General features: G+C 66.2%; 47 protein-coding genes (2 of these 47 only partly in view). 23 read left to right on the top strand and 24 right to left on the bottom strand.

Going from position 1 to position 57671, the window contains the following annotated elements:
- The 11 genes from API01S_RS03190 to API01S_RS03140 form a co-directional block, all read right to left on the bottom strand.
- A protein-coding gene (locus API01S_RS03190) for a TRAP transporter large permease (protein ID WP_050730192.1) crosses the window boundary here: on the bottom strand, positions 1 to 966 show its 5' portion. It extends 696 nt beyond the left edge of the window; only the first 966 of its 1662 coding nucleotides appear in the window; it begins with the start codon at positions 964 to 966; its stop codon lies beyond the left edge, outside the window.
- Between the two features lie 2 nt (positions 967 to 968).
- The gene (locus API01S_RS03185; RefSeq protein WP_061303062.1) at positions 969 to 1631 is read right to left on the bottom strand and encodes a TRAP transporter small permease subunit; all 663 of its coding nucleotides are present in this window, start codon (positions 1629 to 1631) and stop codon (positions 969 to 971) included.
- 120 nt (positions 1632 to 1751) lie between these two features.
- A complete protein-coding gene (locus tag API01S_RS03180) occupies positions 1752 to 2846 on the bottom strand; it encodes a TRAP transporter substrate-binding protein (RefSeq protein WP_061303061.1) in 1095 nt (364 codons plus the stop codon).
- 320 nt (positions 2847 to 3166) lie between these two features.
- Entirely contained in the window at positions 3167 to 3757 is a 591-nt protein-coding gene (locus API01S_RS03175) for a lipocalin family protein (RefSeq protein ID WP_061303059.1), read from the bottom strand.
- A gap of 13 nt (positions 3758 to 3770) precedes the next feature.
- Positions 3771 to 4856, bottom strand: a complete 1086-nt coding sequence (locus tag API01S_RS03170) for an SAM-dependent methyltransferase (RefSeq protein WP_061303057.1) — start codon at positions 4854 to 4856, stop codon at positions 3771 to 3773.
- Entirely contained in the window at positions 4853 to 5671 is an 819-nt protein-coding gene (locus API01S_RS03165) for a DUF1295 domain-containing protein (RefSeq protein ID WP_217481359.1), read from the bottom strand. Before API01S_RS03165 ends, API01S_RS03170 begins: the two co-directional genes overlap by 4 nt.
- Positions 5668 to 6975 (bottom strand): SAM-dependent methyltransferase, encoded by a 1308-nt coding sequence (locus API01S_RS03160; protein ID WP_084802344.1) that lies wholly within the window; start codon positions 6973 to 6975, stop codon positions 5668 to 5670. Before API01S_RS03160 ends, API01S_RS03165 begins: the two co-directional genes overlap by 4 nt.
- 156 nt (positions 6976 to 7131) lie before the next feature.
- A complete protein-coding gene (locus API01S_RS03155) occupies positions 7132 to 8025 on the bottom strand; it encodes an alpha/beta hydrolase (protein WP_050730188.1) in 894 nt (297 codons plus the stop codon).
- Between the two features lie 125 nt (positions 8026 to 8150).
- Positions 8151 to 8708 carry a DUF1415 domain-containing protein gene (locus API01S_RS03150; RefSeq protein WP_006220041.1) on the bottom strand — a complete coding sequence of 186 codons (558 nt, stop codon included), beginning with the start codon at positions 8706 to 8708 and terminating at the stop codon, positions 8151 to 8153.
- Positions 8705 to 10174, bottom strand: coding sequence for a M20 family metallopeptidase (locus tag API01S_RS03145; protein WP_006220042.1), 1470 nt, complete (start codon positions 10172 to 10174; stop codon positions 8705 to 8707). The genes API01S_RS03150 and API01S_RS03145 overlap by 4 nt, the downstream gene beginning before the upstream one ends.
- Before the next feature lie 122 nt (positions 10175 to 10296).
- A complete protein-coding gene (locus tag API01S_RS03140; RefSeq protein ID WP_061303055.1) occupies positions 10297 to 11214 on the bottom strand; it encodes a LysR family transcriptional regulator in 918 nt (305 codons plus the stop codon).
- Positions 11215 to 11368: 154 nt separating this feature from the next.
- Here API01S_RS03140 and API01S_RS03135 point away from each other — a divergent pair, with 154 nt between their 5' ends.
- The gene (locus API01S_RS03135; protein ID WP_050730186.1) at positions 11369 to 12322 is read left to right on the top strand and encodes an alpha/beta fold hydrolase; all 954 of its coding nucleotides are present in this window, start codon (positions 11369 to 11371) and stop codon (positions 12320 to 12322) included.
- Between the two features lie 18 nt (positions 12323 to 12340).
- Complete coding sequence (locus API01S_RS03130) at positions 12341 to 13327, top strand: Bug family tripartite tricarboxylate transporter substrate binding protein (protein ID WP_006220046.1); 987 nt, start codon at positions 12341 to 12343, stop codon at positions 13325 to 13327.
- 83 nt (positions 13328 to 13410) lie between these two features.
- Here the strand turns inward: API01S_RS03130 and API01S_RS03125 are convergent, their stop codons facing one another.
- Positions 13411 to 15039 (bottom strand): methyl-accepting chemotaxis protein, encoded by a 1629-nt coding sequence (locus API01S_RS03125; protein ID WP_061303053.1) that lies wholly within the window; start codon positions 15037 to 15039, stop codon positions 13411 to 13413.
- A 284-nt stretch (positions 15040 to 15323) separates the two neighbouring features.
- On the opposite strand from API01S_RS03125, the gene API01S_RS03120 reads away from it, so the two are divergent.
- Positions 15324 to 16241 carry a LysR substrate-binding domain-containing protein gene (locus API01S_RS03120; RefSeq protein ID WP_061303051.1) on the top strand — a complete coding sequence of 306 codons (918 nt, stop codon included), beginning with the start codon at positions 15324 to 15326 and terminating at the stop codon, positions 16239 to 16241.
- Between the two features lie 165 nt (positions 16242 to 16406).
- On the opposite strand, the gene API01S_RS03115 is transcribed toward API01S_RS03120, so the two are convergent.
- The gene (locus tag API01S_RS03115; RefSeq protein WP_061303049.1) at positions 16407 to 16856 is read right to left on the bottom strand and encodes a hypothetical protein; all 450 of its coding nucleotides are present in this window, start codon (positions 16854 to 16856) and stop codon (positions 16407 to 16409) included.
- 156 nt (positions 16857 to 17012) lie between these two features.
- On the bottom strand, positions 17013 to 21062 hold the full coding sequence (purL, locus tag API01S_RS03110) for a phosphoribosylformylglycinamidine synthase (protein WP_061303046.1): 4050 nt from the start codon (positions 21060 to 21062) through the stop codon (positions 17013 to 17015).
- Between the two features lie 352 nt (positions 21063 to 21414).
- Between purL and API01S_RS03105 the strand changes: the two genes are divergently transcribed.
- The 3 genes from API01S_RS03105 to API01S_RS03095 all read left to right on the top strand — a co-directional run bounded on the left by API01S_RS03105 (position 21415) and on the right by API01S_RS03095 (position 24333).
- Complete coding sequence (locus tag API01S_RS03105; protein WP_061303045.1) at positions 21415 to 21948, top strand: TRAP transporter small permease; 534 nt, start codon at positions 21415 to 21417, stop codon at positions 21946 to 21948.
- Entirely contained in the window at positions 21945 to 23243 is a 1299-nt protein-coding gene (locus API01S_RS03100) for a TRAP transporter large permease (RefSeq protein WP_006220052.1), read from the top strand. Before API01S_RS03105 ends, API01S_RS03100 begins: the two co-directional genes overlap by 4 nt.
- A 61-nt stretch (positions 23244 to 23304) precedes the next feature.
- The gene (locus API01S_RS03095; RefSeq protein WP_050730179.1) at positions 23305 to 24333 is read left to right on the top strand and encodes a DctP family TRAP transporter solute-binding subunit; all 1029 of its coding nucleotides are present in this window, start codon (positions 23305 to 23307) and stop codon (positions 24331 to 24333) included.
- A 159-nt stretch (positions 24334 to 24492) separates the two neighbouring features.
- On the opposite strand, the gene greB is transcribed toward API01S_RS03095, so the two are convergent.
- The 3 genes from greB to API01S_RS03080 all read right to left on the bottom strand — a co-directional run bounded on the left by greB (position 24493) and on the right by API01S_RS03080 (position 26965).
- Positions 24493 to 25044: a transcription elongation factor GreB gene (gene greB / locus API01S_RS03090; RefSeq protein WP_006220054.1), complete on the bottom strand. Its 552-nt coding sequence runs from the start codon at positions 25042 to 25044 to the stop codon at positions 24493 to 24495.
- A gap of 70 nt (positions 25045 to 25114) precedes the next feature.
- The gene (locus tag API01S_RS03085; RefSeq protein WP_039883309.1) at positions 25115 to 25960 is read right to left on the bottom strand and encodes a 3',5'-nucleoside bisphosphate phosphatase; all 846 of its coding nucleotides are present in this window, start codon (positions 25958 to 25960) and stop codon (positions 25115 to 25117) included.
- 69 nt (positions 25961 to 26029) lie between these two features.
- Entirely contained in the window at positions 26030 to 26965 is a 936-nt protein-coding gene (locus API01S_RS03080) for an alpha/beta fold hydrolase (RefSeq protein WP_039883310.1), read from the bottom strand.
- A 320-nt stretch (positions 26966 to 27285) separates the two neighbouring features.
- On the opposite strand from API01S_RS03080, the gene cfa reads away from it, so the two are divergent.
- Positions 27286 to 28488 (top strand): cyclopropane fatty acyl phospholipid synthase, encoded by a 1203-nt coding sequence (gene cfa, locus API01S_RS03075; RefSeq protein ID WP_156487049.1) that lies wholly within the window; start codon positions 27286 to 27288, stop codon positions 28486 to 28488.
- A gap of 29 nt (positions 28489 to 28517) precedes the next feature.
- Here the strand turns inward: cfa and API01S_RS03070 are convergent, their stop codons facing one another.
- The gene (locus API01S_RS03070; protein ID WP_061303043.1) at positions 28518 to 30140 is read right to left on the bottom strand and encodes a GMC family oxidoreductase; all 1623 of its coding nucleotides are present in this window, start codon (positions 30138 to 30140) and stop codon (positions 28518 to 28520) included.
- A 187-nt stretch (positions 30141 to 30327) separates the two neighbouring features.
- Between API01S_RS03070 and API01S_RS03065 the strand changes: the two genes are divergently transcribed.
- Positions 30328 to 31215 (top strand): LysR family transcriptional regulator, encoded by an 888-nt coding sequence (locus API01S_RS03065; protein WP_061303041.1) that lies wholly within the window; start codon positions 30328 to 30330, stop codon positions 31213 to 31215.
- Positions 31216 to 31242: 27 nt separating this feature from the next.
- Here the strand turns inward: API01S_RS03065 and API01S_RS03060 are convergent, their stop codons facing one another.
- Both API01S_RS03060 and API01S_RS03055 read right to left on the bottom strand, forming a co-directional pair.
- Positions 31243 to 32223 (bottom strand): Bug family tripartite tricarboxylate transporter substrate binding protein, encoded by a 981-nt coding sequence (locus tag API01S_RS03060; RefSeq protein ID WP_156487048.1) that lies wholly within the window; start codon positions 32221 to 32223, stop codon positions 31243 to 31245.
- Between the two features lie 72 nt (positions 32224 to 32295).
- Positions 32296 to 33468, bottom strand: coding sequence for an NAD(P)/FAD-dependent oxidoreductase (locus API01S_RS03055; protein WP_061303039.1), 1173 nt, complete (start codon positions 33466 to 33468; stop codon positions 32296 to 32298).
- 120 nt (positions 33469 to 33588) lie between these two features.
- On the opposite strand from API01S_RS03055, the gene API01S_RS03050 reads away from it, so the two are divergent.
- From API01S_RS03050 to API01S_RS03010, 9 genes are all read left to right on the top strand, one after another.
- On the top strand, positions 33589 to 34203 hold the full coding sequence (locus tag API01S_RS03050; RefSeq protein WP_006220063.1) for a helix-turn-helix domain-containing protein: 615 nt from the start codon (positions 33589 to 33591) through the stop codon (positions 34201 to 34203).
- Positions 34204 to 34255: 52 nt separating this feature from the next.
- Positions 34256 to 35341, top strand: a complete 1086-nt coding sequence (locus tag API01S_RS03045) for a flavodoxin family protein (protein WP_061303037.1) — start codon at positions 34256 to 34258, stop codon at positions 35339 to 35341.
- Positions 35342 to 35395: 54 nt separating this feature from the next.
- Positions 35396 to 36082: a low affinity iron permease family protein gene (locus tag API01S_RS28680; protein WP_084802375.1), complete on the top strand. Its 687-nt coding sequence runs from the start codon at positions 35396 to 35398 to the stop codon at positions 36080 to 36082.
- A gap of 367 nt (positions 36083 to 36449) precedes the next feature.
- Complete coding sequence (gene nirB / locus API01S_RS03035) at positions 36450 to 39011, top strand: nitrite reductase large subunit NirB (RefSeq protein ID WP_006220066.1); 2562 nt, start codon at positions 36450 to 36452, stop codon at positions 39009 to 39011.
- Positions 39011 to 39361, top strand: coding sequence for a nitrite reductase small subunit NirD (gene nirD / locus API01S_RS03030; protein ID WP_006220067.1), 351 nt, complete (start codon positions 39011 to 39013; stop codon positions 39359 to 39361). The genes nirB and nirD overlap by 1 nt, the downstream gene beginning before the upstream one ends.
- Positions 39362 to 39398: 37 nt before the next feature.
- Positions 39399 to 40211 carry a formate/nitrite transporter family protein gene (locus API01S_RS03025; RefSeq protein WP_006220069.1) on the top strand — a complete coding sequence of 271 codons (813 nt, stop codon included), beginning with the start codon at positions 39399 to 39401 and terminating at the stop codon, positions 40209 to 40211.
- A 22-nt stretch (positions 40212 to 40233) separates the two neighbouring features.
- Positions 40234 to 41991, top strand: coding sequence for a bifunctional protein-serine/threonine kinase/phosphatase (locus tag API01S_RS03020; RefSeq protein ID WP_061303035.1), 1758 nt, complete (start codon positions 40234 to 40236; stop codon positions 41989 to 41991).
- 16 nt (positions 41992 to 42007) lie between these two features.
- Complete coding sequence (cobA, locus tag API01S_RS03015) at positions 42008 to 42787, top strand: uroporphyrinogen-III C-methyltransferase (RefSeq protein WP_061303033.1); 780 nt, start codon at positions 42008 to 42010, stop codon at positions 42785 to 42787.
- 20 nt (positions 42788 to 42807) lie between these two features.
- Positions 42808 to 44082, top strand: a complete 1275-nt coding sequence (locus tag API01S_RS03010; RefSeq protein ID WP_061303030.1) for a nitrate- and nitrite sensing domain-containing protein — start codon at positions 42808 to 42810, stop codon at positions 44080 to 44082.
- A gap of 8 nt (positions 44083 to 44090) precedes the next feature.
- On the opposite strand, the gene API01S_RS03005 is transcribed toward API01S_RS03010, so the two are convergent.
- The 3 genes from API01S_RS03005 to API01S_RS02995 form a co-directional block, all read right to left on the bottom strand.
- Positions 44091 to 45635 (bottom strand): MFS transporter, encoded by a 1545-nt coding sequence (locus API01S_RS03005; protein WP_061303028.1) that lies wholly within the window; start codon positions 45633 to 45635, stop codon positions 44091 to 44093.
- Positions 45636 to 45717: 82 nt separating this feature from the next.
- Positions 45718 to 46179, bottom strand: coding sequence for a MarR family winged helix-turn-helix transcriptional regulator (locus API01S_RS03000; protein WP_006220074.1), 462 nt, complete (start codon positions 46177 to 46179; stop codon positions 45718 to 45720).
- A gap of 144 nt (positions 46180 to 46323) precedes the next feature.
- Positions 46324 to 47382, bottom strand: coding sequence for a LacI family DNA-binding transcriptional regulator (locus API01S_RS02995; protein WP_050730163.1), 1059 nt, complete (start codon positions 47380 to 47382; stop codon positions 46324 to 46326).
- 112 nt (positions 47383 to 47494) lie between these two features.
- Between API01S_RS02995 and API01S_RS02990 the strand changes: the two genes are divergently transcribed.
- The 5 genes from API01S_RS02990 to API01S_RS02970 all read left to right on the top strand — a co-directional run bounded on the left by API01S_RS02990 (position 47495) and on the right by API01S_RS02970 (position 54027).
- Positions 47495 to 48514: a TRAP transporter substrate-binding protein gene (locus API01S_RS02990; RefSeq protein WP_050730162.1), complete on the top strand. Its 1020-nt coding sequence runs from the start codon at positions 47495 to 47497 to the stop codon at positions 48512 to 48514.
- A gap of 9 nt (positions 48515 to 48523) precedes the next feature.
- On the top strand, positions 48524 to 50404 hold the full coding sequence (locus tag API01S_RS02985; protein WP_006220078.1) for a TRAP transporter large permease: 1881 nt from the start codon (positions 48524 to 48526) through the stop codon (positions 50402 to 50404).
- Between the two features lie 78 nt (positions 50405 to 50482).
- Positions 50483 to 51022, top strand: a complete 540-nt coding sequence (locus API01S_RS02980) for a VOC family protein (protein ID WP_050730161.1) — start codon at positions 50483 to 50485, stop codon at positions 51020 to 51022.
- A gap of 105 nt (positions 51023 to 51127) precedes the next feature.
- Positions 51128 to 52405: a ribulose-bisphosphate carboxylase large subunit family protein gene (locus API01S_RS02975; protein WP_061303026.1), complete on the top strand. Its 1278-nt coding sequence runs from the start codon at positions 51128 to 51130 to the stop codon at positions 52403 to 52405.
- Positions 52402 to 54027, top strand: a complete 1626-nt coding sequence (locus API01S_RS02970) for a four-carbon acid sugar kinase family protein (RefSeq protein WP_061303024.1) — start codon at positions 52402 to 52404, stop codon at positions 54025 to 54027. The genes API01S_RS02975 and API01S_RS02970 overlap by 4 nt, the downstream gene beginning before the upstream one ends.
- A gap of 293 nt (positions 54028 to 54320) precedes the next feature.
- Here the strand turns inward: API01S_RS02970 and API01S_RS02965 are convergent, their stop codons facing one another.
- Entirely contained in the window at positions 54321 to 56744 is a 2424-nt protein-coding gene (locus API01S_RS02965) for a DNA internalization-related competence protein ComEC/Rec2 (protein ID WP_061303021.1), read from the bottom strand.
- 265 nt (positions 56745 to 57009) lie between these two features.
- Here API01S_RS02965 and API01S_RS02960 point away from each other — a divergent pair, with 265 nt between their 5' ends.
- A protein-coding gene (locus tag API01S_RS02960) for a TonB-dependent siderophore receptor (protein ID WP_061303019.1) crosses the window boundary here: on the top strand, positions 57010 to 57671 show its 5' portion. It continues 1429 nt past the right edge of the window; 662 of the gene's 2091 nt are visible here — the first part of the coding sequence; it begins with the start codon at positions 57010 to 57012; its stop codon lies off the right edge, out of view.

Below are 57671 nucleotides of genomic sequence, written 5' to 3'. Positions count from 1 at the left end.
GGTCGGCGTGGCCACACCGATGAAGATGGTGCCCAGCACCAGGAAGATCAGGAACAGCGGCGGGATCATCACGAAGGTGACGCGTTCGGCCAGGGCCGACAGCAAGCCGAGCTTGAAGACCTTGTTGACGCCGGCAATGATGAAGGCGGTAAGGCCCCAGATCAGCAGCGACAGCACGATCTGCTCGTCCACCGGCGCCGTGTCGGCTTCGATGTACTGGCCGACGAAGTACGCGGACAACGCCGAGATCACCATCAGCACCAGCAGCGAACGTCCGCCGCGCGTGCCGTTGTCTTCGCGGAACGAACGCGCCTCTTCGGGCAGCGCGGGCGCCGAATCGGGCTTCAGGTACGACTTGATGATGACGAACACCACGTAGGTGCCCGCCAGCAGGAAGCCGGGCACGATGGCGCCACGGTACATGTCGCCAATCGAACGGCCCAGCTGGTCGGCCAGGATGATCAGCACCAGCGAGGGCGGGATGATCTGCGACAGCGTGCCGGAAGCGGCGATGATGCCGCTGGCCAGCCTGCGGTCGTAGCCGTAGCGCAGCATGATGGGCAGCGAGATCAGGCCCATCGAGATCACCGAGGCCGACACCACGCCAGTCGTTGCCGCCAGCATCGCACCCACGAACACCACCGCAATCGCCAGGCCGCCGCGCACGGTGCCGAACAATTGGCCGATGGTCTCAAGCAGGTCTTCCGCCATGCCTGATCGTTCAAGCACCAGCCCCATGAGCGTGAAGAATGGCACCGCCAGCAAGGTGTCGTTGGAGATGATGCCGAAGATGCGTTGCGGCAGCGCCTGGAACAGCGCCGCGTTGAGCAGGCCCAGTTCGATGCCGATCAACGCAAAGAGGATGCCGTTGGCCGCCAGCGCGAAGGCCACGGGAAAGCCCATCAGCAGGAACACCACCAAGGTGGCGAACATGATGGGGGCCATGTTTGCAGTCAAGAATTCCATGGTCAGCGTCCGTCCTGTCCGTTCTGGTCGCGGGCGCCGCCTGGCGCCTGCCCACCCTGCGCCGCCAGCGCGCGTTCTTCACGCACGCGCGCCTCTTCGGCGATTTCCAGCGCCAGGGCTTCCTCGGCGGAAATGTCGGTGGCGCGCGCGCCGGGGTCCGGGCACTTGCCCATCAGGAAACCCACGCACTTGATCAAGTGCGACAGGCCCGCCAGCACCAGCAAGGCGAAGCCGACCGGTATCAGCAGCTTCACCGGCCAGCGCACCAGGCCGCCGGTGTTGGACGACTGCTCGTTGCTCAGGTAAGAATCCATGAACACCGGCCAGGACAGATAGGTGATCAGCAGGCAGGCGGGCATCAGGAAGAAGATGACGCCAAAGATGTCGATGTAGATCTGCTTGCGGCGCGGCAGGCGGGAGGACAGCACGTCCACGCGCACGTGTTCGTTGCGCAGCAGCGTGTAGCCGGCGGCCAGAAGAAAAATGGCGCCGAACAGGTACCACTGCATTTCCAGCCAGGCGTTGGAGCTGATCTGGAAGACCTTGCGCACGATGGCGTTGCCGGCGCTGACCAGGACGACGACCAGCGTCAACCACGTCACGCACCGGCCGACCACCGTGTTGATCGCATCGATCAAACGGGATAGGGCTAATAGGGCATTCATGTTGGATATCCGGACCGGCGCGGGGCGAGGCGCGGTCAATGTGCAACCCGAGTGAGGAGAAAACCAGCAAGCGCGTGGGGATGCGGCACATCCCCACGCGCTGGCGCGATCGGCCGCTGCTTACTTGCCGCGGTTGATCGTGCCCATGTAGCTGTCATAGCTGCCTTCGGCGACACGGAACCAGGGCAGTTCGTTGTCGCGGAAGTTCTTCATGCTTTCGTAGACCTTCTTGAATACCGGATTCTTGGCGCTCATTTCGTCGTACAGCTTGACCGATTCCGCGAAGCACGCGTCCATGACCGGCTTGGGGAACGATTGCAGCTTGGCGCCCTGGGCGATCAGGCGGCGCAGCGCGGCGGGGTTCTCGGCGTCGTACTTGGCGATCATGTCGTTGGTCGCGGCAGCCGACGCTTGCGCCAGGATGGCCTGGTAATGCTTGGGCAGCTTGTTGTAGGCGTCCTGGTTGACGTAGAGCGACACTTGCAGCGTGCCTTCCCACCAGCCCGGGTAGTAGTAGTGCGGGGCCACTTTGTTGAAGCCCAGCTTTTCATCGTCGTAGGGGCCGATCCATTCGGCCGCATCGATGGTGCCCTTTTCCAGCGCCGGGTAGATGTCACCGCCGGCGATCTGCTGCGGCACCACGCCCAGGCGCGACAGGACCGCGCCCGCGAAGGCGCTGACGCGGAACTTCAGGCCTTTCAGGTCGTCGACCGTCTTGATTTCCTTGCGGAACCAGCCGCCCATCTGCGTGCCGGTGTAGCCGCAGGGGAAGTTGACGATGTTGTAGGTCTTGAAGACGTCGCGCAGCAGCGCGAGGCCGTCGCCGTGGCGCATCCACGAATTCATCTGGCGCGTGTTCAGGCCGAACGGCACGGCGGCGTCAAAGCTCAGGACCGGGTCCTTGCCGTAGTAGTAGTACGAGGCGCTGTGGCCGCATTCGATCGTGCCGTTTTGCACGCCGTCCAGCACTTGCAGCGCGGGGACGATTTCGCCAGCGGGGAACACGCGGATCGAAAACTTGCCGCCCGTGGCTTCCGAGACGTATTTGGCGACGCTTTCACCGCCAGAGAAAATGGCGTCGGCGCTGCGCGGAAAACTGGACGCCAGGCGCCAGTTCAATGTGGGGGCTTCCTGAGCGATGGCGGGCGCCGCCAGGGTGGCGCCGCCTGCTGCGGCCCCCAAGGTGGCTTTCTTCAAAAAGGAACGGCGTTGCATGCAAGTCTCCCAACTTGGATAAAGTTTTTCCTGGTGCCGGGGCGAATTGGTGGAGCCCCTGCGCGCGATCCCATGGGTAACAAATGGTCGCGCTTTTTGATTTTGGGAGCGATGCTATCGGCAAAATAATCGCGGGACGTAGCGGGAAAACCCTTGCCGTAAGTTTCGTGAAATTTTTCTCCATCGCGCGGCTGGTATGACCAGCCAGGCAATGCTGCCGCCCTGCCCGCCTTCTGCACGGGTACAGGTAGCGGATCAGATGCCGCGCGACAGTCTTGCGCCGGAAAATAAAAAAGCCGGTCTATATAACCAGAAAATATTTAGCGCGCGGGTCGGTCGGGATCGATGCCGGCCTGCGGATAGGTCCGCGGCTCGGGGCCCTGCTCGGGCCATTGCTGCGGTACGCGGCGCAACAGCGCGGGGTCGTAACCCAGCTCGCGCACCTTGTCGACAAGGCGCGCGTAATCGGCGTCGGGCAAGGTCGGCGTGCGCGCCATGATCCAGACATAGTCGCGCTTGCTGCGCCCGATGATCGTCTGCTGGTAGTTCTCGTCCACATACGCGATGACGTACTCCGCCTGGATCGGCCAGATGAATTGCATGCCCCAGATGGCGTTGCCGGTATTCGGTTCGACCGTGCCTTCGGGCCGCATCGTCTTGACCTTGGCGTCAAAGCCGCCGTGGCGATACCGGAACGTGGTCTGGATGCGGCCGTCGGGCAGCAAAGCGTAGCTTTCCACCGCGTTGAACGACGCGCGTTCGGGCCACGTGGGGATGCCCGCGATCACGTACCAATCACCCATGAAGCGCGGCAGGTTGACCTGCGCCACGGGCGGCATCGGCGTGGGGCTGCCGCAACCGGTCAGCGCGGCGATCATTGCCGCTGCCGCGACGCTTAGGGTCTTGCGCATGGCTTGCCTCCTTTCAGTCCGGCCGCGTGAAGCGGTAATGCGCCACCATCCATGCCTGCCCGTTCTGATAGCCGAACAATTCGGCGCAGGCCATCCAGAACATGCGCCAGCGGTTGAACCACAGGTTGGCCAGGGACGCGCCGTAAGCCTGTTCCAACACCGTCATCACGGCGGCGCGGTTGGCGTCCTGATTCGCCAGCCAGTGGTTCGCGGTGCGTTGGTAATGGGTGCCGTCGACCAGCCAGCGCGACTCGATGCGCAGATCGCGCTGGAACCACAGCAAGGTGTCGGCCGACGGCATGATGCCGCCCGTGAAGAAATGGCGGCCCATCCAGTTGTCGTCGCCTTCGGTCTCGAACGGGTACATCAGGCTGCGGTGCGCGAACAGGTGTACGAACAGTTTGCCGCCCGGGCGCAGCCACGAGGCAATGCGCGCCAGCAGGTCCTGGTAGTTGCGCATGTGCTCGAACATTTCGACGGAGACGCAGCGGTCGAATTCCTGCGTCGGCAATTGCAGCGTATTGACGTCGCAAGTGATGACCTCGACGTTGTCCAGGCCGCGCGCGCGGCACTGGGCCTGGATGTGCTGGCGCTGCGAGGCCGAGTTGGACACGGCGGTGATGCGCGCCGTGGGATAGCGTTCGGCCATCCACAAGGTCAGCGAGCCCCAGCCGCAACCCAGTTCCAGGATGCGCTGCCCGTCCGCCAGTTCGGCGCGGATGCCGTAAAGCTCCAGCATGGCCGTTTCGGCCTGGTCCAGCGTTTCGCGGCCGGTGGCGTAATAGCAGCCGGAATACTTCAGCTGCCGGCCCAGGCAAAGCGTGAAGAAGTCAGCCGGCAGTTCGTAGTGCTGCGCGTTGGCGGCGTCGGTGTGAATGGCGACGGGGCTCAGGCGCAGCTCGTCGATCAGGTGCTGGTAGCGGCGCGCCTGCGCGGCCGCGCCGCCCGCCATTTCGTCTCGCAGCCGCTGCGCGCACAGACGCCGGATGCCCAGGCGCAACAGCGCATCGGGCACCAGGCCGCGTTCGGCCAGGCCCAGCAGGCCGGAAGCCGGCCGGTCCGAGGCCAGGCGGGATTCACTGAGGGTGGCGGCGTTCATCGTTTGCCCCTTGTGTTGGCTTGCGGCGATCCGTCCGGATCGCGCTTGGGAAACCATGGGAACAGCATCGGCGTGCTGCGCTGGTACTGGCGATAATCTTCGCCCCGCGTGCGCAGCGCCTGCGCCTCGGTGTAGGGAATGCCGCTGATCCAGCGCAGGAAGATGAACATGGCGATGGGGCCCAACCACGCCAGCCAGGCGAGGTCGCCGCCAACGGCAAGCAGCACGTAGCTGAACCAGTGGAGCCATTCGAAGAAGTAATTGGGATGCCTGGAATAGCGCCACAAGCCTTGGCGGCAGGTGCGGCCTTTGTTGGCCGGGTCGGCGCGAAAGGCGTCCAGTTGCCGGTCGGCCACGGTCTCGCCCAGCACCGACACGACCCACACCAGCAGGCCCAGCCACGTCCACGGGGTCATGCCCGGCACGGGGTTGGCGGCCACGGCGATGAAGGGCAAGGACATGAAGACAACCAGCCCCGCCTGCGCCAGGAAGAACAGCGCGAACTTGCCCTGGCTTCCGTTCCAGTGCGCGCGCAACGCGCGGTATCGGCCGTCTTCCTCCCCCTCGCGCACGCGCCGCCAGATGTGCAGCGCCAAGCGCCCCGCCCAAACACTGCCCAACACCGCCAGCAACAAACGGGGCGTGGCGGCGCCCGGCCCGGTCAGGGCCAGCAGCACGGCGGCCAGGGCCATGCCGGATGACCACATCGCATCGACGATGCCCGCGTTGTGATGGCGCCTTTGCCACAGCCAGCCGCCGCTCATCAGCAGCACGGCCACGACGGCCACCAGCAAGGCTTGCATGATGGGCGTCATGCGGCCGTCCAGCGTGCCGCTGCCGGCATGGCTTGCGGGCGCGCCAGCAGCAGGTGCGACACGCCGATGGCCCGTTCGCTGAAGCCGCCTTCGCAATAAGCCAGGTAGAACTCCCACAGGCGGATGAAGCGTTCGTCGAAGCCCTGCGCGCGCACCGCGTCCAGGTTGGCCATGAAACGCTGCCGCCACGCTTGCAGCGTGCGCGCGTAGGACAGGCCGAAGTCTTCCAGATGCACCAGACTCAGGTCGCTGGCCTGCGTCTTGGCTTGCAGCATGGCCTGGATGGACGGCATGAAGCTGCCCGGGAAGATATGCCGCTTGATGAAGTCCACCGCCTTGAGCGCCTGCGCATAGCGATGGTCTTCGATGGTGATGGCCTGGATCAGCGCCATGCCATCGGGCTTGAGCAGCCCGCCCACCTTGGAGAAATACGTCGGCAGATACTGCGCGCCGATGGCCTCGATCATTTCGATGGACACCAGCTTGTCGTACTGGCCGGTCAGGTCGCGATAGTCTTGCAGCAGCACGTCCACGCGGTCTTGCAGCCCGGCGCTGCGTATGCGCTCGGTGGCCAGCGCATGCTGTTCGCGCGAGATCGTGGTGGTGGTGACGTGGCAGCCATAATGGCGCGCGGCATGCAGCGCGAAGCCGCCCCAGCCGGTGCCGATCTCGACCACGCGCTGGCCCGGTTGCAGGTCCAGCTTGCGGCAGATGACATCGAGCTTGCGGGTGGAGGCCTGCTCAAGCGTGTCGTCTTCGCCCGCCCAGAGCGCCGACGAATACATCATGTCGTCGGACAGGAACAGACGGAAGAAGTCATTGCCCAGGTCGTAGTGCGCGGCGATGTTGCGGCGGCTGCCCGCGCGCGTGTTGCGGCGGCATGCGTGCAGCGCCCGCATCGCCACGCTGCCCAGCCGCGCCATGCCGCGCTCCATGCCGTCCAGCAGGTCGCGGTTGCGCACCAGCAGCCGAATCAGGCCGACCAGGTCGTCGCAATGCCAATCGCCGTCGCCATAGGCTTCGCCGCCCCCCACGCTGCCGTTGGCGGCCATCGCGCGGTAGAACGCCGGGTTGCGCACGTGGAGCCGCAGGGGCCGCGACGGGGCGGCATCCGGCGCCGGCGACGCGCCCAGTTCGACGCTGCCCAGGGCGTCGTCAATCAGCAGCCGGCCACCTTGCAACTGCGCCAGTTGGTCCATCAACCGCCGACGCAGCAGGCGTTCGGTCAGCGACAGAGGCTGCACGGCCTCGGGCGCGCAGGCACCGTCCAGCGCCAGGCGTTCGGAGTCGGAGGGCGATCTCATCGTTCTTCTCCCGGTAGGGGTGGGGCGGGGCCGGATCGGACGCGCGGCCCGCTTGATGTCTGGCCCCCGCCCGCGTTGTCGTTGCCCTATATACGTACGCCCCGGCGAATCAGATTCACCAGGGAAAACCCTTATCCGCCTGCCCTCGCCTGCTCGCTATCTTTCGCCCTGCATTTCCAGGCGGGGCGACGCGGCGGGCACGGCCTGCACGAATGCCGCCAGGTCATCGAGCACGGGCGCGCGCCATCGCAGCGGCCGCGCCAGCGCGCCCGCCAGCAGCGCATGACCCAGCCTGTCATACCGCCGCAGCGTTACCGGGACGTGGGCAGCCTGCAAGGCGGCGGCCAGGCCTTCGGTGTTGCGATGGGGGTCGACCGTGGTGTCGGCCATGCCGGTCATCAACAAGGTGGGCGGCGCGGCTGGCGTGACGTGGGCGATGGGCTGGGAGTCGGGCGGCGTGCCGGGGAAATGGAACACCGGCTTGAGGCTGGTCGCCACGATCGGCAGGAAGTCATAGGGGCCGGCCATGCCGATCCAGCCGCGCAGCATGGCGGGCGAAGCCCCGTAGCGTTGCAGCCAGCGCCCGTCCAGCGCGACCATGGCGGCGTTGTAGCCGCCCGCGCTATGCCCCGCCACGAAAACGCGCGCCGGGTCGCCGCCATACTGCTCGGCGTTGCGCAACGTCCAGGCGACGGCGCGCGCGCAATCATCCAGGAAGTCGGGATAGGCGGCGTCGGGGTACAGCCGGTAATCCGCGATGACGGCCAGGATGCCTCGGGACGCCAGCGCGTCGCCCACGAATTTGTAGTCGGCGCGCGAGCCATTGCGCCAACTGCCGCCATAGAAGAAGACGACAACCGGCGGCTTCTGCACGCCGGTCGGCGCATAGATGTCCAGGCGCTGGCGCGGCTGGTCGCCATAGGCCACGTCCGCCACGACGCGATTGGCGTTGTCGGGCACCGCGCCGTTGAGCAGCGTCAGCGGCGAACAGGCCGTCAGGCCCAGCACCAGCAACATCGCCAGCACGGCCAGCGCCGACGCGCTACGCATCGCGCGCCGGGGCAAAAGAGAAAAGGTGAGGCAACGCCGTCTCCTGTCGCAGGGGGTGAAGTTCGGCGCCGGGGCAAAACGCCCGGTGCCTGACCCATATACGAAGCAGACGGCGAAATGGATGCCTAGACTTTGGTCATCAACTTTTTCCAGCCTTCCAGGCCGAGCTTTTTCATCGTGTCGATGTTCTTTTCATAGATGTCGGAGGCATCCGGAAACGACTCCACCGCGCGGTCGATGCTGTCTTCCCGCAGCAGGTGCAGGATGGGATACGGCGAGCGGTTGGTGTAGTTCTCGATGTCGTCAGGCTGCGTGTCGGCAAACTGGAATTGCGGGTGGAACGTGGCCACCTGCAATTCGCCCACCAGCCGCATGCGTTTGAGCAGGCGGTCGGACAGTTCTTCGAAATCGTTGAAATCCAGGAAGTCGTCGAGCGCGTCCGGCAGGATCAGCAAGGTGGTGTCGATCTGCTCGGGGTCGGCTTCGGCCAGCAGGGCGAGTTCGTCTTGCAGGTCGGTCAGCACCCCTTCGGCGTCGGTCGCGTCGCTGACGGCAAAGCGGATCTGGTCCTTGACCTGAACCGCCTTGGCGAACGGACAGAGATTCAGGCCGATCACGGCCTGATTCAGCCAGTGGCGGGTTTCAGCCACCACGTTGGCATAAGCGTCGGAAGTCGAAATCATGCCGGCATGGCCGCCATGGTTTGCGCGACAGCCGCCGTCAGCTTCTTGCCGTAGGGCACGTGCAGGAATTCATTGGGGCCGTGGGCGTTGGACTTGGGGCCCAACACGCCGCAGACCATGAATTGCGCCTTGGGGAAGCCCTTTTGCAGGATGCTCATCAGCGGAATCGTGCCGCCCTGGCCGATGTAGCCGCAAGGTTGCCCGTAGTACTGCTGCGAGGCTGCGTCCAGCGCCTGGGTCAGCCAGGGCACTGTGGCCGGTGCGTTCCAGCCGGTGGCCGCGCCTTCGTTGGCCTTGAAGATGACCTTGGCGTTATAGGGCGCGTCGGCTTCCAGCAGTTCCTTGATTTCCTGCGAGGCGGCCACGGCGTCGATCAGCGGCGGCAGGCGCAAAGACAGCTTGAACGCGGTGCGCGGGCGCAGCACATTGCCGGCGTTGTTCAGGGGCGGCAGGCCTTCGGCGCCGGTCACCGACAGGGTCGGACGCCAGGTGCGGTTCAGCAGCGCCTGTTCGGGTTCGGTCGTCATCGGCAGCACGAAGCCGCCGTCCGCGCCGCAGCTCCAGGGGAAACGGCGCCAGACTTCGTCGCCCAGAATGCGCGCGGTGGCGGCCACTTGCTCGACGCGTTCGGCGGGGATTTCGCAGTGCAGGCTTTGCGGCAACAGGCGGCCGGTGGCGCTGTCTTCCAGGCGGTCCAGCAGATGGCGCAGGATGCGGAACGACGAGGGCACGACGCCGCTGGAGTCGCCCGAATGCACGCCTTCGTCCAGCACCTGCACTTCCAGCGTGCCGGACACCATGCCGCGCAGCGAGGTCGTCATCCAGAGCTGGTCGTAGTTGCCCGCGCCCGAATCCAGGCACACCACCAGGGCGACGTTGCCCAGGCGGTCGCGCAGCGCATCGACGTAAGGCAGCAGGTCGTAGCTGCCGGATTCTTCACAGGTTTCCACGATGCCCACGCAGCGCGGACGCGGGATGCCCTGCTTGTCCAGCGCCATGATGGCGGTCAGCGAGGCGTACACGGCGTAGCCGTCATCCGCGCCGCCGCGGCCGTACAGCTTGCCGTCTTCGTACTTGGGCGTCCACGGGCCCAGGCCGGCGCGCCAACCCGAGAACTCCGGCTGCTTGTCCAGGTGGCCATACAGCAGCACGGTGTCGCCGTTGTCGCTGCGCGTGGCCGGCGCGTCAAAGAAGATGACGGGCGTGCGGCCCGGCAAGCGCACCACTTCCAGCTTCAGGCCCGAGACTTTCTGCGCTTCGACCCAGGCGGCGGCATCGCGCACGACGCGCTCGATGAAGGCGTTCTTTTCCCAATCCGCATCGAACGCGGGGCTCTTGGCGGGGATGGCGATGTAGTCGGTCAGCGCGGGGATGATTTCGTTGTCCCACTTGTCGTCGACAAAAGCCTGCAAGGCGTCGGGATCGAGAGTGGGCGGCAATGCGTCTTCGGGGATACGGGCGTTCATGGCGCGGAATCCTTTGTGCGGGGTGCGGTGGGCGGGAACGTAATTTCGTATTTTATGCCTGCCGGCAGGCTGCTGTCTGAATGGAAAGGCCACGGGTGCGCGGGCGGCCCAAGCCGGCGTCCCTACCGCGCCGCGTAGGCCTCGATCCGCCCCCAGACCTCGCGGGCCAGCGGCTTGGCGTTGTCCACCGACTGATAAACGCGGATTTCCATGTGGATGTCGTTGCGGGCGCTGTCCGCGCGCGCGAGGTTGCCTGCGCGCAGATCGGCTTCGACCAGCGTGTGCGGCAGCCAGGCCAGCCCGAAGCCCTGCCGCGCCATGGCGTGCAGCGCGTCGGCCAGATCCGATTCGTACAGGGTCTGCAACTGCGCCATCACGCACAGGCCGCGCAGCCGGTCGTGCAGGATGCGGCCCAGCGACATGCTGTCGGCATAGGCCAGGAACGGCACCGCCGCGTCCGAGCCCAGCTTGGGCACCGCATAGCGGGGATGGCGGCCGCCCGGCGTGACGGGCGCGCTGACCGCCACCAGCTTGTCGGCCCCCACGCGGCGCCAGCGGTAGCCGGGGTTGTCGATGCGGGCATACAGCGGTTCGTGCGCGTGGCACAGCAGGAAATCGACCTCGCCGTCGGCCAGCATGTCCACGCCATAGTTCAGGGTGGTCGTGATCACCTTGAGCTGAAACGCCGGCATGCCCTGCTGCACGTGCGCCATCACGCCGGGCAGCACCGAATGCGCCAGCGTCTTGCCGGACGCGATGGTGATCTTGCGGTTGCGCGCCTGCTCCGGCTTTTGCAGCGCCTGGCGCGTGTCGCGCAGGATGTCCAGCACGTCGATGGCCGCCGCCAGCACGCTGCGCCCGGCCGGGTTCAACGTGGACACCTGATGGCCGCGTTCGACCAGCGGCACGCCCGCCCATTCCTCCAGCGCCTTGATACGACGTCCGAACGCCGGGTGCGTGACGTTGCGCGCCTCGGCCGCCTGGAACATGTTGCGCGACTTCGAAAGCGCGACGAAGTCCTCCAACCATTTGATATCCATGAATTTTCTTCTGTAAGAACGGCGCTGGCGGTCTGCGGCGCGCAGGGGATGAATGCTGCGGTGCTGTGCCGAATCGGCACAGGCGCTGCTCATTTTGCACAACACAGAAACATCTGGCAACTAACATTCCAGCATCGACTTCTGGAAAACCCTGATGCCCGACATCCCTGTCCTGCTCAAGTCCCTCCGCAGCCACTTCCTGGGCGGCGTCGAGGCCGTGGCGGGCGGCGTGCCCATGCAGCAAAAGCAGGTCGTGGACAACGCGCCCCGCCTGATCGACATGAACGGCGGCTACAGCGCCGGCCAGTTGTACGTGCAGGAATACCGGCTGGCCCAGCCGCGCCACCCCTACCCCGTCCTGCTGTGGCACGGCGGCGGCATGACGGGCGCGCAATGGGAAAGCACGCCGGACGGCCGCCCCGGCTGGCTCTGGCGCCTGCTGCAAGCGGGCTTCGACGTCTTCGTGTCGGACGCGCCGGAACGGGGCCGCGCGTCGTGGGCCATGTACCCGCAGGTGTATGACAGCGCGCCTATCTTCCGGTCCAAGGAAGAAGCGTGGGGCCTGTTCCGCATCGGCCCGCCCAGCGGCTATGCGCCGGCCGGCCAGCGGCGTCACCCCTATCCATCGCAGCAATTTCCGGTCGAGTTCTTCGACACCTTCGCCAAGCAGTTCGTGCCGCGCTGGCTGACGCACGGCGAGATGGCGCTGAACGCCTATCGCCAACTACTGGACCTGGCCGGCCCCTGCATCGTCATGGGCCACAGCCAGGGCGGCGGGTACGCCACGGTGCTGGCGCAGGAATACGCCAGCACGGTCAAGGCCGTCGTGGCCCTGGAGCCGACCGGCACCCCGGCAGCTCCGTGCGCTGCGCTGCCGCCGCAGTTGCTGGTCTGGGGCGACCACTTTGGCCAGGACGACACCTGGCTGCGCTATCGCGCGCAGACGGACGCGTACTGGACGGCCCTGCGCGCGGCCGGCCAGCGCGCCGACGTGCTGGACCTGCCCGCCACCGGCATCGCCGGCAATTCCCATTTCTGCATGCTGGACCGCAATAGCGACCAGATAGCCGAATTGATCGTCGATTGGCTCGCTCGCAGCCTCGACTAACCTTCGCCTGGAGACACCATGAATTTCAAGAAAACCACCCTCGCCCTGGCGCTGCTGACCGGCGCCACGCTGGCTGCCGGCGCGGCCTCGGCGCAGCAAGCCGCCTACCCCGCTAAGCCCGTGCGCCTGATCGTCCCGTTCGCGCCGGGCGGCACCGCCGACATCATCGGCCGCGTGTTCGCCGCGCAACTGGGCACCGAACTGGGCGCCACCGTGGTCGTTGAAAACAAGGCGGGCGCGGGCGGCTCGATCGGCACGCGTTACGTGGCGGACGCCGCGCCCGACGGCTACATCCTGCTGTTGGCCTCGTCCAGCACGCACGGCACCAACCCGGCCGTCTACAAGTCGTTGACTTACGACGCGGTCCAGGACTTCACCGCGATCACCCAGCTGGTGACCGTGCCGGGCGTGTTGAGCGTGACCAAGGACTTTCCCGCCACCGATCTGAACGCGCTGATCGCCGCCTCGAAGGCCAACCCGGACAAGTTCACCTATGCCTCGTCCGGCGCGGGCGGCCTGGGCAACCTGGCCATGGAACTGATGAAGTCGATGACGGGCGCCAAGCTGATGCACATCGCGTATCGCGGCGCGGGTCCGGCCTTCACCGACGTGATCAGCGGCCAGGTCTCGATGATCTGGGAACCGGTGCCGGCCTCGCTGCCGTACATCAAGGGCGGCCAGATTCGTCCGATCGCCATCGCGGCTGATGCGCGTTCGCCCGAGTTGCCCGACACGCCGACCTTCAAGGAAGCCGGCCTGCCGCGCTACGAAGCCAACGCGTGGAACGGCTTGCTTGCGCCCAAGGGCCTGCCGGATGACGTGAAGAAGACGCTGCACGACGCTGCGGTCAAGGCCCTGAACGCGCCGGACGTCAAGGCCAAGATGGCCAGCCTGGGCGGCACGGTCGTTGCCGGCTCGTCGGAAGCGTTCCAGCAGGTGATCGCCAGCGATGTGAAGAAGTGGAAGAACGTCGCCGCCGACGCCAACATCCAGCTGGACCAATAAACGCGGCATAAAAAAAACCGCCCCGGCGCATGACGCGCCGGGGCGGTTTTTCTTTGGGCCGGATGTCCGTCCCACAGGCCCTGTCAGGCGCCGATCAACGCCGGTTCGGGATGGCGGCCCAGCGCAGCGGCGTCCGCATCGATGACCTGCCCGCCCGCTTGCAGCTTGAATACCGAGACCGCTTCGCGCAGGCGCTGCGCCTGCGCTTCCAGCGACGCGGCCGACGCCGCCGCCTCTTCGACCAGCGCCGCGTTCTGCTGCGTCACACTGTCCATCTGCGACACCGCCTGGTTAACTTGCTGGATGCCCTGCGACTGCTCTTCGGACGCGCTGGAGATTTCGTTGATGATGTCCGTCACCCGGCGCACGGACGTCACGATTTCCTGCATGGTGGCGCCGGCGGCTTCCACTTGGTCCGAGCCGATCGACACCTTTTGCACGGAGTCGTCGATCAAACCCTTGATTTCCTTGGCGGCCTGGCCGCTACGCTGCGCCAATGCGCGCACTTCGCTGGCCACCACGGCAAAGCCCTTGCCCTGCTCGCCCGCGCGCGCCGCTTCCACCGCCGCGTTCAGCGCCAGGATGTTGGTCTGGAAGGCGATGCCGTCGATCACGCCGACGATGTCGGCGATGCGCTTGGAGCTGTCGGCGATGCCGCGCATCGTGCCGACCACGTCGCCCACGGCCTTGCCGCCGCGCGTGGCCACTTCGGACGCCGCCGACGCCAGTTGCGATGCGCTGCGCGAGCTGTCGGCGTTGTTCTTCACCGTGGAGGACAGCTCGTCCATGCTGGCGGCCGTTTCTTCCAGCGATGCGGCCTGTTGTTCGGTGCGCGAAGACAGGTCGATGTTGCCCGCCGCGATCTCGCGCGAGCCGGTGTGGATCTCTTCCACGCCCAGGCGCACGGCCGACACGGTGCGCGACAGGCTGTCCTGCATGCGCTTGACGGCGGCATACAGCACGCCGATTTCGTTATTGCCGCGCTGCTCGATACGGTTGCTCAGATCGCCGGCCGCGATGCGGTCGAACAAGCGGCCGGCCTCGTGCATGGGGCGGAAGACGGAACGCGCGAAGATCGCGTACAGGCTCACCACCAGCACGGCCACCACGACCAGCAAGCCGATCAGCAGCACGATGGCGCCATTGATGCGCGTGGATGCCTCGCGCGCCACGCGCTGGCCGACGTCGTCAGCGTAGTCCACGTATTTCTGGATGGCCTGGGTGAAGTTGATGCCCAGCGGCGTGACCTTCTCCAGGTTCAGGCGGCTGGCATCTTGCGGCTTGCCGGCGCGGATCGCCGCAATCATGGGGGCGATGGCGTCGCGCTGATAGACGTCATAGGCCGCAAGCGCGGCCTCGAACAACGGCTTACCTACTGCCGACGTTTCGGGCTGTTTGCGTGCAACGTCAATCAAATCAGACGCTTTCTTGGTATAGCCGTCCAGGCGCTGCATGCTGGCCATGTTGTCGATGGACTTGCCTTCCAGCAACGCGCTTTGCGCGGCCAGCAGCACCAGGCGCGCGCGCAGCAGTTCCGCACCCGCGCCATCCACCGCGTTGGCCCGCACGAGGTTGGTGTCGAGCAGCACTTCGATGGAAGTGCGATTGGACGTCAGTTGTTGATATACCGCGACGCCCGTGACGAGGAATAGCGCAAAGAAGACGCCCAGGGCGGTCGTCAGGATTGCGCGAATACTTAGGTTCTTGAACATGTAAAAGCCACTCCGGGTTGCATAACGCTCTACGGGTTAACGGCAGGTTGCAACTAAAAGTTAAATATCTCATTACGTTACAAAAGTTTGACAAGGGGGGATGCCGGCGCAGCCTCAATCGCCTCGCAGGCCGCGCGGGCGTTGGATCTGCGTAAACAGCACGGTCGTGCGCGCTGGCCTGGCGGCTTGCTACGTTGACAGCTAATGAACTACGGTCCCTCAGCACTTTGAAAGAGCAGCCGGGGACCTTTCAGCAAGAACGACTGAGCAATAGGGGGCATCACATGAAATTGCAGCAGGTGTTCGATTTTCTTGCCGTCACGCAACATGGCAGCGTGCACGCGGCAGCCCGAGCCACCGGACAGACCCAACCCGCAATGACCAAATCCCTGCGGCGACTTGAGCGCACGCTGGGGCTGCCATTATTCGATCGGCATGCCAAGGGAATGCGGCCCAATGACTACGGCAAGCGCTTCTTGCCGCACGCGCAATATCTGGTTCATGAAACCAAGCGCGCCCGCGACACCATGGCTCAGATGCGAGGCGAACGGCTGGGCACGGTTCAATACGGCATTTCGGCGGCGGCGTCGGTGCTGCTGGCCTCTCCCGCGATCCAGCGCTTTCGCCAGCGCTATCCCGACGTCGAACTACATTGCCGCAGCGGGCTTTACCATTCGCTCATGCCGCTGCTGCGCGATGGCCAACTGGATTTCGCCATCTGCCCCGTCAATCCGGAAGAGCCCGACCCGCAACTGACCACGCGGGCCCTTTTGACCTGCCCCTTGGTGGTGGCCGCGCGCCGCAACCACCCCTTGCGTCAGGCCCAGGCTCTGCACGAGCTGCGCGAGGTGGTGTTCGCGGTCGCTGGCCCACCGGGCCAACCGGGCGCATCGATCTACGACGTTTTCAGCCAGGCCGGCCTGGGCGCGCCGCGCGTGGACATGCACACGGATGGCTTGATCGACACGGCCGCGCTGGTGGCCAACAGCGACCGCATGGCGCTGCTGCCCACCACGCTGATCGCCACGGGTTTGCTGCGCGAGCAGCTGGACACCATTCCCATTGCCGACCCACTGCCCAACTATGTGATCGGGCTGGTGCAGCGCATGTCGCAACCCTTGACGCCAGCGGCGGAAGAATTGGCGAACCAGTTCGAGCACGAAGCCTCAAGCCTGCATACGAGGTCGGTACAGGTGCTTTAAGGCATGGTTTTGTCAGGGCGGGTTTGTTAGAAGCGGTACAAGTGGGGCGACAGGCGCCGCATGGCGCCGTGTCAAAAGCGGCGTCATGCGCCGCTTTTGTTTGGTTCATGCCGCGCAACGGATAGCACCATAAGCGCCCCGCAGTCGCCCGCCCCACCGCGCGCCTTACGCGCTTCGGCCCGCGCCGCCCTGCCCCAACGCATCCCGGTAGACCGACACACAACGCGGCGCGCGGACCGCCCGCCACGTCAACAGCAACGCCAGCGCCCACAAGGCCTGCGACGCGGCCCACGCCGGGAAGAACGGCGCCAGCACCACCGACAGCGCCATGCTGAACCAAAGCCACGCGAAGACAGCCCAGGCCCACCGGATAGGCTGGGCGGGACGATGCCGCAGCAGCACCACGGCGGCCCCGGCCGCAAATGCGCCCGGCGACAGCAGCACATGCAGCACGGTGCGCCCCAATGCCATGCCGTGGCTGTTGCCCGCGCCCAGGTACATCGCCTGAAATTTTCCGAACGACAGTGACAGAACCGTCACATAGAACGCGTAAATGAGTGGGATCAACACCAGCAAGGCGGTGCCGATACGTTCGTGCAGCTTGTTCAGCTTCATGACTATTCCCCCTAGGAATGCAGGTTCAGCCAAGATGGGCTGCGACCATCCTACTTGCGTATCGGCGGCAAGGCCAATCGCGGGGAACGCGCGAAAAAAAAGGACGGGCACGTGGCCCGTCCTTTTCTCGCGCAGCGGCGGCGCCGCCCGCCCGGCTTACTTCAGCCAGACGCGCGCATTGCGGAAAATGCGCATCCACGGGCTGTATGCGCCACCCTTGTCGGCGTTGCCCCACGTCTCGGGCGCCCACGACATCATGACGTTGCGGGTCACGCGTTCCGGGTGCGGCATCATCACCGTGAAGCGGCCATCGGCGGTGGTGACGGAAGTCAGGCCGCCGGGGCTGCCGTTCGGGTTGAACGGGTAGGCTTCGGTCGCCTGGCCACGGTTGTCGATGTAACGCGCGGCGGTCAGCACGCGGCTGGCGTCGCCTTGCTGCGAGAAGTCGGCAAAGCCTTCGCCGTGGGCAACCGCCACCGGGATGCGCGCGCCTTCCATGCCGGCAAAGAAGATGGACGGCGACTTGGCCAATTCCACCATCGACAGGCGGGCTTCGTACTTTTCCGACTGGTTGCGGGTGAAACGCGGCCAGTGCTCGGCGCCCGGAATCATCGGCGCCAGGGCGGCCATCATCTGGCAGCCGTTGCACACGCCCAGCGCGAAGGTGTCCGGACGCGCAAAGTACGCGGCGAACTGGTCCGACAGCTGGCTGTTGAAGCGTATGGTGCGCGCCCAGCCTTCGCCGGCGCCCAGCACGTCGCCGTAGCTGAAACCACCCACCGCCACCAGACCCTGCATCTGCGCCAGGTCCACGCGGCCGGCCAACAGGTCGGTCATGTGCACGTCGATGGCTTCGAAGCCCGAGGTGTCGAACGCCCAGGCCATTTCCACCTGGCTGTTGCAACCCTGCTCGCGCAGGATCGCCACGCGCGGACGCTTGCCGGTGTTGATGAAGGGCGCGGCGATGTCTTCCTGCGGATCGAAGGACACGTTCGGGCTCATGCCCGGATCGGTCGTATCGTTCCAGACGTCCAGTTCGGCTTGCGCGCAAGCCGGGTTGTCGCGGCGAGCCATGATGCGGTAGGACACTTCGCTCCAGGCGCGGCCCAGGTCAGCGCGCGGCTGGCCCCAGACCTTCTTGCCATCGCGATAGAACTCGACTTCGTCAGCACCGTTCAGGCCGCCGATGACGTGCGAGTGCGCCGACAGGCCCGCACCGCGCAGCACCTGCATGACGGCGTCGCGTTGCGAGGCGGGCACCTGGATGACCGCGCCGGCTTCTTCCGAGAACAGCGCCTTGAGCGTCAGTTCCTCGCGCTGCACCTTGACCTGATCCGGACGGATCTTGTAGTCGCCCCAATCCGCCGATTGCGGATCGAAGGTAAGCATGTCCAGGTTCACCGAGATGCCGGTGCGGCCGGCAAACGCCATTTCGGTCAGCGTGGCGAACAGGCCGCCGTCGGAACGGTCGTGGTAAGCCAGGATCGTGCCGGCTTCGGCCAGCGTGCGGATCGTGATGAAGAAGGCGCGCAGGTCTTGCGGGGCGTCGATGTCCGGCACGGTTTCGCCGACCTGGTTATAGGTCTGCGCCAGGATCGAGCCGCCCATGCGGTGGCGGCCACGGCCCAGGTCGATCAGGATCAGCACGCTGTCGCCCGCGTCGGTGCGCAGTTGCGGGGTCAGGCTGGCGCGCACGTCGGCCACGGGCGCGAACGCCGTGACGACCAGCGACACCGGCGCGACCACCTGGCGTTGCTCGCCGTCCTGTTCCCAGGACGTCTTCATGGACAGGGAATCCTTGCCCACCGGAATGGACAGGCCCGTCGCCTGGCACAGTTCGCTGACGGCGGACACGGTGTCGTACAGCGCGGCGTCCTGGCCGTCCACGCCGCAGGCGGCCATCCAGTTGGCCGACAGCTTGATGTCTTCCAGGCGGGCGACGTCGGCGGCGGCCAGGTTGGTCAGCGCTTCGGCCACGGCCATGCGGCCGGAGGCCGGGGCGTCGAGCATGGCGATGGGAGTGCGTTCGCCCATCGACATGGCTTCGCCACGGAAGCCTTCATAGTCGGCCAGCGTGACCGCGCAATCGGCCACCGGCACTTGCCACGGGCCGACCATCTGGTCGCGGCTGGACAGCCCGCCCACGGTGCGGTCGCCGATGGTGATGAGGAAGGACTTGTTGGCCACCGTCGGGTGGCGCAGCACGCGGTAGGCGGCTTCGGTCAGGTCGATGCCGGCCAGGTCCAGCGGCGCGGACACGCCGGGCAGGCGGCGCACGTCGCGCGTCATGCGCGGCGGCTTGCCCAGGATGACGTCGATCGGCACGTCTACCGGACGCACTTCGGCCTGGCCTTGCGGGCGGATCGTGTCCAGGCCAGGCAGGCCTTCGCCGTCCACCACACGCAGTTGGCGTTCTTCGGTGGCCACGCCCACCACCGCATACGGGCAGCGTTCGCGGCGGGCGATGGAGTCGAAACGTTCCAGGTCTTTCGGCAGGATCGACAGGACGTAGCGTTCCTGCGATTCATTGCTCCAGATTTCAGCGGGCGACAGGCCGGACTCTTCCAGCGGCACGCGCTTCAGATCGAAGATGGCGCCACGGCCGGCGTCATTGACCAATTCCGGGAAGGCATTGGACAAGCCGCCCGCGCCCACGTCGTGGATCGCGATGATGGGGTTGTTCTCGGCCTGCTGCCAGCAGCGGTCGATGACTTCCTGGGCACGGCGTTCGATTTCCGGATTGCCGCGCTGGACGGAATCGAAGTCCAGTTCAGCCGAGTTGCTGCCCATGCTGATGCTGGAGGCGGCGCCGCCGCCCATGCCGATACGGAAGCCCGGGCCACCCAGCTGGATCAGCAGCGCGCCAGGCGGGATCACGTCTTTGTGGGTCAGGCCGGCGTCGATGCTGCCCAGGCCGCCCGCGATCATGATGGGCTTGTGATAACCCCAGCGCGTGCCGCCCGCCGTCTGCTCGAACGAACGGAAGTAGCCCAGCAGGTTGGGCCGGCCGAATTCGTTGTTGAACGCCGCGCCGCCGATGGGGCCGTCGATCATGATGGACAGCGGCGAGGCGATGCGCTCGGGCAGGCCGTGGTGGTCGGCTTCCCAGGGTTGCAGCGCGTCGTCGAAACGCAGGTGCGACACGGTGAAGCCGGTCAGGCCGGCCTTGGGCTTGGAGCCACGGCCGGTCGCGCCTTCGTCGCGGATTTCGCCGCCCGCGCCGGTCGATGCGCCCGGGAACGGGGCAATCGCGGTCGGGTGGTTGTGGGTTTCCACCTTCATCAAGGTGTGCACGGTGGTGTCGCGGCGGATGTACTTGGCGCCTTCGGCGCCCTCGCCCGTGACGCCGGGCACGCCGGCCTGGAAGCGCTGCGCGGGGCCGCCTTCCATGATGGCGGCGTTGTCCGAGTACGCCACGACCGTGCCCTCGGGCTGCGCCTTGTGCGTGGCGCGGATCATGCCGAACAGCGTGTTGGGCTGCGACTGGCCGTCGATGACCCATTCAGCGTTGAAGATCTTGTGGCGGCAGTGTTCGCTGTTGGCCTGCGCGAACATCATCAGTTCCACATCGGTGGGATCGCGGCCCAGGTCGGTGAAGGACTTGGCCAGGTATTCGATTTCGTCTTCCGACAGGGCCAGGCCCAGCGAAATATTGGCTTCGGCCAGGGCTTGGACGCCATGGGCCTGGACGTCGACCGTGCGCATGGGCTTGCCGGCCAGCGTCTGGAACAGCGCCTGGCCGTCGAAATTGGCGTCGACCACGGTTTCGGTCATGCGGTCGTGCAGGCAGTCGGCCGCGCGCGCCAGCATGGCGTCGTCGAAGGACTTTGCGCCAAGCAGGCCGCGTTCCGGGGTGATCACATAGCGCACGCCGCGTTCGATGCGGTGCACCGACGACAGGCCGCAGTTGTGGGCGATGTCGGTGGCCTTGCTGGCCCAGGGGGAAATGGTGCCCAGGCGCGGAATAACCAGCAGCGACAAGCTCTTGGCCGGCGCGCTGGCCGTGCTGGGCGTGCCGTAATCCAGCAGTTGGGTCAGGTGTTGCTGCTGTTCGGCCGTCAAGGCGGCGTCGGTGCTGACGAAGTGCTCATACCGAGCGGAGATGTCGGCCACCGGCAGGCCGGCTTCCTTTAATTGCGCCAGCAGGCGATCGCGACGAAAGGAGGACAGGACGGAGGAACCAGGCAGATGCTGAACTAGGGACACGATGCGGGCGCCGTATAAGGATGGGTGCAAAAAGTGATTTTACCTGTTTAGGGGGTTTTCCCGGAGCTGTTGTTCAAGAAGCTTGCCAAGCCGGGAATTCGGCTGATGTTACAAAAGAATTCCGACGCGCCCGCGCCTTGATGGTGCACAGCAATATCCTGGGTAAGCCTTCCTGTCATCAAGCAATAGCACGCGCTGGTTCGGCGGGCATTGCTCTTGTCTGACGCAACGCAGCATGTTGTTGTCGCCCCGCACCACGGGAAAACACGAAGACCAGCGCCCCCGGGGCGACGGTAGGATGCAGCGACTCCAATGACTCGAACGCGCCCAGCGCGCAGCCGTCGCCGCACCCATGTCCCGCCCCGAAGCTCCCGTCGAACCCGTCGAACCGATCATCCCCGCTGAATCCGATCCCGCCGTCAAGGTGCCGCTGGCCATTGAAGACTGGCTGGCCGTGATCCTGCTGGCGACGTTGGCGCTGATCACCTTCGCCAACGTGCTGGTGCGCTACTTCACCGACCAGTCGTTCGCCTGGACGGAGGAAATCTCGGTATTCCTGCTGATCGTGCTGACCATGGCGGGCGGCAGCGTGGCGTTCGTGCGCAACCATCACATCCGCATCGAAATCCTGGCCGATTCGGGCTCGCCCCGGCGGCAGCGGATCATGGCGCTGATTTCCAACGGCTGCGTGCTGGCCTTCTTCGTGCTGCTGACCGTACTGTCGGTCAAGCTGGTGGCCGACGAATTCATCTATGAAGAGACCTCGCCGGCGATCGGCGTGCCCACCTGGTGGTATTCGATCTGGCTGCCCGTGATGGCCGCGGCGATCTCGCTGCGCACACTGGGCACGATCCGCCGCCTTGCCCGGGGCGCCGACAAGCCATGATCGCCACCCTGTTGTTCGTTGTCTTCATCGTCCTGATGCTGATCGGCGTGCCGGTGGGCGTGGCGCTGGGCATCGGCGGCACCGTCGCCATCGTGCTGTCCAACCTGGACACGCCCTGGTATGGCCTGTTGACCGTGCCGCAGAACTTCTACGCCGGCCTGGCCAAATATCCGCTGCTGGCCATCCCCATGTTCGTGCTGGTCGGGTCCATCTTCGACCGCTCGGGCGTGGCCAAGCGGCTGGTCGACTTCGCCATCGCCATCGTGGGCCGGGGCCCGGGCATGCTGCCTTTGGTGTCGATTGCGGTGGCCATGTTCCTGGGCGGCATTTCGGGTTCGGGCCCGGCGTGCGCGGCGGCGGTGGGCGCGGTGATGATCACCGCCATGTCGCGCGCGGGCTATCCGGGGTCGTTTTCGGCCGCGGTCGTTGCGGCCGGCGCCGCCACCGACATCCTGATTCCGCCCTCGGTCGCCTTCATCATCTATTCGGTGCTGGTGCCCGGCGCGTCGGTGCCGGCGCTGTTCGCGGCCGGCATGATTCCCGGCATCCTGGCCGGTTTCGCGCTGATCATCCCGGCCGTCTGGTTGTCGCGCAAGTACAAGATGGGCGGGCTGGAATCCCATTTGCCGCGCCCGCCGTTCTGGGCCAGCCTGCGCGAAGCGTCGTGGGGCCTGGCCGCGCCGGTGCTGATCCTGGGCGGTATGCGCCTGGGCTGGTTCACGCCGACCGAGGCGGCGGTGGTAGCGGTGTTCTACGGCCTCTTCGTGGGCGGCTTCATCCACCGCACGATTAAGTGGCGTGACCTTTACACCATCCTGCGCGAAGCGGCCGAATTGTCCGCCGTCATCATGCTGGTGGTGACGCTGGCGGGCATCTTCGCGTGGGCCTTGTCCACCCTCAGCGTGATCGATCCGATCACCAACGCCATCGTCAATTCCGGCCTGGGCGAATGGGGCGTGCTGTCGCTGCTGATCCTGTTGCTGATGACGGTGGGCATGTTCCTGGACGGCATCTCGATCTTCCTGATCTTCGTGCCGCTGCTGATGCCGATCGCCAATGCCTACGGCTGGGATCCGGTGTGGTTCGGCGTGATCCTGACGTTGAAGGTGGCGCTGGGCCAATTCACCCCTCCCCTGGCCGTGAACCTGATGGTGTCGTGCCGCATCGCGCGCGTGCCGATGGAGTCCACGGTGCGGTGGGTGGTGTGGCTGCTGGGCGCCATGTTCCTGGTGCTGGTCGCGGTGCTGGTGTTTCCGCAACTGGCGCTGTGGTTGCCCAAGCAGTTGGGCTATTGAATATCGAAGTGCAGGTTCTCAACACAACAACAGACACACTCGCAAAGAGAGGAGACATCGCATGAAATTCCGCAATCTGATTGGCGCCGCGCTGTGCGCCGCCGCCGTGGTCGGCATGACGCCCGCGCACGCGCAGAACTACAAGCCCGAATACAAGCTGTCCATCGTGGTGGGCACGACCTTCCCGTGGGGCCAGGGCGCCGAGATCTGGTCCAAGCTGGTGCGCGAGCGCACCGATGGCCGCATCAACATCAAGGTGTATCCGGGCACCTCGCTGGTCCAGGGCGACCAGACGCGCGAATTCACCGCCATCCGCCAGGGCGTGATCGACATGGCCGTCGGCTCCACCATCAACTGGTCGCCGCAGGTCAAGCAGTTGAACCTGTTCTCGCTGCCCTTCCTGATGCCCGACTACGCCGCCATCGACGCGCTGGTGCAAGGCGACGTGGGCCGCGAAATGTTCAAGCTGATCGAAAAAGCGGGCGTCGTGCCGCTGGCCTGGGGCGAGAACGGCTATCGCCAGGTCAGCAACTCCAAGCGCGAAATCAAGAAGCCCGAAGACATGAAGGGCATGAAGCTGCGCGTGGTGGGTTCGCCGCTGTACATCGATACGTTCACGGCGCTGGGCGCCAACCCCACGCAGATGAGCTGGGCCGATGCGCAGCCGGCGCTGGCCAGCGGCGCCGTCGACGGGCAGGAAAATCCGCTGTCGATCTACACGGGCTCCAAGCTGTACACGGTGGGCCAGAAATACCTGACCCTGTGGAACTACGTGGCCGATCCGCTGATCTTCGTGGTCAACCGCGAGGTGTGGAACTCCTGGTCGGAAAAGGACCGCGACATCGTGCGCCAGGCCGCGCTGGATGCCGGCAAGCAGCAGATCGTCATCGCGCGCAAGGGCGTGACGCCTGAAGACCCGTCGCTGCTCAAGGAAATCGAAGGCCACGGCGTGACCGTGACGTCTTTGTCCAAGGCAGAACACGACGCCTTCGCGAAGATCACGCAGCCCGTCTATGACAAGTGGAAGAAGCAGATCGGCGAAGACCTGGTCAACATGGCCGAAAAGTCCATCGCCGCGCGCAAGCAGTAAGCCAGGCCGTTTTAGCGAAAGCGTATTGATTTAAGCAGCAAGCCCCAGGGGAACGGCGGCGCAAGCCGCCAAACCGAGGCAGGGACGTCAGAGCCCTCCCAACCAAACAGGCGCCAGTCAAAAGCTGGCGCCTGTTTCCTTTTGGCCGCTCGCGCTGCCCTACGGGTAGCGCACTTCCAGGATGTCCAGCTCTTCGATGCCGCCGGGGGTGCGCAGCACGACCGTATCGCCTTCCCTGGCCTTGATGAGCGCGCGCGCCACCGGTGAAATCCAGCTGATCTTGCCCGCCAGCGGCTCGGCTTCGTCCACGCCGACGATGGTGACGGTGTGCTCTTCGCCAGCCTTGTCCGAATACCGCACGGTGGCGCCGAAGAAGACCTGGTCGCGGTTCGGTTGCAGCGCCGGGTCGACGACTTCGGCGATGTCCAGGCGCTTGGTCAGAAAGCGCATGCGGCGGTCGATTTCGCGCAGGCGCTTCTTGCCGTAAAGGTAATCGCCGTTTTCCGAGCGGTCGCCATTGGAGGCGGCCCACGACACCACTTGCACGACGGACGGACGCTCCACGTTCATCAGGTGCGTCAGTTCGGCGCGCAGGCGTTCGTAGCCTTCGGGGGTCATGTAGTTCTTGGTGCCTGCGGGCAATGCCTGGGCTTGCGGCAGGTCGTCGTCGTCGTCCTCGTTGTCGGACTCTTTAACAAAGGCTTTGTTCATAGCGGCTGCGCCGCAATGGCGCGATCCCAATCTCAATGGCTAGCAGGATGGGCGGCAGGAGCCGCCCGCGTCAGAACCAATCGTGCCAGACCGGCTTCAGGAAGGACGGCAGCGAGGGCAGGCGGCCCAGGTCGATCCGGCTTTCCGTGGGGCTGTGGAAGTCGGACCCGCGCGAGGCCAGGAAGCCGTAGCGGCGCGCGACCTCGGCATACTGGCGCGCTTCCTCGACGGTGTGGCTGCCCGTGGTGACTTCGATGCCCTCTCCCCCCAACTGGAGGAATTCGTCGAACAGCGCGGCAAATTGCAGCGGCGTGTACTTATAGCGGCCCGGATGCGCGATGACGGCGCGGCCGCCCGCGCCCCGGATCCAGCCCACGGCTTCGGCCAGGGTTGCCCATTGCATGGGCACATGGCCGGGGCGGTCATCGCCCAGGTGCTTGGTGAATACGGTTTGCACGTCGGGGCAGTAGCCCGCCTCGACCAGATAGCGTGCAAAGTGGGTGCGGCTGATCAATTCGGGGTTGCCGGCAAAAGGCAACGCGCCTTCGTAAGCACCCGGCATGCCCATTTCAGCCAGGCGCTCGCCGATGCGCTTGGCGCGTTCGGCGCGGCCGGAGCGGGTCTTGCGCAGGCCGGCCGCCAGTTCGGCGTTTGCCGGATCGAATTGCAGGCCAACGATGTGCACCGTCAGGCCCGCCCAGGTGACGGAAATTTCAACGCCGGTGGAAAAGCGCATGCCCAGATCCTCGGCCGCGCGCGCGGCTTCGGCCAGGCCGCCGATCTCGTCGTGGTCGGTCAATGCCCAGACGTCGACGCCATTGGCATGCGCGCGCCGCGCCACGTCGGCAGGCGCGAGCGCGCCGTCGGACACGGTGGAATGGCAGTGCAGATCGATGTTCAGGGTGGGCGATGTCATCGGGCTATTGTAGAGAAGGCCCGACGGCATGAATAGCGCCGGGGCGTCCCCCTGATCGCGGCGCGGACTTCAGGCCAGCAAAAAGGCCGCCACCGGGTCCACCTGGCTATCGGCGATCAAGGTTGGCGCGTGCCCCACCCCGGGCACTTCCAGCGCCTGGGCGCGGGGGTTGCGCTTGAGCATCTCGTCCACGGTCTGGCGGGTCAACAGATCGGACTGTTCCCCGCGCAGGATCAGGATCGGGCACGGCGTGGCGTCGTAGGACCGCCACAGGATCTGCTCGCCAGCGGCCAGTTCCTCGGGTGTTTGCGCAGCCAGCGCCTGGGCCAGCGCCAGGTCGTAGTGCTTGACCCATTTGCCGCCGAACTCCGGATACAGGAACCGCGCCAGGTCCGCCCACTGCGCGTCGGTATGCGGGCCGAAGGTTTCCGAGCTGGCGCGCATGGCCGCCACGGCTTCTTCGAACGAGGCGAATTCGCCCGCCTGACCCACGTACTGGCCGATGCGCGACAACGCCCCCGTTTCCAGGCGCGGCCCCACGTCGTTCAGCACAAGCTTGTCCAGCTGGATGCCCTGGCCGGGCGGCAGCATGCCCGCGTGCGGGCGCATCGCCTGCATGGCGCCGGCGAACACCGCCGCGCCCGACAGTGCCAACCCGATCAAGCCGCCCATCGACGTGCCCACCCAGGCCAGCCGGGCCGGCGCCAGGCGCGCGATCAAGGTGACCATGTCGGATACGTACTGCGGCACGGTATAGAAGGCGGGATTGGCCAGCCAGTCAGAGCGGCCGCGCCCCACGACGTCGGGGCACACCACCCGATAGCGGCTGGACAAGCGGCGGGCCAGCGCGTCGAAGTCCCGGCCGCTGCGCGTCAGGCCATGTACGCAGACCAGCACCTGGTCATTGGCGGGGTCGCCCCATTCCCAATAGGCCATCCGGTGCAAGCCCGCCGGGCTGGCGCAGGTGACGAAATCCAAGCGGGGCTCAAGGCCGGCGTCCACCATGTTCATGCTCCACGTATCGGCGCTCGCCGATATGGCGGTTCACCAGGGCGCATTAGTGTAATCGCGCCGGGCAAACTGACGCATGACAGTTGCGACGCCGCCAAGTCCGCATTCGTCGATGCGCCGCAGGCTGGACACTGCGCCCGCGCCTCGCTACGATCACCCCATTCTCATTGGCGCCCCCCGTTTCGTGGCAGCACATTGCCGCTGGCTATCATGCCGATCCAATCTTTGAATTGGCATCGGCCGCCCGTTGGGGCCAGAGTTATGAGTTTCAGGCATTGCCAGATCAGTCATCCCAAAATTGATATGGAGTCGCTATGCAGCAAAGCAGTCCTGTCTCTCCACTGACCGCTGACCACGAGCCCCCCGCCGTCAGCCCCCCTCCCCCAGAACCCCCAAAAGTGCTCCAGGACGTCCTGTCCCGCGCCGACGTGCAGATCAACGGCACGCGCCCGTGGGACATCCAGGTGCATGACAAACACATGTACGAACGCGTCTTCGCCAGCTGGTCGCTGGGGCTGGGCGAATCGTATATGGACGGGGAATGGGACTGCGACCGGCTGGACGAGCTTTTCACTCGCCTGCTACAGGCCGACATGGGTTCCGCGGCGCTGGGCGTGGCGCGCATCAAGCTGATCGCCGAGCATCTGCGCCACAAACTGTTCAATCTACAGTCCAAGAATCGCGCCTTTGAAGTGGGCGAACAGCACTACGACGCGGGCAACGACGTGTTCGAAGCCATGCTGGACAGCCGCATGATCTATTCCTGCGCCTATTGGGAAACCGCCAAGACGCTGGAAGACGCGCAGTTGGCCAAGCTGGACATGATCTGCCGCAAGCTGCAACTGAAGCCGGGCGAAACGCTGCTCGATATCGGCTGCGGCTGGGGCGGACTGGCCAAGTTCGCGGCCGAGAACTACGGCGTGTCGGTCACCGGCGTGACGGTGTCCAAGGAACAGCTGGCGCTGGCGCAGGAACGCGTCAAGGGCCTGCCGGTGCAACTGCTGCTGCAAGACTACCGCGACCTGCAAGGCAGTTTCGACAAGGTCGTGTCGGTGGGCATGTTCGAGCACGTCGGGCCGAAGAACTACGACACCTACTTCACCAACGTGCAGCGGCTGATGGCGCCGGACGGCATCTTCCTTCTGCACACCATCGGCATCGAGGCCACCAGCCAGAGCACCGATCCGTGGATCGACCGCTACGTGTTCCCGAACGGCAAGCTGCCGTCCGCGCGCGAGATCGCCAGCGCCGTCGAACACCGCTTCATCATCGAAGACTGGCACAACTTCGGCACGGACTACGACCGCACGCTGATGGCTTGGTGGGACCGTTTCGAACAAGCCTGGCCCAAGCTGCAAGCGCGTTACGGCACGCGCTTTTACCGCATGTGGAAATACTATCTGATGTGCTGCGCGGGCTTTTTCAGGTCGCGCGAAGGCCAATTGTGGCAGGTGATCCTGACGCACCGGCAGCGCCGCGACGTGTACCGTTCGCTGCGCCCCGGCACGGCGGCATAACCGCCGTCAGGCCTTAACGCGGGGCGCTTTCAAAGCGCCCCGTTTGCGTCTGCGCGGATCATGTCGGCGGCGCGCTCGGCAATCATGATGGTCGGCGAATTGGTGTTGCCCGAGGTGATCAGCGGCATCACCGACGCATCGGCGATGCGCAGGCCCTCAAGCCCGAAGACGCGCAGCCGCGCATCCACCACCGCGCCATCGTCCGCGCTCTTGCCCATCGCGCAGGTTCCCACCGGATGAAAGATGGTGGTGCCGATCTTGCCGGCCGCCTCGCGCAGTTGCGCGTCCGTCTGGTAGTCGGCCCCCGGCAGCCATTCCTGCGGCTGGTAGCGCTGCAAGGCGGGCGCGGCGGCGATCCGCCGGACCAGGCGGATCGAATCGGCCGCCACCTGGATGTCGGCCTCGGTGCTCAGGTAGTTGGCCGCGATGACGGGCGCGGCGCCCTCGGGCGTGCCCGCCGCGCCCTGCGCATGCACGCTGCCGCGCGAGGTCGGACGCAGATTGCACACGCTGGCCGTGAAGGCATCGAACGCATGCAGCGGCTCTCCAAAGGCGCCCAGCGACAAGGGCTGAACATGAAACTCCACGTTGGCGCGCGCCTGCCCGGGGTCCGACTTGGCGAACGCCCCCAACTGCGACGGCGCCATGCTCATCGGCCCGCTCCGGCGCAGCAGGTATTCCAGCCCAATGCCCGCCTTGCCCAGCCACGACCCGACCATCCGGTTCAACGTCTTGACGCCATTGACCTTGAGGATCACGCGCAATTGCAGATGGTCTTGCAGGTTTTCGCCCACGCCGGGCAGAGCATGGCGTAGCGCGATGCCGCTTTCGCGCAGCCGCGCCGGTTCGCCGATGCCCGAGAGTTCAAGCAGATGCGGCGTGTTGACCGCGCCCGCCGCCATCACCACTTCGCGCCGCGCGCGCACGGTGATGGGCTGCCCGTTGCGCCGCAGCTGCACGCCCACGCAGCGCTTGTCTTCAAACACCAGTTGCTCGGCCAGCGCGCCCGTCATGACATGCAGATTGGGCCGCTTGCGCACCGGACGCAAGAACGCCTTGGCGGTGTTCCAGCGCCAGCCGCTGCGCTGGTTCACTTCAAAATAGCCGCTGCCGAAGTTGTCGCCCCGATTGAAGTCCTGCACACGCGGGATGCCTTCCTGTTCCGCCGCCTGCGCAAAGGCCTCCAGAATGTCCCAACGCAGCCGCTGCGCCTCGACTCGCCATTCGCCGCCCGCGCCGTGGAATTCGTCGGCCCCCCGGTGGTAGTCCTCGCTGCGCTTGAAGATCGGCAGCACCTGGTCCCAACCCCATGACGCGTCGCCCGACAGCGCGGCCCAATTTTCATAGTCTTCGCGCTGGCCGCGCATGTAGATCATGCCGTTGATCGACGAACATCCGCCCAGAACCCGGCCGCGCGGATAGATCAGCGACCTGCCGCCCAGCCCCGGTTCCTTGACCGTGCGGTACATCCAGTCGGTGCGCGGGTTGCCGATGCAGTAGAGGTAGCCCACCGGGATATGGATCCAGTGGTAGTTGTCGCGGCCGCCCGCTTCCAACAGCAGCACCTCGGCGCCCGGATCCTGGCTGAGTCGATTGGCCAGCACGCAGCCGGCCGAACCCGCGCCCACGATGACGTAGTCGTATGTCTCCATAAGCTCTTCTTATCTGGTTGACGGCAGGTGTCCCCGTCGCCACATTGAGCCGACCCGGCTTTGGTCTTCCTGCGCACGCCGGGCATCTGGCGTGACTCTGGCGCAGCTGCCCTCGCCTGTCCAATGAAAAGTTGAAATTCGGCTTATAAGCATCTTTAATAATGCTCACCTTGCCAGGACGCCGCCCATGGATATCAAGCACCTACGCACCTTTGCCGCCGTGGCGCGCGAAGGCAATCTGACCCGCGCGGCCGAACACCTGCACCTGACGCAGCCGGCATTGAGCCTGCAATTGAAGAACTTCCAGGAATCACTGGACCTGAGCTTGTTCACGCGCGGCGCGCAAGGGCTGGCGCCCAACGCCGACGGGCGCGCGCTGCTGCCAGCGGCGCTACGCGTGCTGGACGCGATGGAAGACTTCGAGCGCGCCATCGGGGCCCTGCGCGACACGGTGCAGGGCGAGCTGCGCATGGGCACCATCCTGGACCCCGAATTCCTGCGGCTGGGCGCCACGCTCCAGCATCTGATGGAGCACTATCCGAAGATCCGCCCCACGTTGCGCCATGGCATGTCCGGGTCAGTCGGGCGCCAGGTCCGCACCGGGGAATTGGACGTGGGATTTTTTCTTGGACCAGCCGGGGCAACGGGCGGCCCGCCGCTGCTTGAGGTGTTGCCGCTGGCCACCTTCACCTATTACGTGGTGGCGCCCAAGGGCTGGGGCGCGCAGGTTGCCGGACGTGGCTGGCAGGACATCGCCGCGCTGCCCTGGATCTGGACGCCGCCGGATTCCGTGCACCATCGGCTGCTGGCCGGCAGGTTCGACGCGCTGGGCGTCACGCCCAATGCCGTCGCCCAGGTGGATCAGGAAGCGTCGATGCTGGATCTGGTGCGCTCGGGCGTCGGGCTGTCGCTGGTGCGTGATTCGATCGCGCTGCGCGAATCCCAGGCCAGCGGGCTGTTGCTGGTGCAGGGCCTGACGATTGCCGCCGAACTGTCGTTCATCACGCTGGCGGCGCGCCGCGCGGACCCGCTGGTCGCGGCGGCCTTCACGGCGGTCAGCGCGGCCTTTGCCTGAACGGCGCGGCCGCCCTGCCCAACGCCGCTATTGCGCCTTGATGCCCGCGCGCTTGGCGATCTGCGCGAACCGTGGCGTTTCCTCGGCGATGACGCGCGCCACGCCTGACGCATCCATGGGCGTCGGCTCGAAGCCGCTGGCGTGCAACTGGCTTTGCGTCTCGGGGTCTTGCAGCGCCTTGGCAATCGCCGCGTTCAGCGTGGCGATCACATCGGCCGGCACGCGCTTGGGCGCGAACACGGCAATCCATGTATCCATGCTGACGTTGGGATAGCCCGCCTCGGCCACCGTCGGCACGTCGGGCAGGAAGGCCGAGCGCTGCGGCGTGGTGACGGCGATGGCGCGGATCTTGCCTGACTTGACCTGCGGCATGGCCGACACGACGGTATCGAACAGGATGGGGATCTGGCCGCCGATCAGGTCGGTCATGGCCGGGCCGCTGCCCTTGTAGGGGATGTGCGTCATGCGCGTGCCGGCCGCTTCCTGGAACATCTCGCCGGCGAAGTGCGACACGGTGCCGATGCCGAACGAGCCATACGAAAACTTGTCGCCCTGCTTGCGGGCGGCGTCGACCAGGCCCTTGACGTCGGTATAGGGCGTCTGCGGATTGGCGACGATGATCAGCGCCGCGCGCCCTATCATGCTGACGGGCTGGAAGTCTTGCGACGGGCTATAGGGCAGCTTGTCGTACACGGCCGGATTGACGGTGAAGGTCGTGCCCGAACTGAGCAGCAGCGTGTAGCCATCGGGCTCCGCCTTGGCCACGGTCTGCGCGCCCAGGATCGTGCCCGCGCCCGCCTTGTTCTCGACAATGATCGATTGCTTGAGCTCCTGGCCCAGCCGCTTGGCGATGATGCGGCCCAGCACGTCGCCCGCACCCCCTGGCGGATATGGCACGACCAGCTGGATGGGCCGTTGCGGATAATCGGCCGCCTGGGCCGCCCCCGCGCAAGCCGTGACGGCGAGGGCGGCGCAGGCCGCGCCAAATTTTCTGCGTTGCATGAACATGGTTGTCCCCTTGTTGTTCGATGGGTCTTGGGCAGAATTCCTAAGCAGCCGGCGACAAGCCGCGCGCGTCAGTCAGCGCAGCCTGCCCGGCGCCAGCAACGACGGCGCGACGCCCTCGTCGACCAGCCATACCGGCAAGGGCTGTCGCAGCAGCAAGGCCGCCGCCAGCGCCGACACGCCCGCGGCGGATTGAATGCCATAGCCGCCTTGCGCCGCCAGCCAGAAAAAGCCCGGCTGGCCTTCGTCATAGCCCACCACCATGTCGCCGTCGGGCACGAACGAGCGCAGCCCGGCCCACACGTGCGAGGGCCGCCTGATCGTCAGCGTGGTGGCGGATTCGATGTGATAGATGCCGGTGGCTACGTCCAGCTCTTCGGCCACCACGTCGTGCGGGGCGACCGGGTCAGCGTTGGCGGGCGAGCCCAGCAACTGGCCCGCGTCGGGTTTGAAGTAGAAGCTTTCGTCGATGCCCACCACGGCCGGCCATGTGCTGCAATCCACGCCATCGGGCGGCGCGAAAGTGAAGGCGCTGCGCCGGCAAGGCTGCAAGCCCACGGGCGCGACGCCGCAAGCGCGGGCCACGTCGTCCGCCCACGCGCCCGCCGCATTGACGAGCACGCCGGCTCGCAACGTGGCGCCGTCCTTGAACCGCAGCGTCCACACGCCGTCGTCCGACCGCTGGCCGGATTCAACGTCGGCATGGCAGCGCAGCACCGCGCCGTGCCGACGCGCGCCGGCCAGAAAGCCCTGGTGCAGCGCATGCACGTCCAGATCGCGCGCGTCGGGTTCGAACAAGGCGCCGCCCGCCACCGCGTCCGGCCGGATGCACGGCACGCGCGCCATGGCCTGCTCGCCATCCAGCAACTGCACGTTGCCGGCCTGCGCCGCGGCCGCCTCGTAGCTTTGCATCAGCGTGTCACGCTGGTCGGCGCTGGCGATGTACAGGCAGCCCCGCTCGCCCAGCAGGGGATGGTCGGTGAAGCCAGCGGGAGGCTGCTCGTAGAAGGCGCGGCTGGCGCGGGTCAGCGCCTGGATCTGCTGCGTGCCGTAGGTCTCCATGAACATGGCGGCCGAGCGGCCCGTGGAGTGGTAACCCGGCTGCGATTCGCGTTCCAGCAGCATGACCCGCTTTTGTCCCGGCCCCTCGGCGGTCAAGCGATAAGCCAGCGACGCGCCAGCGATGCCCGCCCCTACAATGACAACGTCAAATTGATCGTCTTTTGAACCCACTTTCACGCTGCTCATCCCGGAGATCCCGTTGCAAATTTCTCGTATTTGAGAATTCTCAGATATGACAAAATATCCGTCAACGAAAAACACCGAGCAGCCGCGCGCAAGCCCGTGGCGCTAAGGGAAAGCACTGATATGCCGATCATCCGTCCCCCCTCGCCCGCCTCCAACATCCTGGCTGATCGAACCAGCCTGGGCGTGCGGCTGCGCGGTTTGCGCCGGGGGCGCTCGATGACGCTCAAGGAACTGTCGGCGCTGACCGGCGTGGCCTTGTCCACGCTGTCCAAGATGGAACTGGGACAGGTGTCGATCAGCTACGCCAAATTCGCCGCCGTGGCGCGCGCGCTGGAAGTCGATATCGCCCATCTGTTCGGCCCGGTCAACGCGCCCGACAGCAACAGCCCCCCGCCCACGGCCATGCGCTGCACGCTGGCCGAATCGCCCGGCTACTTGACCGGCACCTACGATTACAAGCTGTTGGCCGGCCACTACCCCCAACGCAGCATGACGCCGATGTATGGCCGCATCCTGGCGCGGGATGCAGCCGAGTTCGACGACTACATGCGCCACGCCGGCCAGGAGTTCCTGGTGGTGCTCGAAGGCGAGCTGGAAATCCGCTTTGAAAACGGCGAATCCCTGGTGCTGTCCCGCCACGAAACGGCGTACTTCGATAGTGGCGTGGGCCATATCTACCTGTCGCGCAGCGCCCAACCGGCAGAAATCATGGTGGTGATGACAGGCGGCGCGTAACGGGCACGCAGCTTGCTGCTCGCCATGCGTCACCGTTCGCAGGCAGAGCTCCATGACCGCACCCAAGCCCGATGATGTCCGCACCGGCCAATACACCGGCCCCCTACCCCGCGAGACCTTTCGGCTGCGCTTCATGCGCCGTTTCTACGACCCCGCTTTTCAGGCCGAACAGGACGCGCTGAACCGCCTGGAAGCCATTGCGTGGGACGCTTACCAGGACGGCCGCAAGGCTCCCATCACCGTCAAGGCCGGCGCGGCCTACGCCGACCCCGACTACGATCTGTCCGTGGAATGGAAGGACGCCCACGACCGTCTCGCGCAAGCCGCGCAGCAACAGGGCCGCGCCGACACGCCTGCGCGCGTGCTGGTCGTGATCGGCGCATCTCGCAACGACGGCACCTGTCCGGGCGAGGTCTCAAAAACCTGGCGCCTGGCGCAGATCGTCCGCGCCGAACTGGAAAGCGCCGGCGTGCAGGCCGACATGCTGGACCTGAGCCGGCTGACGTCCGAATACCAGTATCAGATCCATCCATGCAAAGGCTGCGCGTCCACCGCGATGCCGCTTTGCCACTGGCCGTGCAGCTGTTATCCGAACCACTCGCTGGGACAGGATAACGATGCGATGAACGACATCTATGAACAATGGGTGGCCGCGCACGGCGTGATTCTGCTGGCGCCGACCTACTGGTACCAGTCGCCCAGCCCGCTCAAGCTGATGATCGACCGGCTGGTCTGCGCGGACGGCGGCAACCCCGACCCCACCACCACGTCCGGCAAAGACGCGGCCAAGGCCAAGCGCGTCGAACTGGCGGGCTGGTCTTACCCCAAGCATCTGGCCGGCCGCGCCTATGGCCTGGTGGTGCATGGCGACGTGGCCGGCATCGAAGGCCAGCGCCGCGCCCTGAGCGACTGGCTGGATTGGATGGGGCTGGTCGACGCCGGGTCAATGGCCCGCCTGGACCGGTACATCGGCTATTACCGGCCCTACGCCACCAGTCACGCCGATCTGGACGAGGACACGGCGGTCCAGGAAGAGGTGCGCAACGTGGCGCGGGCGATGGCCCAATGCCTGCCGCGCCTGCGCTCCGGAGAGCTTGCCCCGCCCGACCAGGGGCTGCGCGAACCTCGACCCAAGTAGCCGGCGAGCGCGACGACGTATCAACAGGACGATCAGTATCAGCAGGTGATGCACATGCAGAACGAATTGGATTCAAGGACGGCAGTGCGAGGCCGGCAAGAGCCAGACCCGCAGCAGGGTTGGAGGCAGGCGTTGCATCGGGACGGCGAGCGCAGCGGAAAGCGCGCTGAGAACTCCAACGAGGACAAGGCGGAGCAGGACGGCGGCCATCGCAACGCATCGTCCCAATCGGAGCCCCCGGCGAAGTCGAACGTCGTCTCGAAATTCTTCGATCATTTTGCCGCGCGCGTCACGCATTGGGCCGGCTCGCCCATCGCCTTCGGCCTGGCCTTGTGCGCCGTGCTGGTATGGGCCGTCACAGGCCCGCTCTTCGATTACTCCGAGACCTGGCAACTGGTCATCAATACCGGCACCACCATCGTCACCTTCCTGATGGTGTTCCTGATTCAGCAAAGCCAGAACAAGGACGGCCGCGCGCTGCACCTGAAGCTGGACGAATTGCTGATCGCGTTGAAGGGCGCCGACGAACGCCTGGTCGATGCCGAAGATCTGGATGAAGACAAGCTGCTGGCGTTGGCAGCGGCCTGCACCGCGCGCGCTCGCGCGCAGGCGCGCCGCGACCGGTCGCAAGGCGCCAAGCCGCGCCGGACGAAATCCGTCAGAGGCGCAAAATCCACCGTGCGCGCCAGCTTGCGAGTCAGGCGCGGCGCGTTGCGCGCGGGCAAGGCCGAGCAATCTTGAACACACGGCGCGGGCGGGCGTCATGCGCCTTGCCCGCCGCGCCCACCAGCCGCCTCATGTTGCGCTGCGCCAAACCAGTGCGGCCCGCACAACGGCTTGCACTGCTTTGACGCATCAAGCCAGCTCGGCATGCCCCGCCCGCGTGGCGTGATTTCCTCCCGCAACCTCCTACTTCCCCTATGACAGCGCACGCGCCGCAACGCCGCGCGCGCAGCCGTCCTCAAGCTGGCATGGTCTTTGCTTAAGTGTTCATGCATGCCGCAAGGCACGCAACACAACTTATGCAGTACCGGCAAAGGCGCCCCGACCGACAGGTCCAGGGCGCTTTTTGTCTTTTGAAACCCAAACCACAAGCCTGGGGAAATTGATGAAAGCAACGGCCACTCCCGACTCCTTGCAGACCTTGGTTGTGATCGGCAACGGCATGGTGGGCCACCATTGCGTCGAACAGTTGATCGCACGGGGCGCGCTGGAGCGCTATCGCATCCACGTCTATGGCGAAGAAACGCGCCGCGCCTACGACCGCGTCCATCTGTCCGAATACCTGAATGGCCGCGACGCCGAATCGATGTCGATGTGCGATGCCGCCTTCTACGAACGCGAGGGCCTCGTCCTGCATCTGGGCGAACCCGTGCTGGAGATCGACCGCAACGCCCGCCAAGTGGTGACGGCAACCGGTCGCGTCGGCTACGACAAGCTGGTGCTGGCCACGGGTTCCTATCCGTTCGTGCCGCCGATTGCCGGCGCCGAAGGCGCATCGCGGCTGGTGTATCGCAGCATCGACGACCTGGACCTGATCCGCGCGGCGGCCCAAGGCGCGCGCCGGGGCGTCGTCGTCGGTGGCGGCCTGTTGGGCCTGGAAGCCGCCAATGCCTTGAAGTCGCTCAACCTGGAAGCGCACGTCGTGGAATTCGCGCCGCGCCTGATGCCGGTGCAGCTGGACGAAGAAGGCGGCGCGGCGCTCAAGGCGCGCATCGAAGCGCTGGGCGTCGGCGTACACCTGTCGCGCGCCACGCAGGACATCAAGCCCGGCACGCAGTATCGCTACCGCATGCGCTTTGCCGAAGGCGCGCCGCTGGAAACCGACCTGATCGTGTTCTCGGCCGGCATCCGCCCGCAGGTGTCGCTGGCGCGCCGCGCCGGGCTGGCGCTGGCCGAACGCGGCGGCGTCGCCATCGACGACCATTGCCGCAGCAGCGACGAACACATCTACGCCATCGGCGAATGCGCGGCCTGGAACGGCAGCGTGTTCGGCCTGGTGGCGCCGGGCTATCAGATGGCACGCATCGCCGCCGCCCAATTGTGCGACGCGCCGGAACAAGCATTCACCGGCGCGGACATGTCGACCAAGCTCAAGCTCTTGGGCGTGGACGTGGGCTCGATCGGCGACGCACATGGCGCGACGCCCGGCGCGCGCAGCTACCGCTACATCGACGAGGCCGGCGCCAGCTATCGCCGGCTGGTGGTCTCTGCCGATGGCAAGCGCGTGCTGGGCGCGGTGCTGGTGGGCGACAACCGCTACTACGACACGCTGCTGCAATACGCACAGAACGGCATCGCGCCGCCCGCCGATCCGGCCAGCCTGATCCTGCCCGCCAGCAGCGCCGCGCCCGCGCTGGGCGTGGACGCGCTGCCCGCCACCGCCACGATCTGCTCCTGTCACAACGTCAGCAAAGGCGCGGTCAGCGCCGCCATCGATGGCGGCTGCGCCGACCTGGCCGCCGTCAAAAGCTGCACCAAGGCGGCCTCGGGTTGCGGCGGTTGCGCCGCGCTGCTCAAGCAGGTGGTGGAACACGAACTGTCCAGCCGTGGCGTGGCCGTGGACAAGAGCCTTTGCGAACACTTCGCCTACACGCGCCAGGAGCTCTACGCCATCGTGCGAGTCGGCGGCATCGAGTCCTTCGAGGAACTGCTGGCCAGCCATGGCCGGGGCCATGTGGGCTGCGACATCTGCAAGCCGGCGGTGGGCTCGATTCTGGCGTCGTGCTGGAACCGCCCCATCCAGGAACCGCGTCTGGTGCCGCTGCAAGACACCAACGACACGTTCATGGCGAACATGCAGAAAAACGGCACGTACTCGGTCGTGCCGCGCATCCCGGCTGGCGAGATCACGCCCGACGGCCTGATCGCCATCGGCGCGGTCGCCAAGAAATACAAGCTGTACACCAAGATCACGGGTGGCCAACGTATCGACCTGTTCGGCGCGCAACTGCACGAACTGCCCGATATCTGGAGCGAACTGATCGCCGCCGGTTTTGAAACCGGGCACGCCTATGGCAAGTCCACGCGCACCGTCAAATCCTGCGTGGGCAGCACCTGGTGCCGCTACGGCGTGCAGGACAGCGTGCGGATGGCGCTGGATATCGAGCACCGCTACAAGGGCCTGCGTTCGCCGCACAAGCTGAAGTTCGCCGTGTCTGGCTGCACCCGCGAATGCGCCGAGGCGCAAAGCAAGGACATCGGCGTGATCGCCACGGAGAACGGCTGGAACCTGTATGTGTGCGGCAACGGCGGCATGCGTCCGCGCCACGCCGAACTGTTCGCCACCGACCTGGACGACGCGATGTTGATCCGCGTCATCGATCGGGTGCTGATGTTCTACATCCGCACCGCCGACAAGCTGCAACGCACGTCGGTCTGGCGCGAATCGCTGGAAGGCGGGCTGGACTATCTGAAGGACGTGGTGCTCAACGACAGCCTGGGGCTGGCCGCCGAGCTGGAAGCGCAGATGCAGCTGGTGGTGGACCGCTACGAATGCGAATGGGCCAACACCGTCAGCGACCCCGACAAGCTCAAGCGCTTTCGCACCTTCGTCAACCAACGCGGCGGCGACCCCGACATCGAGTTCATCCAGGAACGCGGCCAACCCCGGCCCGCCCCCGCGCGCACGACGGCGCGCGTCATCCCCATCGCCGAGGAGATCGTCTGATGCCAGCCCCCTCTACCCCCACTTCGGCCTGGCGCGCGGTCTGCGCGCGCCAGGACCTGGTTGCCGGCTCCGGCGTGGTCGCCATGGTGGACGGCCAGCAGATCGCCCTGTTCTATCTGCCGGACGTGGACGGCGCGCCGCTCTACGCCATTGAAAACCGCGATCCGAAATCGGGCGCGAATGTCATCGGTCGCGGCCTGATCGGCCATCTTGGCGGCGAGCTGGTGGTGGCCTCGCCCCTCTACAAGCAGCACTTCCGGCTGACGGACGGCCAGTGCGTGCAATACCCCGAACAAAAGCTGCGCACTTGGCGGGCCCGATTCAACGGCGACACCGTTGAACTTGCCTGATCGCATTCCAACCTTTCCTCAACACAAAAGGTCAATCATGTCCTACCTGGTCCCTTCCGAATTCGTCACCAAGATGGTGGACGCGGGCGAATCCAAAATCTACATGGCGACGCGCGACGTCCTGATCCGCGCCTTCATGGCAGGCGCCATCCTGGCGATTGCCGCCGTGTTCGCCGTCACGGTCACGGTGCAGACCGGCTCGCCCATCCTGGGCGCCGCGCTGTTTCCGGTGGGCTTCTGCATTCTGTACCTGATGGGTTTCGACCTGCTGACCGGCGTGTTCGTACTGACGCCGCTGGCGCTGTTCGACAAGCGGCCCGGCGTGACCGTCAAGGCCATCCTGAAGCACTGGGGCTTTGTCTTCGTCGGCAACTTCCTGGGCGCGTTGACGGTGGCGGTGCTGATGTCCATCGTGTTCACCTACGGCTTTTCCGTGCCGCCCAACAAGGTCGGTGAAGTCATTGCGCACATCGGCGAAAACCGCACGCTGGGCTACAAGGAATACGGCGCGGGCGGCATGCTGACGATCTTCATCCGGGGCGTGCTGTGCAACTGGATGGTGTCGCTGGGCGTGGTCGGCGCCATGATTTCCACGTCGGTCAGCGGCAAGGTCATCGCCATGTGGATGCCCGTCATGCTGTTCTTCGCCATGGGCTTCGAACATTCCATCGTCAACATGTTCCTGTTCCCGTCGGCGATGATCATGGGCGGCAAGTTCTCGATCATGGACTACATGATCTGGAACGAGATCCCCGTGGTGCTGGGCAACCTGATCGGCGGCATCTCGCTGACGGGCCTGACGCTCTACACCACGCACATGAAGACCGCGCCCAAGCGCCGCTTCAACTGAGCCCCGCCGGACGCCTGCCGTGATGGACAGCCACGCGCCCGGCGCCGCCGCCTCTTTGCAGGTGGCGGTGGGCCAGCACACCGAGCCGGGCAGAAAGCCCGTCAACCAGGACTTTCATGGCCTGTGCGTGCCGGCCGAACCCCTGCTGGGCGCCAAGGGTGTCGCCATCGCGCTGGCCGACGGCATCAGCAGCAGCCAGGTCAGCCACATCGCCAGCGAAACGGCAGTGGCCAGCTTCCTGGAAGACTATTACTGCACGCCGGAAACCTGGTCGGTGAAAAAATCGGCGCACAAGGTCTTGAGCGCCGCCAACAGCTGGCTGCACGCGCAGACGCGCCAGCGCCATCATCCCGACCAGCCGCGCGACGCCGACCGGGGCTATGTCTGCACCATGACGGTGATGGTGCTCAAGGCCAGCACCGCGCACATCCTGCACATCGGCGACGCGCGCATCTACCGCCTGCGCGCGGGCATCATGGAGCAGTTGACCGACGACCATCGCGTGTGGATCTCGCAGGACCAAAGCTATCTGGGCCGTGCGCTGGGCCTGGCGCCGCATCTTGAAATCGACTATCACACGCAGCCGCTGGAAGCCGGCGACGTCTTCCTGCTGGCGACCGATGGCGTATACGAACATATCGACGCCCAGGATGTGGCGCGCGTCATCGCGGCGCATCCCGACGCGCTGGATGCCGCCGCGCGCGACCTGGCGCAGTTGGCGCTGGAACGCGGCAGCACCGATAACCTGACCGCGCAGCTGGTCCGCATCGACGCCCTGCCGCCGCGCCGCGCCGACGAGCTGGCGCGCTACAGCCTGAACCTGCCCTGCCCGCCGCTGCTGACCGCTGGCATGACGTTCGAGGGCTTTCGAATCCAGGAAGAACTGCACGCCAGCCATCGCAGCCACGTCTATCTGGCCCACGACATCGACAGCGGCGACGCGGTCGTCATCAAGATTCCGTCGCTGGACCTGCGCCATGACCCCGCGTACCTGGAACGCCTGCTGACGGAGGAGTGGATCGCCCGCCGCATCGACAGCCGGCACGTGGTGCGCGCCTGGCCCATGCCGCGCGCGCGCCGCTCGCTGTACACGGTCAGCGAATACCTGCCCGGCCGCACGCTGACGCGCTGGATGGCCGAGCATCCGCGCCCCACGCTGGACCAGGCGGTGACGCTGATCGAGCAGATCGCCCGGGGCTTGCAGGCCTTTCATCGGCTGGAGATCGTGCATCAGGACCTGCGGCCCGACAACGTGCTGATCGGCGACGATGGCGTGGCGCGCATCATCGACCTGGGCTCGACGCAGGCGGCCGGGCTGTGGGACCGCGCCGCCCCGGACGACGACGCGCCGGCCATGCTGGGCACCGCCCAGTACGCCGCGCCCGAATACTTCCTGGGCGAGGCCGGCACACCAAGATCGGACCTGTATTCACTGGCCGCCATGCTCTATCAGATGCTGTGCGGCCGCCTGCCCTACGGCGCCGAGGTGGCGCGCGCCCGCAGCCGCGCCGCGCAGTTGCGGCTGAATTACGTGTCGGTGCTGGACCGCGACCGCGAGCTGCCCGCCTGGATCGACGGCGTACTCAGTCGCGCGCTGCACCCCGACCCCGCGCTGCGCACCCCCGAGCTGTCGGAATTCACGCACGCGCTGCGCCATCCGCCCGAGGCCACGCGCCGGGGCGAACGGCTGCCGCTGCTCGAACGCAATCCGCTGGCGTTCTGGAAGGGCCTGAGCCTTGTCCAGTTCGCCGTCATTCTTTTCCTTCTGCTTACGCGCTGAACCCATGGAGCCTTTCATGAACCCTTCCGTCTGGCTGATCGGCGCCGGCCCCGGCGACCCCGAATTGCTGACCCTGAAAGCCGTGCGCGCCTTAAGCCAGGCCGACGTCGTGCTGGTCGATGACCTGGTCAACCCGCAGGTGCTGGACTATTGCCCGAAGGCCCGCCTGGTCTATGTAGGCAAGCGCGGCGGCTGCCGTTCCACGCCGCAGCAATTCATTCAGCGCCTGATGCTGCGCTACGCCCGCCAGGGCCTGCGCGTGGCCCGCTTGAAGGGTGGCGACCCCTGCATCTTCGGCCGGGGCGGCGAAGAAGCCCAATGGCTTGCCGACCACGGCGTCCGCTGCGAAATCGTCAACGGCATCACCGCCGGACTGGCCGCCGCCACCGCTTGCGGCATTCCCTTGACCCGACGCGGCATGGCCCAGGGCGTTACACTGATCACCGCCCATTCCCAGGACGGCGCCACGCCGGATTGGACGGGGCTGGCGCGCAGCGGCACGACGCTGGTGGTCTATATGGGGGTAGCCAAATTGCACGACCTGAGCAGCCAATTGCTGGCGGCCGGCATGGCGCCCGATATGCCCGTGGCGATGATCGAACGCGCCTCGCTGGCGGACCAACGCGAATGCCGTTCCACGCTTGCCGCGATGGCGGCGGACGCGGCGGCCTTCCAGTTGCGCAGCCCCGCCGTGCTGGTCATCGGCCACGTGGCGGCATGCCAGTTATATGGCAATGCCGACGCCGACCTGCCCTTGCTCGACACCGTCGCAACCGCGCTGCGCCGCAGCGCCTGACCTGCCTGCCCGCGAATCCCATGGCCGAACGCCACATCCCGCCGCCCCTGCGTTTCCTGCTCGCCGCGCGGCGCAGCGAACTGCATGGCCTGGAAAGCCTGGCCGTCACGTGCGAGCTGGCGGTGCACCTCAGCGCGCTGGTGCACGCCTTGCAGAAGGAACGCGGCTATTCCAACCTGACGCTATGCAGCGCGCAAGGCCGCCTGCCGCAAGAGGGACACGAACAGACCTTGGCCGCGCTGGTCCAGGACGCCGTGCGCGTCGAAGCCGAGGTGCGGCGCTTTCTGGACGGCCTGGCCGCCGCCCCGCAGGCCAGCGACAAGGCCCGATTGCTCAACTGCATTGCGTACGCGCTGTTCCGGCTGGACGAATTGCCTGGGCTGCGCCGCCAGGTGCGCGACGTGTCGCTGCCCGCCGACGAGGCGGACGCGCGCTACACGCAGATCATCAGCAGCCTGCTGGCCGTGGTGTTCGAAGCGGCCGACTCGGCGCTGGACCCCGCCGTCACGCGCACCCTGGTCGCCTTGCTGAACTTCATGCAAGGCAAGGAACTGAGCGGCCAGGAACGCGCGGCGGGCGTGATCGGCTTGACCAAGGGCTACTTCACCGAGCCGCAGAAGGCGCGCATGCTGGGCCTGGCCGCGCATCAAGCCCGCAGCTTCGATGTCTACGCCCAATACGCGCAAGACGACGCGCTGCAATGCTGGGACCGCATCTTGCAACAAGGGCAGCCCGTCGAGCGCATGCGCGACATGGCGCAGCGCACGTCCAGCGAGCAACGCGTGGACGGCGCGCTGGCCGAGCTGTGGTTCGATCTGTACACCGCCCGCATCGACGCCATGCGCGAAGTGGAAAGCCTGCTGGCCCAGGCGCTGGCGCGGCAGTGCGAACACCGCATCGCCGAAACGCGCCAGGAACTGGCCGACCGCCAACTGCTGCTTGCCCGCTACGCCGACCACGCCAGCGGCCGCGCGCCCAGCATGGTGTTCAGCGTGCAAAGCCGCCCGGTCGACACCCCGCCCGCCGACGGCGTGGGCAGCGTGCTGGAACGGTCCATCCTTGAATTGATGCGCGAACAGACGCTGCGCATGCAGCGCACCGACGATGCCTTGAACAGCGTGCGCGGCGCGCTCGAAGAAAGAAAGCGCATCGACCGCGCCAAGCGGCTGCTGATCAACCGGTACGGCCTGACCGAACAGGCCGCGCACGAGCGCCTGCAACGCGCCGCCATGGACGGCGGCTTGTCGCTGGCCGACGTGGCACGGCAGGTGATCGACCAGTTGGGCTCGGACTGACGGCCGGCTTATCGGAACACCCGCTGTATCCCGCTGACCAGCGCGCCCGCCAGCGCGAGCACCGCCAGCGCACGAAAGTGATCCAGGTTGGCCAACAGCACCGATTGCTGGTCCACCAACTGCGCGATGTGCGCCAACGCCATCCGCTGCGCCTGCACCGGATCGGCCACCGCCGCATAGACGCCGCTCAATGCCGTTCTGGCCGCTTCGAAGTTGCCGTTGCCCGAAGCGATACGCGCTTGCAGCACGTTGTAGTGTTCGGAGCTCAACCACTGCTGCCCGACGGTGGCCGCCATGATGCCCAGCGCCTGCCCCACCTGCGCCAGCATGTTCTTGACCTGCTGCGCGTGCGCGAACACGGCTGGATCATGGGTCAGCCCGTTGAACGTGTTCATGGCGGTGGCAGGCATCAGGATCATGATGAAGACGCCATAGCAGGCCAGCGCGGGCAGCACGTCGGTCCACGGGTCGGCGGCGGGCGTCAGCCGCGACATCAGCACGCCGAACGCGGCCAAGGCCAGAAACCCCGTCACGAAGAATTTGCGTGGCGACGGCCAGCGAGGCAGCAAGCGCGACATCACCGCGAAGGTCAGCACGCCCGCCCCCAGGCCCATCGCGAAGAACATGCCCGTGTTGGCCCACGACAAGCCCAGCGCGCGTTGCAGCATCTGCGGCACCAGATAGCCATTGGCGCCTAGCATCAGATAGCAGAACATGAAGAGCGCCAGCCCAGCGAGAAAGCGCACCTCTTTCAGGCCGCCCAGCTTGAGCAGCGGCGCTCCGTTGCGCGTCTCGGCGCGCACGAAATACGCCAGCGCCAGCAAGCCGGTCAACGCGAACAACAGCAACCGGTGACGGTCACTGAAAAAGTCGTAATAGGAACGCTGCAACGCGTGCAGCAACAGATAGCTGCCCAACCCCAATGCGGCAATGGGCACCAGCCGCGCCTGGCCCGCGACCGTGGCGCCCGCCTGCCTGCCCGGCATCGCGCGCGCGACGGGAATCATCGCCAGCACCGACAACCCGGCCACCAGCCAGAACATCAGCGGCCAGCCATCGTGATCCACGGCCGCCGCCGCCAGCAAGGGCCCCAGCGCCGTGCCGGTGCATAAGCCCGTCGCCAACGCCTTGATTCCGACAAAGCGCGCAGGACCCGGCGCGATCAGGTTCACGGTCAGGCGCGACGAGGTCAGCATGGCTGCGCAACCCATCGCCATCGACACCCGGCCCAGCAGAAACCCCGCTTCGCTGCGAGACGACGCACAGACCACCGCGCCCACCGCCGCAGCGCCCAGCGAGGCCAACAGATAGCGACGCAGGCCCAGGTGATGCACCAGCCATCCTTGCAACGCAATCATCACCACCGCGACGCAGGCGTAGATGACGGCGACCGAGGTGTATTCCTCGGGGCTTGCGCCGATCTCGCCCATGATGGGCGTGGCGGCGAAGGTGACCATGCCGTTTTGCAGGAAGTCGATGAAGGTCAGCGCGCCGATCGTCGCCAGCAAGGCGGGCGGTATGCGGGGTGCAACGGCGGTATTGGTAGAGGACATGGGGTTTTATGCCCAGGCTGTATATGCCTAGGCAGATAAATAGATAAAAAAATTTGACGGCCGGGTACGGCTCTAGGTACGGCTACGGCTGCGCGGCCTCCGCGTTGATCAGCAAACGCGACAACAGCTTGTGCAGCATTTCTGCGTCCGCCTCGGAGAAACCGGCCAGCAGACGCCGCATGGCAATCTCGGTCGCCGCCAGCGCCTGGGGCAACGCGGCCTGGCCGAGTTCGGTCAGTTCGATCAGATAGCTGCGCCGATCGGCTTCGTTTTCCACGCGGCGGATAAAGCCCTTGGCCACGATGCGATCCAGCAGCCGCGTCATCGCGCCCGAGTCATACGCCAGCACGCGGCAGAAATCACTGAGCGTGCGGCCCCACCCTTTCGCCAGGCAGTTCAGCACGACATACTGCGGCGTCGTGAGTTCGAAAGGCGCCAGCTCGCGTTCCAGCGCCTCGTGAATGCTGCCGCGCACCGACGTAATCATGAAACCGAGTTCACCGGTATAAAAGCGGTCCAGCACGGCGGGTTTGGCGGTAGGCATGGCGGTCTCGCGGGTGACGGGTTCGGTCGTAAAAGACGGTTGGCGACGACCGGGATGATTTTATCTGCCTAGGCAGTTAAAACGCAAGCCTGACGTTTTGTTGATGCTGGTTGTGGGGAGCGACGCATCCGTCCGCAAAGCGCTTCAAGGCAGGTTTTCCCGAAAGATGACCTGACTGCGAGCCAGCTCCACGCCGTTCATGGGACTGCGCTTGTCGCGCAGGTTGCTGAAAATGCGCACGCAGCTCATCAGCGCTTCCATCGGACTTTGCGTGATAACCGCGTCCATGGTGCCGTCGATCAGCAGCGAACGGGTGTCGGGCGTCAGCCCGTGGCCGATGAACACCACCCGATGCTGCTGGCCCGCCTCTTTCAATGCGCGCGCCACGCCGTCGGACGCGCCGCCGATGTTGTAGATGCCGGCCAGGTTGGGATATTGCTCGAGCAATTGCCGCGTCTGCTCGTAATTGCGCTGCGCATCGTCATAGCCTTCGCGCAGGTCGACCACCTGCATCGCCTGGAACTGTTCGGCGTACAGCTGCAAAAAGCCGCTTTCGCGTTCTTCATGCGCGCGGTAGTGGCGCGAGCCGGCAATCAGCGCCACGTGCGCGGCGCGCATGCCGATGAAGCGCGCGATGAGATAACCCGCCGTGCGTCCGGCCGCGCGATTGTCCAGGCCCACGTAGGCGGTACGCGCGCTGTTGGCGAGGTCGGAGATCAGCGTCACCGTGGGCACGCCCTGCTGCGCCAGCGTGTTCACGGCCTCGCGCACCACCGGATGCTCCAGCGCCATGAAGGCAATGCCATCGGCGCGCTTGCCATGCTTGAGCAGCGCCTGGGCCAGCGCATCGGGGTTGAAGCTTTCGACGGTCTCGATCTGGCACTTGGCGTTCAGCGGCGCGAAGTGTTCGTGCGCGTAGCTGACCGTGTCGCCCAGCATCCGCAAGTAGCGGTTGCTGCCGCGCGGCAGCAGGAACACCAGCCGCATCGGCTCGGCCGGCGCGGCCGCCAGTTCCTGTTCGGGCAGATAGTCCAGTTCGATGGCGGCCTTGAACACTTTCTGGGCCGTGTTGGCGCGCACGCCGGGCCGTCGGTTCAGCACGCGGTCGGCGGTGGCGGTGGACACGCCGGCGCGCGCGGCCACATCGGCCAGGCGGGCAAGCTTGCGGTCGGGAGAGGTTCTATTCACATCAAAAACCATCATGAATAAGGTTTGACGATGATAGCTTCAATTCACTATTGTCCATTCTGCCGCATGGTTATGGCGCTTTTGTGGCACATCAAAAAACATCATAAATACGATTTTGGAGACAACCATGAAGCTGCTGACACGCCGCAGTGCCCTGCGCCGCCTTTGCGCGGTTCCCGCCGTTGCCCTGGCCGGTGGATTCCCGCTGATCGCCCGCGCGGCCGACTACACGCTCAAGTACGGCAACAACCTGCCGGTCACGCATCCGCTGAACGTGCGCGCGCAAGAAGCCGCCGATCGCATCCTGAAGGAAAGCAACGGCCGCGTCGACATCAAGATTTTCCCCAACAACCAGTTGGGCGGCGATACCGACATGCTGGCGCAGGTGCGCTCGGGCGGCATCGACTTCTTCACGCCGTCGGCGCTGGTGATCGCCACGCTGGTGCCGGTGGCCGCCATCAACGCGGTCGGTTTCGCGTTCAAGGACTACAACCAGGTCTGGGGCGCCATGGACGGCGCGCTGGGCGCGCACGTGCGCGCCGCCATCGCGCAGCGCAAGCTCTACGCCTTTGAAAAGATGTGGGACAACGGCTTTCGCCAGACCACCAGCAGCAAGGCGCCCGTGTCGACCGCCGCCGATATGGACGGCCTGAAAATCCGCGTGCCGGTCAGCTCACTGCCGATCTCGATGTTCAAGGGCCTGGGCGCCGCGCCCGCCAGCTTGCAGTTCAGCGAGGTGTACTCGTCGCTCCAGACCAAGGTCGTGGACGCGCAGGAAAATCCGCTGCCGATCATCCAGGTGGCCAAGCTTTACGAAGTGCAGAAGTACTGCTCGCTGACCAACCACATCTGGGACGGCTACTGGTTCATCGCCAACGGCCGCATGTGGGAAGGCCTGCCAGAAGACCTCAAGACGATCGTGGCCCGTGGCATCAACGAAGCCGGCCTGGCGCAGCGCGAAGACATCAAGAAGCTGAACGCCTCGGTGCAGTCCGATCTGGAATCCAAGGGCTTGAAGTTCAACCAGCCCGCGCCCGACAGCTTCCGCGAGGCGCTGCGCACCGCCGGCTTCTACAAGGAATGGCAGGGCCGCTTCGGCAACGAAGCGTGGTCGCTGCTGGAACAAAGCGTCGGCAAGCTGGCCTGAGGTCTGCCCATGTCTTCCTTGTCCGCCCCCCACGCCGCCGCCCCCGTGCTGCCGGCCAATCCCCTGCGGCGCGCCGCCAACGCGCTGGACAGCGTGCTGGGCGGCGTGGTCGAGCACATCGCGGCCGCCATCGTGCTGATCGAGATCTGCGTGCTGTTTGCCGGCGTCGTGGCGCGCTACGCGCTGCACAGCCCGCTGGTCTGGTCCGACGAACTGGCGTCCATCCTGTTCCTGTGGCTGTCGATGCTGGGCGCGGTCGTCGCGCTGCGGCGCGGCGAGCACATGCGCATGACGGCGCTGGTCAACAACGTCAGCCCGGCGCGGCGCGCGCAGCTTGAGACCGCCGCGCTGGCCGCCTCGCTGGCCTTCCTGGTGCTGATCCTGGCGCCCGCGATCGAATACGCGCACGAAGAACACTTCATCACCACGCCCGCGCTGGAACTGTCCAACGCATGGCGTGCCGCCGCCATCCCCGTGGGCATGGCGCTGATGGCGGTGGTGGCGTTGCTGCGCCTGTTGCGCACGCAACCCCTGCGCAATGTGTTGATGGCCCTGGCCGGCGTAGCCGTGGTGGTCGCGCTGTTCTGGCTGGCGCAGCCCATGTTCAAGGGGCTGGGCAAGCTGAACCTGGTGATCTTCTTCGTGGGCATTGTGGCCGCCACCGTGTTCTCGGGCGTGCCGATTGCGTTCTCGTTCGCGCTGGCGACCTTCTCGTATCTGGCGCTGACGACCAACACGCCCATGGAAGTCATGGTGGGCCGGCTCGACGAAGGCATGTCGCATTTGATGCTGTTGGCCGTGCCGCTGTTCATCTTCCTGGGTTCGCTCATCGAGATGACCGGCATGGCGCGCGCCATGATCCAGTTCCTGGCCAGCTTGCTGGGCCACGTGCGCGGCGGCTTGTCCTATGTGCTGATCGGCGCCATGTATCTGGTGTCGGGCATCTCCGGGTCCAAGATCGCCGACATGGCGGCCATCGCGCCCGTGCTGTTTCCTGAAATGCGCAAGCGCGGCGCCAAACCGGGCGATCTGGTCGCCCTGCTGTCCGCTACCGGCGCGCAGACCGAAACCATACCGCCGTCCATCGTGCTGATCACCATCGGTTCGGTCACGGGCGTGTCGATCGCGGCGCTGTTCACGGGCGGCCTGCTGCCCGCCGTGGTGCTGGGCCTGGCGCTGTGTTCGGTGGTCTGGTGGCGCTATCGCCGCGAAGACCTCAGCCTGGTGCAACGTTTCAGCTTTAAAGAGATTGGCCGATTTTTCGTGATCGCCCTGCCCGCCGTGGCCCTGCCCTTCGTCATCCGCGCGGCCGTGGTCGAAGGCGTGGCGACCGCCACTGAAGTGTCGACCATCGGCATCGTGTATTCGGCCTTGATCGGCCTCGTGATCTACCGCCGCTTCGACTGGGCGCGCCTGCGTCCCATGCTGATCGAAACCGCGTCCCTGTCCGGCGCCATCATGCTGATCGTCGGCTGCGCCACGGCCATGGCCTGGGCGCTGACGCAGTCGGGCTTCTCGGGCGATCTGGCGCGCCTCATGGCCGGCATGCCCGGTGGCAGCTACGGCTTCCTGGCGGTGTCCATCGTGGCCTTCATCATCCTGGGCAGCGTGCTGGAAGGCATTCCCGCCATCGTGCTGTTCGGCCCGCTGCTGTTTCCAATTGCGGTGCAGGCCGGCGTGCACGAAGTGCATTACGCGATGGTCGTCATCTTCGCCATGGGCATCGGCCTGTTCGCGCCGCCCTTCGGCGTGGGCTACTACGGCGCCTGCGCCATCAGCCGGGTTGATCCCAATGAGGGCATCGGTCCCATCTGGGGTTACGTCGCGGCGCTGCTGATCGGCCTGATCGTGGTGGCGGCCTTCCCCTGGTTCTCGATCGGTTTCCTGTGACCCGATGCGGTTCGACGGCAACCCGCCTCGGACCGCACCCCCTCCCGTCTTTCTGACCCATCTTTATAAAGATCCATCATGAGTCGTTTCCTGGGCGAAATCCGCCAACTCGGTTATGTGGTGCACGACATCGAAGCCGCCATGGACTACTGGAGCACCACGCTGGGCGTGGGCCCCTGGTACTACAACCCGCGCGTGCCGATCGTGAACTATAAGTACGACGGCGTCAGCCACGAACCGCACAACTCGGTTGCGCTGGCCAACTCCGGCTTCGTGCAGGTTGAACTGATCCAGACGCGCAACGACGTGCCCTCCATGTACCGCGACTTCCTGCAAGCCGGCCGCACCGGCCTGCAACACGTGGCCTACTGGACCGAAAGCTACGACGCCGATCTGGAGCGCCTGCTGGCCCAGGGCTTCAAGCCCAAGATGAGCGGCGAAGTCGGCGAAAAGGGTCGCTTCATTTATTTCGACACCGAATACCACCCGGGCACGGTCATCGAACTGTCGGAAGTGGCTGGTCCCAAGGGCCGTCTGTTCGACCTGATCCGCGAAAGCGCCAACGGCTGGGACGGCAAAGAGCCGGTGCGCCCCTTCCCGGATCTGTCCCGCCTCTGAGCCGGTCTCTGAGCTGGTCTCTGAGCCAGTCTCTGCGCCTGCCTCTGAGCCCGCCGCGCCCTGGCCGCAGCCCTGACACCCTATCGCCCTGATTTCTCAATCGCCATGAATTCCCAATTGTTTACCGCGACCTACCTGATCGAAACACCGATGGACCCCGCACGGGTCGCCGAGGTCATGGCGGGCGAGCAGTCGTGTGGCACCTTCACCCGCGTGCAGGGCGAAACCGACGAACTGCGCGCCCGGGCGCGCGCCCGCATCGAAGCCATCGACCTGCTGGACACCACCGACACGCCCAGCCTGCCCAACGCCTGGCTGGCGCGCCAGCCGGGCGGCATGCCGGGCAAGTACCAGCGCGCCCGCATACGCATTGCCTTTCCCGTGGCCAACGTCGGCGCCAACCTGCCCACGCTGGCCGCAACCGTCGGCGGCAATCTGTACGACCTGGGCGAAGTCACCGGCCTGCGCCTGGAAAGCATGGAGCTGCCCGCCAACTACCGCGCGCAATTCGACATGCCGCAGGTGGGCATCAACGGCACGCGGCAGCTGACCGGCGTGACGCAAGGGCCGCTGGTGGGCACCATCATCAAGCCCAATGTCGGCCTGTCGCCCGAGCAGACCGCGCATCTGGTGGCGCAGCTGTGCGCGGCGGGCGTGGACTTCATCAAGGACGATGAGGTCTGCGCCAACCCCGCCCACGCACCCTTGGCCCAACGCGTCGCCGCCGTGATGGCAGTGGTGCGCGCCCACCGCGAACGCACGGGCCGCCAGGTGATGGTGGCGTTCAACATCAGCGACGAAACCGACGCCATGCGCCGGCATGCGGACCTGATCGAACGCGAGGGCGGCAGCTGCGTCATGGCAAGCCTGAACTGGTGCGGGTTCTCCGCCATCCAGACCCTGCGCCGCAGCACGCCGCTGGCCCTGCACGGCCATCGCAACGGCTACGGCGCCTTGTCTCGCGCGCCGTTGCTGGGTATGGGTTTCCAGGCCTATCAGACGCTGTGGCGGCTGGCCGGCGTGGACCATATGCACGTGCACGGCCTGCAAGGCAAATTCGCTCAGGAAGACAGCGAGGTTGTCGAGTCCGCGCGCGACTGCCTGGCGTCGCTGACCCCAGGCATCGACGACGCCGTCATGCCGGCTTTCTCGTCCGGCCAATGGGCCGGCACCGTGCCCGCAACGTGGGCGGCGGTGCGCACGGACGATCTGATGTTCATGTCGGGGGGTGGCATCCTGGCCCACCCGGATGGCCCGGCAGCTGGCGTGCAGAGCATTCGGCAAGCGTGGCAGGCCGTGCGCGAGGGGGACGCGCTGGAGGACTTTGCGCGTAATGCGCCGGAGTTGAAGCGCGCGCTGGAGTTTTTTGGCGGCCGGGCATGACTGGGGCTGGGGACCTTGATGATGCGTCGAGCGTAGCCGGCGCGTCGAGGGTGACTGATGCGTCGGGCGTGGCCGATGCGTCGAGGGCGATCCATGCGTCTGGCGCGACGGACGCGTCGAGGGTGACCGGTGCGTCGGGCAAGACCGATGCCGCAAGCGAGACCGATCCGTCACGCCAGGCCGATCACGCAAGCAGGGCCGATCCCTCGCGCAAGACCGATGCGGCAAGCACGGCGGCCGGCTCAAACGGGCCGCGCGTCTGCTGGTACGGCGACGACTTCACCGGCGCCACTGACACGCTGGCCGAAGTCGCCCGCGCCGGATTACGCAGCCTGCTTTTCCTGGGCGTGCCCACGCCCGAACAACTGCGCCGCGCCGGTCCGCTGGACGCCATTGGCATCGCGGGCGCCGCGCGCGCGATGTCCCCCGACGACATGCAGGTAGAGCTGCGCGCCGTCGGACGATTCATGGCCGGCACCGGCGCGCGCGTGCTGCACTACAAATGCTGTTCCACTTTCGACAGCGCGCCCCACGTCGGCAGCATCGGCGTCGCCGTCCGCGAACTGCGCCGCCACGTACCGAACCGGCTGGTGCCGATCGTGGGCGGGCAGCCCAGCATCGGACGCTATTGCAGCTTTGCGCAGCTGTTCGCGCGCGCGGGTGCTGCGCCGGAAATCCATCGCATAGACCGGCATCCCGTGATGAGCCAGCACCCGGTCACGCCGATGCATGAAGCCGACTTGCGCAAACACTTGGCGGCGCAGGGACTGGAAGGGATTCAATCGATACCGCACATCGGGTATCCGCGTCTGCGCAGCGCCGACGATGTCGCCGCCGTGGATGGCTGGATCGATGACTTGATCCGAAACCATGACGGCCCCGTGTTGTTCGACCTGACCGACGATGAGCAACTGGCCGTGATCGGCAGATTGATCTGGCGCGCAGGCGCGCGCGCGCCGTTGTTGACGGTAGGCCCAAGCAGCGTGCAGCAGGCGCTGGCCCGCGCGGCAGAGTTCGAGCGCGGCGGTGTTGTGGCTGGGCGCGAGTCCGCCGAGTCCGCCGAGTCCGCCGAGTCCGCAGGCAGCGTGACTTCCCTGCCCGCCGCGACCGGCCCCGTGCTGGTCATGGCCGGCAGTTTGTCGCCTGTCACTGCCCGGCAGATTGCCGCCAGCACGCGCTACACGCATCAGCCGCTGCAAGTGCAAGCACTGCTGGAATCGCCCGCCTACGTGGCCGAGCAAGTGCGCTTGGCGGCCAACGCGCTGGCGCAAGGTCGCAACGTGCTGGTCCACACCGACCGCCCCGAGCAAGCCGTCACGTCCGATCAAGCCGCCGCCACCGCCCGCGCCACCGCGCAACTGGCGGCGGCCATCATCGCCGCCAGCGCGCAGGCGGGCACCCGGCTTGCGCGGGTCGGTATCGCGGGCGGCGATACATCGAGCCAGGCGACGTTGGCGCTGGGCCTTTGGGGCCTGGCGTTCCGATGCGTGCTGGCGCCCGGTGTCACCGTCAGCGTGGCCCGCAGCGACAATCCCGTGGTCGATGGCATGGAACTGATGCTCAAGGGCGGCCAGATGGGCGGGGATGATCTGTTCGATCGCTTGGTGGTGGGCGCGCAGTAAACGAGCGGCGCGCGGCAATCGGGTAGCGGCTGGGCGCAGCCGTGGTTCTGATTTGACCAACTTGCCGCAGGGCTTGTCCATCGCGCCTAACCCGCCCGTCGCGTCCTCTCTTGCCGTGTCGCGTCCTGTCGCGTCCTATCCCGCCCGTCGCGTCGCGTCCCGTCCGGCCCCACCCCCTCGCGTCCTTCCCGCTCTGTTGCGTCCTGTCCCGCACCGTCGCGTCCCATCCATCCAGCCCATCCAGCCCATCCCCCCCATCCCCTCCTATCCCGTCTGCTCCCGTCCTCCCCCTCTTATCGCCCATGCCAATACCGTGCGCCCACCTCCCGCTGCGACCACACCCGCAGTGCGCGCGCGCGGGATTCCGCCATGACCGCGCCATCTCGATCGCTGCGCCAGAACACCGCACCCGCACTTATCCAGCGCCGTTCCACTACAGGCGCAGGATGACGGAAGCGGTTCAGATAGCCCGCCTGGGCTATCGCATGCGTCGCTTGCAACGCGCGCACCCAATCGCGACCGGATGAGGACGCGGAACCGTGGTGCGGCGCCAGCACCACGTCAACCCGCTCCAAGCCACGCGCCATCAGTTCGCGTTCCTGCGCAACGCCGATATCGCCAGTCAGCAACAGCGCATGGCTGGCGCCCTGTACGTGCAACACGCAACTGTCGGCGTTCTTGTCCGAGGGCGCGCCGCTGCCGCCATCGGCGGGATGCAGGAACGTGAACCGCACGCCATCCACCTCCCAGCCGTCACCGCGCCCGCAACGCGCCATCCGTTGCGGCAGCGTGGGCGTGGCATCGGACTCCGCCTGCCCCGCCGCCGGCCACACACGAGCATCGCGCCGGACAAACGCCGCCACATCGAACGACGCATAACTCAGCCGCACCGGCACCGCCGCCAGCACGGCGCGCGCGCCGCCCACGTGGTCCTGGTCGGCGTGCGACAGCACCAGCACATCCAGCGCGAAGATGCTGCGCGTTTGCAGGAACGGGGCCACGACCCGCTCGCCCGCATCACTGCCGCCGTAATGACGCGGCCCGGCGTCGAACAGCAGCACCTGGCTGGCGGTCTCGACCACGATGGCGCTGCCCTGCCCCACGTCCAGCGCGCTCATGCGCCAATGTCCCAGTTCGGGTTTGTCGGGTCGCCAACACAAGAGCGGCAGCATGCACACCCACCCCATGTGCCGCGCCGGCCATCCACGCGTCTGCAAGGCCCAGACCATGCCCGCCACGGCCAGCCACAACCACGGCCACGGCGCGGCCGCCACCGCAAAGCTGGCCCAGTCCGCGTTGCCCACCCAAGCCACTGGAACCATCGTGGCGTCAAACGCCGCCAACCCCACTTGCGCCGCCCAAGCCGCCGCCGCTTCCGAGCCCGGCAACACCGACAGCGCCGCGCACAACAATGCCAAGGGCGTCACCACGAACGTCACCGACGGTATCGCCACCGCATTGGCCAGCGGCGACCCCACCGACACCTGATGCACCAGAAACGCCAGCAACGGCGTCAGCCCCAAGGTCACCATCAACTGCAAGCGCGTCGCCTGCGCGAGCCGGTTAGCCCATCGCCTGCGCCACCCCGCCTCGGCATCGAAGGGCAGGTCGGCAATGCGCAGCAATATCGCCACCGCCCCGAACGACAGCCAGAACCCCGCCGACAGCGGCGCCCAAGGGTCCAAGGCCACCACGCCCGCCCCCGCGCACGCCAACACCCTGCCCCCCGTCAACGGCAGCCGCGACATCGCGGCCGCCAGCACCACCGACAGCATGAAGAACGTGCGCCGCGCCGGCACGCCCCAACCCGCCAGCAGGCAATACAGCAAGGCCACCACCGCAGCCGCCGCCCCGCCTGCCACACGCGAGGGCAGGAATTCCGGCAAGCCCACCCCGCGCCAACGCGCGCGCCGCCAGGCCGCCGCCACCAGCACGCCCGCTATGCCCGCGATGGACGTCACGTGCATGCCGCTGATCGAGACCAGATGCGTAATGCCGCTGCGGTTGAAGATGCGCCAATCATCGCGCGCCACGCCCGCTTGGTCCCCAATCGCCAACGCAATCAACACTGGCACATAGCGGTGGTCCCCCAGGGCCTTACGCATCCCCGTGCGCACATGGTGGCGCGCCCTTTCAATGAGCACACCCGCCGACGCCCACGGCCGGTCATCCAGCAACTGCGGCCTGCCGCGCACCGTGCCCACGGCCCGCAACCCGCGCGCGAACATGCGCGCTTCGGCATCCGGCCCGGCGGGGTTCAGTACGCCGTGAGGCCGCCGCAACACCAACGCCATCCGCCAGATCTGGCCAGGCAGCAACGCAGGCAGGCTCTGGGCCGCACCGGGCGGCGCTTGCCACGTGACCTGGATGCGAGACGGAATGCCGGGACGCGCGGGCTCGGCCAGTTCGGCGACGAAGCGATGATGCCGCTCGTCTCCGTCGGGCAGCTCGGCAACGCGCAGGATCAGGCGCGAGACCTGATCCTGATGCAAGTCCACCAGCGCATCGTCAAGCCGTAGATGCGCTTGCAAGCAGGCATTGAGGATGCCCGCGCAAAGACCCAGCATCAGGGCGCAGAGGATGCGACAACAGCCCCCTTCGCTTCGCATCCAGCCCGCCCCCGCCGCTACGCCGGCAATGGCTATCCCCACCAAACCCAACGTGCCCGGCAACACCGCATAGCACTGCACCCACGCCGCGCCAGCCACGAACGCCAGGCAAAAAGAACGACCGGTGATGTCCCTCTCCCAAAACCATGAGCGTAGGACGAGCGAGCCGTCAGCCCATCACCGAGTGAACGCTTTTATCCACCTCGGCTTGCCGCAAGCCGGTCTTGCCGAATCAGCGCATAGCTTTTAATATTAATGCGTTTTATTATCATTCCTAATTTCAAGAGCCGCTTTCCAGCAGCCTTCAACGTGCATTGCGCTGCACCGCCCGGCGCACGCCAAGCCCCTTTCCAGCAGCCTCCCCCCTTTCTTGATGCCGCATCCTCACGCCCCCGCCCTGTTCGCCGGACTCGCTCTGCTTGCCCCTGTTGCCCTTCACGCACAATCCACAGACGTCGTTCAATTGCCGTCCGTCCGCGTCACCGCCGACTCGGAAGCCGACGGCAACTTCAATCCCGTCCAGCCCCCTGCCGTCAACAAATCATCGGTGCCGCTGTCGCAGACCCCGCAGTCGATCACGGTTGTGCCTCGGGCGGTATTGGACAGCCAGCAAGCCCAGTCCCTTGCCGATGCCTTGCACAACGTGCCGGGCGTGGTCGCCAACCAGTTTGGGCGGCGGGGATGGGATGACCTGATCATCCGTGGGCAAGTCGCTTCCGACTCCTTGTTCGTGGACGGCCTGCGTACCGCAGCGTCCAACCGCGTTGCCGAGCAGTTGTACGGCCTGGAACAAGTGGAAGTGCTCAAGGGCCCTGCCTCGTTGCTCTATGGGCTGGTGCTTCCCGGCGGCCTGGTCAATATGGTCAGCAAGCGCCCGCAGCCGGAAGCCTTCGCGAACGTAGAATCCACGATAGGCAGCAACGACTTCTATCAGGGCACGCTGGACATGGGCACGCCTTTGTCGGAGAACGGCAAGGCCGCCTTCCGCCTGAACGCGCTGGCGATGAATTCGCATGACGCCACGGACTACGTGTG

The organism is Achromobacter piechaudii NBRC 102461 (assembly GCF_001571245.1).
Taxonomy (GTDB): domain Bacteria; phylum Pseudomonadota; class Gammaproteobacteria; order Burkholderiales; family Burkholderiaceae_B; genus Achromobacter; species Achromobacter piechaudii.
The sequence above is the reverse complement of the archived record's forward strand: the minus strand, read 5'-3'. Positions and strand labels throughout refer to the sequence as shown.

Excerpts from the sequence above, each read along its gene's own strand:
- API01S_RS03185 (WP_061303062.1), bottom strand. The coding sequence starts at position 1,631 with ATGAATGCCCTATTAGCCCTATCCCGTTTGATCGATGCGATCAACACG.
- API01S_RS03180 (WP_061303061.1), bottom strand. The coding sequence starts at position 2,846 with ATGCAACGCCGTTCCTTTTTGAAGAAAGCCACCTTGGGGGCCGCAGCA.
- API01S_RS03175 (WP_061303059.1), bottom strand. The coding sequence starts at position 3,757 with ATGCGCAAGACCCTAAGCGTCGCGGCAGCGGCAATGATCGCCGCGCTG.
- API01S_RS03170 (WP_061303057.1), bottom strand. The coding sequence starts at position 4,856 with ATGAACGCCGCCACCCTCAGTGAATCCCGCCTGGCCTCGGACCGGCCG.
- API01S_RS03165 (WP_217481359.1), bottom strand. The coding sequence starts at position 5,671 with ATGACGCCCATCATGCAAGCCTTGCTGGTGGCCGTCGTGGCCGTGCTG.
- API01S_RS03160 (WP_084802344.1), bottom strand. The coding sequence starts at position 6,975 with ATGAGATCGCCCTCCGACTCCGAACGCCTGGCGCTGGACGGTGCCTGC.
- API01S_RS03155 (WP_050730188.1), bottom strand. The coding sequence starts at position 8,025 with ATGCGTAGCGCGTCGGCGCTGGCCGTGCTGGCGATGTTGCTGGTGCTG.
- API01S_RS03150 (WP_006220041.1), bottom strand. The coding sequence starts at position 8,708 with ATGATTTCGACTTCCGACGCTTATGCCAACGTGGTGGCTGAAACCCGC.
- API01S_RS03145 (WP_006220042.1), bottom strand. The coding sequence starts at position 10,174 with ATGAACGCCCGTATCCCCGAAGACGCATTGCCGCCCACTCTCGATCCC.
- API01S_RS03140 (WP_061303055.1), bottom strand. The coding sequence starts at position 11,214 with ATGGATATCAAATGGTTGGAGGACTTCGTCGCGCTTTCGAAGTCGCGC.
- API01S_RS03135 (WP_050730186.1), top strand. The coding sequence starts at position 11,369 with ATGCCCGACATCCCTGTCCTGCTCAAGTCCCTCCGCAGCCACTTCCTG.
- API01S_RS03130 (WP_006220046.1), top strand. The coding sequence starts at position 12,341 with ATGAATTTCAAGAAAACCACCCTCGCCCTGGCGCTGCTGACCGGCGCC.
- API01S_RS03125 (WP_061303053.1), bottom strand. The coding sequence starts at position 15,039 with ATGTTCAAGAACCTAAGTATTCGCGCAATCCTGACGACCGCCCTGGGC.
- API01S_RS03120 (WP_061303051.1), top strand. The coding sequence starts at position 15,324 with ATGAAATTGCAGCAGGTGTTCGATTTTCTTGCCGTCACGCAACATGGC.
- API01S_RS03115 (WP_061303049.1), bottom strand. The coding sequence starts at position 16,856 with ATGAAGCTGAACAAGCTGCACGAACGTATCGGCACCGCCTTGCTGGTG.
- API01S_RS03105 (WP_061303045.1), top strand. The coding sequence starts at position 21,415 with ATGTCCCGCCCCGAAGCTCCCGTCGAACCCGTCGAACCGATCATCCCC.
- API01S_RS03100 (WP_006220052.1), top strand. The coding sequence starts at position 21,945 with ATGATCGCCACCCTGTTGTTCGTTGTCTTCATCGTCCTGATGCTGATC.
- API01S_RS03095 (WP_050730179.1), top strand. The coding sequence starts at position 23,305 with ATGAAATTCCGCAATCTGATTGGCGCCGCGCTGTGCGCCGCCGCCGTG.
- greB (WP_006220054.1), bottom strand. The coding sequence starts at position 25,044 with ATGAACAAAGCCTTTGTTAAAGAGTCCGACAACGAGGACGACGACGAC.
- API01S_RS03085 (WP_039883309.1), bottom strand. The coding sequence starts at position 25,960 with ATGACATCGCCCACCCTGAACATCGATCTGCACTGCCATTCCACCGTG.
- API01S_RS03080 (WP_039883310.1), bottom strand. The coding sequence starts at position 26,965 with ATGGTGGACGCCGGCCTTGAGCCCCGCTTGGATTTCGTCACCTGCGCC.
- cfa (WP_156487049.1), top strand. The coding sequence starts at position 27,286 with ATGCAGCAAAGCAGTCCTGTCTCTCCACTGACCGCTGACCACGAGCCC.
- API01S_RS03070 (WP_061303043.1), bottom strand. The coding sequence starts at position 30,140 with ATGGAGACATACGACTACGTCATCGTGGGCGCGGGTTCGGCCGGCTGC.
- API01S_RS03065 (WP_061303041.1), top strand. The coding sequence starts at position 30,328 with ATGGATATCAAGCACCTACGCACCTTTGCCGCCGTGGCGCGCGAAGGC.
- API01S_RS03060 (WP_156487048.1), bottom strand. The coding sequence starts at position 32,223 with ATGTTCATGCAACGCAGAAAATTTGGCGCGGCCTGCGCCGCCCTCGCC.
- API01S_RS03055 (WP_061303039.1), bottom strand. The coding sequence starts at position 33,468 with ATGAGCAGCGTGAAAGTGGGTTCAAAAGACGATCAATTTGACGTTGTC.
- API01S_RS03050 (WP_006220063.1), top strand. The coding sequence starts at position 33,589 with ATGCCGATCATCCGTCCCCCCTCGCCCGCCTCCAACATCCTGGCTGAT.
- API01S_RS03045 (WP_061303037.1), top strand. The coding sequence starts at position 34,256 with ATGACCGCACCCAAGCCCGATGATGTCCGCACCGGCCAATACACCGGC.
- API01S_RS28680 (WP_084802375.1), top strand. The coding sequence starts at position 35,396 with ATGCAGAACGAATTGGATTCAAGGACGGCAGTGCGAGGCCGGCAAGAG.
- nirB (WP_006220066.1), top strand. The coding sequence starts at position 36,450 with ATGAAAGCAACGGCCACTCCCGACTCCTTGCAGACCTTGGTTGTGATC.
- nirD (WP_006220067.1), top strand. The coding sequence starts at position 39,011 with ATGCCAGCCCCCTCTACCCCCACTTCGGCCTGGCGCGCGGTCTGCGCG.
- API01S_RS03025 (WP_006220069.1), top strand. The coding sequence starts at position 39,399 with ATGTCCTACCTGGTCCCTTCCGAATTCGTCACCAAGATGGTGGACGCG.
- API01S_RS03020 (WP_061303035.1), top strand. The coding sequence starts at position 40,234 with ATGGACAGCCACGCGCCCGGCGCCGCCGCCTCTTTGCAGGTGGCGGTG.
- cobA (WP_061303033.1), top strand. The coding sequence starts at position 42,008 with ATGAACCCTTCCGTCTGGCTGATCGGCGCCGGCCCCGGCGACCCCGAA.
- API01S_RS03010 (WP_061303030.1), top strand. The coding sequence starts at position 42,808 with ATGGCCGAACGCCACATCCCGCCGCCCCTGCGTTTCCTGCTCGCCGCG.
- API01S_RS03005 (WP_061303028.1), bottom strand. The coding sequence starts at position 45,635 with ATGTCCTCTACCAATACCGCCGTTGCACCCCGCATACCGCCCGCCTTG.
- API01S_RS03000 (WP_006220074.1), bottom strand. The coding sequence starts at position 46,179 with ATGCCTACCGCCAAACCCGCCGTGCTGGACCGCTTTTATACCGGTGAA.
- API01S_RS02995 (WP_050730163.1), bottom strand. The coding sequence starts at position 47,382 with ATGATGGTTTTTGATGTGAATAGAACCTCTCCCGACCGCAAGCTTGCC.
- API01S_RS02990 (WP_050730162.1), top strand. The coding sequence starts at position 47,495 with ATGAAGCTGCTGACACGCCGCAGTGCCCTGCGCCGCCTTTGCGCGGTT.
- API01S_RS02985 (WP_006220078.1), top strand. The coding sequence starts at position 48,524 with ATGTCTTCCTTGTCCGCCCCCCACGCCGCCGCCCCCGTGCTGCCGGCC.
- API01S_RS02980 (WP_050730161.1), top strand. The coding sequence starts at position 50,483 with ATGAGTCGTTTCCTGGGCGAAATCCGCCAACTCGGTTATGTGGTGCAC.
- API01S_RS02975 (WP_061303026.1), top strand. The coding sequence starts at position 51,128 with ATGAATTCCCAATTGTTTACCGCGACCTACCTGATCGAAACACCGATG.
- API01S_RS02970 (WP_061303024.1), top strand. The coding sequence starts at position 52,402 with ATGACTGGGGCTGGGGACCTTGATGATGCGTCGAGCGTAGCCGGCGCG.